The following is a 56,405-nucleotide window of genomic DNA, read 5'->3' as shown; positions in this document are numbered from 1 at the left end:
TTCTCGCGCGTGTAGACGATCGGGTAATCGCAGCCGTGCGCCTTCGCCAGTTCGGCTTTCTCGTCCGAACCGACGGTGCCGATCACCGTCGCGCCGAGCGCCTTCGCCCACTGGCATGCAAGCATGCCGACGCCGCCCGCCGCCGCGTGGATCAGCACGGTATCGCCCGCTTTCACGCGATACGTCCGCCGCAGCAGATACTGCGCGGTCAGGCCTTGCAGCATGATCGACGCGGCGTCTTCGTAGCCGATCGCATCGGGCAACTTGACGACGTAGTCCGCCGACATCACGCGCTCTTCGGCATACGCGCCCGGCGGACGCGACGCATACGCGACGCGATCGCCCGGCTTGAACTGCGTGACGCCCTCGCCCACCGCCGTCACCTCGCCGGCGCCTTCCATGCCGAGACCGCCGGGCAGCGGCATCGGATAGAGGCCGGTGCGGAAGTACACGTCGATGAAATTCAGCCCCACCGCATGATGCTTCACGCGAATCTCGCCCTTGCCCGGCGCCCCCACGTCCACGTCGACCCATTTCATGACTTCCGGGCCGCCTGCCTTGTCGAATCGGATTGCCTTGGTCATCGCTCGTTCGTCTCCTTCGGTTCGTCAGGCCCGCGCAAAACGCAGGCGCAGGTCGTCGAGAATCATGCGCGCCGTCGCGATGTTGGTCGCGCACGGCACGTTGTGCACGTCGCAGGCGCGCACGAGCGCGTTGATGTCCGGCTCGTGCGGCTGCGGGGTCATCGGGTCGCGCAGGAAGATCACGATATTCACGCGGCCCTCCGCCAGTTCCGCCCCGATCTGCAAGTCGCCGCCGTGCGGCCCGGAGAGCTTGCGCTCGATCTCCAGCCCGTGCGCCGCCGCGATGCGTCCGCCGGTCGTGCCGGTCGCAACGAGATCGCATTGCGCGAGCGTGTCGACGAACTCGCCCGCGAGCGTGACGATGTCGTCCTTCTTCATGTCGTGCGCGATCAGCGCGACGCGTGTGGTCATGTGCGTGTCCTTGGTCAGTACGTGCCGGGGTAAGCGCCGCCGTCGATCAGCAGGTTCTGACCGGTGATATAGCCCGCGTGCACGCTGCATAGAAACGCGCACGCACGGCCGAATTCCTCCGACGTGCCGAACCGTCCGGCGGGCAGACTCTGCGCACGGCGCGCGCGCATGTCCTCGATCGAGATGTTCTGCGCCTTCGCCTGCGCTTCCATCGTCACGGCGATGCGGTCGGTGTCGAAGGTGCCCGGCAGCAGATTGTTGATCGTGACGCCGGTGGACGCCACCTTGCGCGCGACGCCCGCGACGAAGCCCGTGAGCCCGGAGCGCGCGCCGTTGGACAGGCCGAGCACATCGATCGGCGCTTTCACCGACGAACTCGTGATATTCACGATACGCCCGAAGCCGCGCCCGATCATGCCGTCGATGGTCGCCTTGATCAGCTCGATCGGCGTCAGCATGTTGCCTTCCAGCGCCTTGATCCACATGTCGTGCGTGAAGGTGCGGAAGTCGCCCGGCGGCGGCCCGCCCGCGTTGTTGACCAGAATATCGGGCGATGGGCACGCGGCGAGCGCGGCGGCGTGGCCTTCGGGCGTCGTGATGTCGCCCGCGACCGTCGTGACGGTCACGCCGTATTGCGCGCGGATGTGCGCGGCCGTCGCTTCGAGCGTTTCCGCCGTGCGCGCGGTGATGACCAGATTCACGCCCTCGGCGGCGAGCGCTTCGGCGCAGCCTCGTCCGAGGCCCTTGCTCGCCGCGCACACCAGCGCGGTGCGGCCCGCGATTCCCATATCCATCGTCGATCCTCCAGTTTTGTTTATGCGTTGGTCGAACATGCGCGCCGTGGCGCACGCGGGTCTCATGTCTATCGCGCAATTCTAGAAGAATCGGGGCGGCAACGTCGGCGGCCGTATGGAACGAGGCGCGCGATTCTTCTTAGGTGCGGGCGGGCTTTTGGGTAAACTGTCGCCACTGTCGCTCCCCGAGCGTCGCAGGCAGAACATCACACGAGCAGGACGCGCCGCGCGCGCGAGACCCATGAAACAAGACAGCCGCTTTCCCAATCTCTTCATCCTCGATCACCCGCTGATCCAGCACAAGCTCACCCACATGCGCGACAAGGACACGTCGACGCGCACGTTCCGCGAGCTGCTGCGGGAAATCACGCTGCTGATGGGCTATGAAATCACGCGCAACCTGCCGCTCACGACCAAACGCGTGGAAACGCCGCTCGTCGATATCGACGCGCCCGTGATCGCCGGCAAGAAGCTCGCGATCGTGCCGGTGCTGCGCGCGGGCATCGGCATGTCGGACGGCCTGCTCGATCTGGTGCCGTCGGCGCGCGTCGGGCATATCGGCGTGTATCGGGCGGAGGATCATCGCCCGGTCGAGTATCTCGTGCGCCTGCCGCCCGATCTGGAAGAGCGCGTCTTCATCCTGTGCGATCCGATGGTCGCGACGGGCTACTCGGCGGTGCACGCCGTCGACGTGATGAAGCGCCGCAATGTGCTGAGCGAGAACATCGTGTTCGTCGCGCTGGTCGCGGCGCCGGAAGGCGTCAAGGTGTTCCAGGACGCGCATCCGGATGTGAAGCTCTACGTGGCGTCGCTCGACTCGCATCTGAACGAGCATGCGTATATCGTTCCGGGCCTCGGCGACGCGGGCGACCGCCTGTTCGGCACGAAGAACTGAGCGTCCGTTTCATTCCGGGTTTTCGCCTTCGACCGCCGCGCCATCCGCGCGGCGGTTTGCGTTTACCGCCGCCTTTGCACGATTTCGCCGCGATTCGCCGGAATTTCACGCGGTTTGCATCATTTTTCCCGTTTCGGCCGGCGCGCAGCGGTTCTGGGAGCGTGCGCCGCCATGCTAAAATTTCGGTCTGCTCCTATTCGGGTAACGCCGGATCCGACGATCCGCGAGCGAACCCGCAGCCGCCTGAGAAGGATGGCGCGGACAGACACATTCGGCATCAAAGCAAGCACGACAGCACACTAGGCGCACGGCTCGACGCCCGAGCGCGATGGAGAAAGGTAATGGCGGGTCATTCCAAATGGGCCAACATCAAGCATAAGAAAGCCGCGGCCGACGCGAAGAAGGGCAAGGTCTGGACGCGCCTCATCAAGGAAATCCAGGTGGCGGCGCGCATGGGCGGCGGCGAGGCCGATTCGAACCCGCGCCTGCGCCTGGCCGTGGACAAGGCCTATGACGCCAACATGCCGAAGGACAACATCAACCGCGCGATCCAGCGCGGCGTCGGCGGCGTCGATGGCGCGAACTACGAAGAAATCCGCTACGAAGGCTACGGCATCGGCGGCGCGGCGATCATCGTCGACACGATGACGGACAACCGCACCCGCACCGTCGCGGAAGTGCGCCACGCGTTCTCGAAGTTCGGCGGCAACATGGGCACGGACGGCTCGGTGTCGTTCATGTTCGATCACGTCGGCCAGTTCCTGTTCGCGCCCGGCACGCCGGAAGACAAGCTGATGGACGCGGCGCTCGAAGCCGGCGCGGACGACGTGGTGACGAACGAGGACGGCAGCATCGAAGTGATTTGCCCGCCGAACGATTTTCAGAAGGTGAAGGACGCGCTCGAAGCCGCGGGCTTCAAGGCCGAACTCGCCGAAGTGACGATGAAACCGCAGACGGAAGTCGAATTCACCGGCGACGACGCAGCGAAGATGCAAAAACTGCTCGACGCGCTCGAAAATCTCGACGACGTGCAGGAAGTCTATACAAACGCCGCGATCAACGAAGACTGAGCTTCGCATCGCGCGGGGCGCGGCGCAAACGAAAGCCGCCCCGCCCCGCATGGAACATCTTTCGCTTCGGCTCGCATGCCGGAGCAGCGCCGCGCGATCTTTGCGGCGCGGCATCGCCCCTGGAAGGCGCGTGACGCAGCCGATGTCAGCGCGAGCCGCCTTCGCGACGCATCGACCGCCGTCATGCGCGCAAGTCAGGGGCCATGCGCCCGCCGCTTTTTCTCAAGCCGCTTTTTGTCAGGATTTCGGGGATTCAAATGAAGTTACTCGTCGTCGGTTCCGGCGGCCGCGAACACGCGCTGGCCTGGAAGCTCGCGCAATCGCCGCGCGTGCAGATCGTCTATGTGGCGCCGGGCAACGGTGGCACCGCGCAGGACGAGCGTCTGCGCAACGTCGACATCACGGACCCGGCGGAACTCGCCGATTTCGTCGAGAAGGAGCATGTCGCGTTCACGCTCGTCGGGCCGGAGCAGCCGCTCGCCGCGGGCATCGTCAATCTGTTCCGCTCGCGCGGCCTGAAAATCTTCGGGCCGAGCCGGGAAGCCGCCCAGCTCGAAAGCTCGAAGGACTTCGCGAAGGCGTTCATGAAGCGCCACAACATCCCGACGGCCGAGTACGAAACCTTCTCCGACACCGCCGCCGCGCACGCGTATATCGACGCGAAAGGCGCGCCGATCGTCGTCAAGGCGGACGGGCTCGCGGCCGGCAAGGGCGTCGTCGTGGCGATGACCCTGGAAGAGGCGCACGCCGCCGTCGATTCCATGCTCGCCGACAACAAGCTCGGCGACGCGGGCGCGCGCGTCGTGATCGAGGAATTTCTCGCGGGCGAGGAAGCGAGCTTCATCGTGATGGTGGACGGCAAGCACGTGCTCGCGCTCGCGTCCAGCCAAGACCACAAACGCCTGCTCGACGGCGACAAGGGTCCGAACACGGGCGGCATGGGCGCCTACTCGCCCGCGCCGATCGTCACGCCGCAACTGCACGCGCGCGTGATGCGCGAAATCATCCAGCCGACGGTGCGCGGCATGGAAGGCGAAGGCATCCGCTTCACCGGCTTCCTGTACGCCGGCCTGATGATCGACGCGAACGGCAATCCGAAAACGCTCGAATTCAACTGCCGCATGGGCGATCCGGAGACGCAGCCGATCATGGCGCGCCTGAAGGGCGACTTCTCGAAGGTCGTGGAAATGGCGATCGACGGCAAACTCGACACCGTCGATCTCGACTGGGACCGCCGTACGGCGCTCGGTGTCGTGCTCGCGGCGCACAACTATCCGGAGACGCCGCGCAAGGGCGACCGCATCAACGGCATTCCGGCGGAAACCGAGAATTCCGTCACTTTCCATGCGGGCACCACGCTTACCGACGGGAAACTCACGACCTCGGGCGGACGCGTGCTGTGCGTCGTCGGTCTGGCGGATTCCGTGCGCGGCGCGCAATCCGTGGTCTACGATACAGTCAACCAGATTTCCTTCGACGGCATGCAATACCGCCGGGACATCGGCTATCGGGCGGTGAACCGCAAGCAGTCGGCGGACAAGCCTGCCGACAAGCACTGAAGCGGCACCGCGCGGCTTGCGCCGCATGAGCCGACGCGCTGCCGGACCTCGTGTCCGGCAGCGTGCTTTTCAGAGTTCCGAGACGAAGGGTTAACCCCCGCCCATTCATGGCCGCCTACAGGGCGCACGCAGCAATCGATGAGTGAACCGAACCGCAGCGCGGAACAACACAACGAACACGACGCAGCCCACGATATCGCAGCCGTCCGCGATTATCTGACGGGCCTGCAGACGCGCATCGCCGATACCCTCGGCGCCTTCGACGGCACCGCCTTCGCCACCGATGCCTGGACCCGCGAGCCCGGCGCGCATCTGCGCGGCGGCGGCGTGACGCGCATTCTGGAAGGCGGCGAGTTTTTCGAGCGCGGCGGCATCGGCTTCTCGGACGTGCAGGGCGACGCGCTGCCGCCTTCCGCGAGCGCGGCGCGTCCGCAACTCGCGGGACGCGGCTTCGAAGCGCTCGGCGTGTCGCTCGTGATGCATCCGCGCAATCCGCACTGCCCCACCGTGCACATGAACGTGCGCATGCTCACCGCGACGAAGCCGGGCGAAGCGCCGATCTTCTGGTTCGGCGGCGGCATGGATCTCACGCCGGTCTACGGCTACGAGGACGACGCGCGGCATTTCCATCGGGTCTGCCGCGACGCGCTCGATCCGTTCGGCGCGGAGCTGTATCCGCGCTTCAAGACGTGGTGCGACGAGTATTTCTATCTGAAGCATCGCAACGAGCAACGCGGCATCGGCGGCATTTTCTTCGACGACTTCTCGGAGCCCGGCTTCGAGCGCTCGTTCGCGATGATGCGAAGCGTCGGCGATGCGTTTCTGAAAGCGTATCTGCCGATCATCGAACGCCGCCGCGACACGCCGTATTCGGCGCACGAGCGCGAGTTTCAGGCGTATCGGCGCGGGCGCTACGTCGAATTCAATCTCGTGTTCGATCGCGGCACGCACTTCGGCCTGCAAAGCGGCGGACGCACGGAATCGATTCTGATGTCGATGCCGCCCGTCGCGAACTGGCGCTACGACTGGCAACCCGAGCCCGGCACGCCGGAAGCGCGGCTCTACGAAGATTTCCTGGTGCGGCGGGAATGGCTGTGACCCCGGCCGCATCGGCTCGCGCGTCGTGCGCCAAGCGCGTCGGCCTGTTCGGCGGCACCTTCGATCCGATCCACAACGGGCATCTCGCGCTCGCGCGGCGTTTCGTCGAGTTGCTGCGACTGACCGATCTCGTGCTGCTGCCCGCCGGTCAGCCGTGGCAGAAGGCAGGCGTATCGGCGCCGGAGCATCGGCTGGCGATGACGCGGGCGGCGGCGGCATCGCTCGAACTCGACGGCGTGCAGGTCATCGTCGCCACCGATGAAATCGATCGCCAGGGCGACACCTATACCGTCGACACGCTCGCCCGCTGGCGCGAGCGCGAAGGCGCGGACGCATCGCTTTCGTTGCTGATGGGCGCGGATCAGCTCGTCAAGCTCGACTCGTGGCATCAATGGATGCGGCTCTTCGACTACGCGCATGTCTGCGTGGAGACGCGCCCCGGCTTCGATGTCGCGACGCTTCCGGCGGTGGTCGCGGCGCAAGTGCAAAAGCGCGCCGCGTCGCCCGAAACACTGCAAGCGAGCCCGCACGGTCACGTGCTCATCGACGAGACGCTTCTCATCGACGTATCCGCCACGGCGATCCGCGAGGAAGCGCGCACGATGACAGACGAACACGATGCCCGCGCGCAGGCCCGCGATCACGTCCCATCGGCTGTATGGGACTATATTGTTCAACATCACCTGTACCAGACACGGTAACCATGGAACTTCAGAAGCTTCAACGCGCGATCATCGACGGTCTCGAAGACGTCAAGGCGCAAGACATCAAAGTGTTCAACACCACCCATCTGACGTCGCTGTTCGACCGCGTGGTCGTGGCGAGCGGCACGTCGAACCGGCAGACCAAGGCAATCGCCAATAGCGTGCGCGAGAAGGTCAAGGAAGCCGGCGGCGATATCATCAGCACGGAAGGCGAAGAGATCGGCGAATGGGTGCTGGTCGATTGCGGCGACGCGGTCGTTCACATCCTGCAACCCGCGCTGCGCCAGTACTACAACCTCGAGGAAGTCTGGGGCGACAAACCCGTGCGTGTGAAGCTGCAAAAGCCGAACATGTTCGGCGGCGCGAACGTCACCGCCGACGAAGACGAGGACGAGGAAGACGACGCACCCGCGATCAAACGTCCCGCGCGCAAGACCACGCGCAAGCACTGAAGCCGCTTCATTCGATGAAGCTGGTCATCCTCGCCGTCGGACACAAGATGCCCGACTGGATCACGAATGGCTTCGACGAATACGCGAAGCGCATGCCGCCCGAACTGCGCATCGAGCTGAAGGAAATCAAGCCCGAGCAGCGCTCGTCGGGGCGCAATGCCGAAAGCGTGATGGCGGCCGAGAAGCAGCGCATCGAAGCCGCCTTGCCGAAGAACGCGCGCGTCGTCGCACTCGACGAACGCGGCCGCGACTGGACCACGATGCAACTCGCGAACGCCCTGCCCGGCTGGCAGCAGGATGGGCGCGATGTCGCGTTCGTGATCGGCGGCGCGGACGGGCTCGACCCGGCCGTGAAAGCGCGCGCCGAGCTGATGCTGCGCATATCGAGCCTCACGCTCCCGCATGGCATGGTGCGCGTGCTGCTCGCCGAACAGCTTTACCGCGCGTGGAGCATCACGCAGAATCATCCCTATCATCGCGCGTGAGGCTTTTTCGATGTCGGATCGAATGCCGTGCGCGCCATTCGAACTGACTTCAAGATGCCGACTCATCCCTTCGTTTATCTCGCGTCTCAAAGCCCGCGCCGTCAGGAGCTGCTGCGTCAGCTCGGCGTGCGGTACGAACTCCTCCTTCCCCGTCTCGATGAAGACGCCGAAGCGCTCGAAGCCGAGCTGCCGGGCGAATCCGCCGATGCGTATGTCGTGCGCGTCTGCGCGTTGAAGGCGCACGCGGCGCGCGCGCGGCTCGTTGCGGGCGGTCATGCGAGCGCGCCGGTGCTCGTCGCCGATACCACCGTGACCATCGACGGCCTGATCCTCGGCAAGCCGCAGCACGAAGAAGACGCCGTCGCGATGCTCGAACGCCTCGCGGGCCGCGAGCACGAAGTGCTGACGGCGCTCGCCGTCGTCGATGCCGATGGCGCGCTGCTCGAACCCGCGCTCTCGCGCTCGACGGTGCGCTTCGCACGCGCCGATCGTGCTGCGCTGCAACGCTATGCGGCGTCGGGCGAGCCGCTCGGCAAGGCGGGCGCGTACGGCATACAGGGACGCGCGGCGGAGTTCATCGAGCGAATCGACGGGTCCTATTCGGGTATCATGGGTTTGCCCCTTTTCGAAACAGCAGCACTCTTGCGCGTGGCGCGCGTCGCATTCTAAACAGGCCATGAACGAAGAAATCCTGATCAACGTCACACCGCAGGAAACCCGCGTCGCACTGGTTCAGCAAGGCGCCGTTCAGGAACTTCACGTCGAGCGCACGCTTTCGCGCGGACGCGTCGGCAATGTCTATCTCGGCCGTGTCGTGCGTGTCTTGCCGGGCATGCAGTCCGCGTTCATCGATATCGGCCTCGAACGCGCCGCGTTTCTCCATGTCGCCGATATCTGGCATCCACGTATCGCGGGCGAGCCGCATTCGTCGGCGCCGCATGTGCCGATCGAGAAGATCGTCTTCGAAGGGCAGTCGCTGATGGTGCAGGTCGTGAAAGACCCGATCGGCACGAAGGGCGCGCGGCTGTCGACGCAGGTGAGCATCGCGGGACGCACGCTCGTGTATCTGCCGCAGGAGCCGCATATCGGCATCTCGCAGAAGATCGAGAGCGAGGCGGAGCGCGAGGCCGTGCGCGCGCGCCTGACGGCCGTGCTGCCCGCCGACGAGAAAGGCGGCTATATCGTGCGGACCATCGCCGAAGACGCGACGAGCGAAGAACTCGCGGCCGATGTCGCGTACCTGCGCAAGACCTGGGCGACGATTGTGGCTCAGGCGCAGCGCGTACCGCCCACTACGCTGCTCTATCAGGATCTGAATCTCGCGCAACGCGTACTGCGCGATTTCGTCAACGACGAGACCACGCGCATGCAGGTCGATTCGCGCGAAACGTATCAGATGCTCGCCGACTTCGCGGCGGAGTTCACGCCGGCGGTGGCACCGCGTCTGCATCACTACACCGGCGAGCGTCCGCTATTCGATCTGTACAACATCGAGACGGAGATTCAGCGGGCGCTGTCGCGGCGCGTCGATCTCAAGTCCGGCGGTTATCTGATGATCGACCAGACCGAGGCGATGACGACCATCGACGTCAATACGGGCGGCTATGTCGGCGCGCGCAATTTCGACGACACGATCTTCAAGACGAACCTCGAAGCGGCGCATACGATCGCGCGGCAACTGCGACTCCGGAATCTCGGCGGGATCATCATCATCGATTTCATCGACATGGAGAATGTCGAGCACCGCGATCAGGTTCTGTGGGAACTGAAGAAGGCTTTGTCGCGGGACCGGACGCGCGTGACGGTGAACGGGTTTTCGCAGTTGGGGCTCGTGGAGATGACGCGAAAGCGCACGCGCGAGTCACTCGCTCATGTGTTGTGCGAACCGTGCCCGATATGCGAAGGCAAGGGTCAGGTGAAGACGCCGCGCACCGTGTGCTATGACGTGCTGCGTGAAATCATGCGCGAATCGCGGCAGTTCAATCCGCGTGAGTTTCGGGTCGTGGCTTCGCAGCAGGTGATCGATTTATTTCTCGAAGAAGAATCGCAGCATCTGGCTATGCTGATGGATTTCATCGGGAAGCCGGTTTCGTTGCAGGTGGAGAGTAATCTTAGTCAGGAGCAGTATGACATTGTGTTGATGTGACCTCTGCGAAAACCTCGCCCCATGCGCATTGGGGCGAGATCCACAACCTCGAAGCCAACCCGCCTTCGCCCCTCACGCCGCCTGCTGCTGATACTGAATCCGATGCAAGTGGGCATACAACCCATCCTTGCGCAACAACTCGGCATGACTGCCCTGCTCCGCGATCTTCCCCGCCTCCATCACGAGGATGCGGTCCGCGCGCTCGATCGTCGACAACCGATGCGCGATGACGAGCGTCGTGCGTCCCTTCATCAGCGTTTCGAGCGCCGACTGCACGTGCCGCTCCGATTCCGAATCCAGCGCCGACGTCGCTTCGTCGAGAATCAGGATCGGTGCGTCTTTGTAGATCGCGCGCGCGATCGCGAGACGCTGACGCTGTCCACCCGACAGCCGCATGCCATTGCCGCCGATAAGCGTATCGATGCCATCCGGCAGCGACGCCACCACCTCCGACAGATTCGCCGCAACGAGCGCCGACATCACGCGATCGCGATCCGGCGTCTGACCATACGCGACGTTCGCCGCGATCGTATCGTTGAACAGCACGACGTCCTGGCTGACCATCGCGAGCTGACTACGCAGATCGTGCAGGCTGTATTCGTTGACCGGCACGCCATCGACGAGCACGTGACCGGCGCGCGGATCGAAGAAGCGCGGTAGCAGATTCACGAGCGTCGTCTTGCCGCTGCCCGACGGGCCCGCAAGCGCGATCATCTCGCCCGGTGCAACCTTGAACGACACGCGATCGAGCGTCGGCCGGTCGATGGAGCCGTAGCTGAACGTCACGTCGCGGAATTCGACTTCGCCGCGTGCGCGCGGAAGACGGCGCCCGCCGCCCTCGGGCTCGGCCGGTTCGTCGATCAGGCCGAAGATCAGTTCCGCCGCGGTCACGCCGCGCTGCATCGGCTGATTGATGTCGATGAGATGCTTGAGCGGCGAAATCACGAGCAGCATCGACGTGACGAACGCGACGAAGCCGCCGACGGTCGTCTGATCGTGCGCCGACTGCACGACCGCGATCGTCAGCACGATAGCCAGCGCGATCGACGCGAGAAACTGCGTGAGCGGCTGTGCGAGCCCGCCGGACACCTGCATGCGCATCGAGTAGCCGCGCAGGCGATGGCTCATCTCCGAAAAGCGGTCGATCTCGTAGCGCTCGCCGTTATGTACCTTCACGACCTTGTAGCCGCCGACCGTCTCCTCGACGACGTACGACAGTTCGTTCGTCAGCGCCTGATGCTCGCGGTTCAAGCGGCGCAGACGGCGGTTGATCTTGCTGACGAGCCAGCCGATCGCGGGCAGGATCACCGCGACGATCAGCGTGAGGCGCCAGTTGAGAATGAACAGATAGCCGAGCAGGAACACGACCGTGAGCGAATCGCGCACGAGCGTCACCACCACGCTCGACAGCACGTTCAGGATCTGATTCACCTCGAAGACGATCGCGTTGATGACCGTGCTCGCGGTCTCGCGCTGAAAGAAGCCCGCGCTCGTGTGAATCATGCGGTGGAACATTTCGAGCCGCAGTTGCAGCAGGATCTTGTTCGTCACATAGGAGAGGAAATAGCCGGACGCGTACTGCGCCGCGCCGCGCACGAGCGCAAGCCCCACGACGGCGAGCGGCACGAGCCAGCGCGCGTGATCGCTGCCTTTCGAGCCGAAGCCGTGATCGAGCAGCGGTTTGAGCAGCATCGGAATGCCGGCCTCGCTCGCGGCAACGATGCCCATCGTCGCGATGCCGAGCAACGCCATGCCGAGCAGCGGACGGATGTACGGCCAGAGCCGCTTCAAAACGGCCATTGGCGACGAGACGTCGGTGCCGCCGATCGTCTTGCGCAAGGTTGCCTGTTTATTCAAGAGGTGATCTCCTACTCGCCGCACTCGTCGGCTGCCCTGCGCGTCGAGCAGTCTCGCTCGCTCATCGCCCGGGCGCCCGGCGGCTACAGATAGTCAGTTTGGAGCCGCGCCCGCGCTCGACGCGCGGGACTGGCTCTCGCGGCGGGGCGCCGCGGCAAGCAGTATTCCAACGAGAAAGACCAGCAAGTTTCCTTCCGTGAAATTGAGCAGCAGCGAGTTCGCGCAACATCCCAATGCGAACGCGAACAGATAGCCGATTGCGACGCCTCGCTCGGGCGCGGCAAGCTGGCTGCATTCTAGCGCGAGCGTGATGAACAGCGCGACGAGCAGCGCCACGCCGACGACGCCCAGTTGAACGCCCATCAGCAGGAACTCGTTGTGAGGATTGCCGATCATGACGAAATTCGCGCCTGCGTTCGCGCTCTGGAGACGCTCGAACTCCGTGCGCACGCTGCCGGCGCCGTATCCGTAAAAGGGCCTGTGCGCGATCAACTCGATGCTGCGCCGATAGTACTCGTATCGCAGGCCCATCGACGTGACTTTGTTCTGCGTCTCGAACTGGGTGATTTCCTGCGCGGTGCCGGCCAGGCGCGAGTCTTTCGCGTACAGCACGAACGCCGCGATGCACACAGCGATCATGATCGCGCCCACGCCGGCGATCCAGCGCGAGACCTTGTCGTGTTTGCGGAACTGAACGGCCTGCATGACGAGAAAGATCGCCATGTAGAAGATCGCGACGACCTGACCCGTGCGGCCCTGCAGCACGAAGAGGACATTGCCCATCGCCAGCAGCGAAACCAGCGCGAGCAGGATCCTGGCAGTCCGGTTGCGCGTCGTGCCCGCCAGCGACCAGGACTGACACACGAGAAACGCCATCATCAGGCCGCCGGAAATGTGGTCCTTGAACACCCACGGTTTCGAGACGGGGTCCGTGCCGTGTCGCGGCCCGACCGCGGTCCAGCCAAGAAAATTGGTGTAAGTCAGCACCATCGAGAGGACGAGCGCGGCGAACAAGCCCCACGTCGCCAGGGCCGACCATTTCGTGCGTTCGCTGTCGGCGAAGACGAGAATCAGCAGCGGAATGAAGAGGAGCTTCCGATACTTCATCAGGAAGTCGATTGCCTCGCTCGTCGGCGCGGCCGTGTACGCGACGCTCAACGCCAGCGCGACGAAGAGCGCGAGCGCGATAACCGCCGCACGCGAGCGCTTCCACAGCCCGCCCGCCCGCCGCCACACTTCCGGCGACGTCAGCGCGAACACGGCGCACGCCGCCGAGCCCAGATTGACGCCCGCCGTCGAAATCGGCACGAGCCAGAGCGTGACAACCGCGAACCACTTCGCCGCGATCAACTGGTAAGAGTCAGGACCCGACAAGCTCGTATTCCAGATCCGTGTGATTTCCATAGTGTCGTAAAGATGCCGTGCGCGCTCATCCGAGCGTTTTCGTTGCGCCTCGATGAGCGCCGTTGTTCAGTCGCTGCCGCCCAGACCGTTCGCGAAATACCCGACTCCGCGCAGAAAAGCAATATTGGGATGCAGTGTACGCGTACGCCGTCAGGCGCCGCGCGCCGCGCCGCCCTGCCGATAGACTTCTTCAGTGTCCGCGATGAAGCGCTCGTCCGAAAACTCGTGGACTGCTCGCTCGCGCGCTCTTGCTCCGATGGCCGGCAATCGATCGCGCCCGGCGATGATCGTCTGCAGCAGCGAAGAAAGGCCCGCGGTGTCGCGCGGTTCGACGATCCAGCCATCCACGCCGTCGTCGATGTTTTCCGGCAAGCCGGCGTAGCGCGACACGATCACGGGCTTGCCCATCGCCATCATTTCCCGGCACGCGAAGGATACGGTTTCGATCGCATAGGACAGCACGAAACCGATGTCGAACGACGCGATCACATTCGGCACGTCCTCGACGAATCCCGCGACATGCACGCGACCGCTCATGCCGAGCGCCTCGATTTGCTGGCGCTGCTCGGCGTTCGGCTCGACGCCCGCCACGACCACCATCACCTCGTCGCGCAGCGGTTCGGGCAGTGCCGCCACCGCCTCGATCATGCCCATGGTGCCTTTGTACCAGTCGAAGCCGGTCACGGTGCCGATCACGAGCCGGTCGCCCGCGCGCGGCCCGAGCAACGCGCCGCGCTGTAGCGCCGCCGCCTGCGGATCGCGCGGCGCATAGCGGTGGACCGTATCGATGCCGTTCTTGATGACCGTGACGGGACAACGCCCGTACACCGACTCGCGCATCAGTTGCGCGGTCGAGTCCGAGACGGCGATGACGTCGTCGGTGGCGCGTGTCGCTCGCAGTCTCGTCAGAAAATCGTGCTTGATTCGGATCGAGTTGTGCTTCGTCAGGACGATTCGCGGACGCTTTCCCTTCCACGCGAGCATGACGAGCATCACCAGCCGATGATCCGGCGATCCATTCACGTGAATGACGTCGAAGCGCTCGCGTTCGAGCAGACCCCGCAGCGCGCGATATTCTCCGGGCAGCTTCGCGAGATCCTTGAACTTCGCGGAAAAGTCGATCGGAAACGCCGTGACGCCGGGCAACGCGCCCGCCTGCATGAAGAGACGGCTCGTGGCCGGCGCCGCGACGAAGATCCGATGCTGCGGCGACAACGCCTGCGCGATGGCAAGGATATAGGTATCGTGACCGCCGCCCCGGCCGCGGTGGAAGTTAGTCAGAAGAATTTTCAAGCCGGTTTCCTTACATGCTCGATGGCGTCGAGCGCTTCGGCGACGGAGGGCGGCCTGCCGTCGTCGCCGATCGAAATGCACAAGTCCGGAATGTCGATGCCGAAAAGCGGACGCGACGTCGCGCTGAAGATCATCACGGTCGGCCGGCGCAGCGCGCTCGCGAGATGCACGAGGCCGGTATCGGTTCCAACGACGAGCGCGCTCAACTGGATACACTGCGCGAGCTCGACGACCGACATCTTCGGCAGCACATGCGCGCCGGGCACGCCTTTCGCGATGGCTTCGGCGTTGTCGCGCTCGGCATCGGTGCCCCACGGCAGCAAAGGCGTCACGCCACGTTCGACGAGCGACTGTCCCACCGCGATCCAGTTCGCGACGGGCCACTTCTTCTCTTCCTTCGACGTCGCATGAAACAGCAGCGCATACGGCGCGTGCCTGACCGTCTCGGGCGGCACGGCGGGTTGAGGCACGGTGAGAACGATCGACGGAACGGGTTCGATCGGATAATCGAGCGCTTCGCTCAGCGCGCGGCGCATCCCGTCCCATGCGTTCCTGTCGTGGCGCGGCGCGAATCGGTCGGAATAGGCGAATGCGGCGCCGCGTTCGCCGAGATTGACGTTGTCGTAACCGAAGCGGCGTTTCGCACGGGCGAGAAACGAGATGATGGCGCTCTTGTAGACGCCGTGCAGATCGAAGACCGCATCGTAGCGTTCGCGGCGCAGTTCCTTGATCGACGCCCAGATCGCCGCGAAATCCTTCGCGCTGCGCGTTTTCTTGAAGCGTCGCAATGGCGCATACAGCACACGGGAAATCCCGGGATTCCAGCGCAATATGTCCGCGAATGCCTCATCGACGGCCCAATCGATCTGCACGCCCGGAAACGCGCGATGCAGGTCCGCGACGACAGCCTGTGCCTGGATCACGTCGCCCATCGAAGTGACCTTGACTACTAAGATTCGCTTCATTCAGAAAATTGCGGGAAAGCCCGTTGCGACCGTGGTGAGAATTGCTTTCGGAAAGTGAATCCGGAACGTGGCGCCACGAGAGATATGCGATAGCAAGCGCTATGACCGTCTCGCGCATTTCCCGTCCGGGCTCTTGCGACAAGACTGATGTGTGACATTATACAGTCCCCGTTCTCCTGAAACCGGCTATCACGGGGCCAATCGGCGGGTCGCCGGGGCGAAACTCGTCTCGCTGCCGCCCGCGTCAGGCATACCGCCCAGCAAAATGAACCGACCCACACTCGGCATCGCTCTCATCACCTACAACGCGTCTGCGCGGCTCGCGCAGTGCCTGCAATCGGTCGCCTTCGCGGACGATATCGTCGTGGTCGACGGCGGCAGCACCGACGGCACGGCCGAGATCGCGCAGGCGCACGGCGCGCGCGTGCGGATCGAGCGCGACTGGCCCGGCTTCGGGCCGCAGAAAAATCGCGCGCTCGACGCGCTTTCCACCGACTGGATCCTGTCCATCGACGCGGACGAGATCGTCACGCCGGAGCTCGCCGCGGCCATTCGCACGGCCATCGATACGCCGCGCGCCGATGTCTGCACGGTCGACCGGCTTTCGAGCTTCTGCGGCGAATGGGTCAGGCATAGCGGCTGGTATCCCGACCGCCTGGCGAGGCTTTTTCGACGTGGCGCGGCGCGCTTCTCGGATGACCTCGTACACGAGCGGCTGGTCTTCGACCCGGCGACGCCCGTTGCCCGCCTCGAAGGCAAGCTGCTTCACTACTCGTACGAAGACTTCGAGACCGTTCTGCGCAAGCTCGATGCGTACTCCAGCGCAGGCGCGCTGCAACGTCATTCGGCTGGCAAGCGTGGCAGCCTGGGGACCGCCGTGACGCGCGGACTATGGGCGTTCGTGCGCACCTACTTTCTGCGCCAGGGTTTTCTGGACGGCCGGACAGGCTTCATGATCGCGGTGTTCAACGCTCAAACCGTTTACTACCGCTTCCTGAAGCTCGCCCGCCTCAACGACACGCGCTGACAACGCAGCCGGCATGCCGAGGCACGCCGGTGCGCATCAGTAGACGATTTCGATCGCGCTGCCCGCGAATTCACCGCGCAGCGCCGTGATGAGTTCGTCGGTCGGCTTCACGCGCCACGCGTCGCCGAGGCGCACTTCGCCTTCGGCATGCTCGCTGCGATAGACGATGCTCACGTTCAGCCCGTTCGGAATGGGCGCGCTCTGACGCGAACGGCCGTTATCGCGAGCGGGCGGCGCGGCAACGGGCGCCGGCGCTTCGGCGCCCGCAGCATGCGCTTCGAGCACGCGGCGCAGGCGCAACGCATCGGCATTGCCGTTCATCTCGACCTTCACGGACTGCGCATAGCGGCTGCGCGCGCGCTCGAGGTCCATCGCCGTATCGACGGTGAAGCGGATGCCCCCCGTGAACGCGTCGTTGCGCGCCTGACCTTGAACGACCAGCAGTTCGTCTTCCTTGAAGAGCGCCTTGTTCGCCTCGAACTGCTCGTTGAAGACGGTGACTTCGCACTGCCCGCTGCCATCGTCGAGATTGACGATCAGCATCTTGCCCCGCTGCGTCATCTGCGTGCGCATCGCCGAAATGACGCCCGCCACCAGCTTGTCGCGCCCTTCCTTCAGTTCGCCGATTTTCTGGCGCACGAAACGGCGCACTTCGCCCTTGTACGCATCGAAGAGATGGCCCGAAAGATAGAAGCCGAGCGCGGTCTTCTCTTCCTGCAAACGCTTCTTGTCCGACCACTCGGCTTCGTCGACGTACTCGTGTTTCGCGAGCGGCGCGTCGCCCATGTCGAAGAGACCGGCTTGCATCGCGTTCGCGGCGGCCTGATCGGCGGCTTCCATCGCGAGCGGCACCGATGCGAGCAGTTGCGCGCGATTCGCGTGCACCGTGTCGAACGCGCCCGAGCGGATCAGCGCTTCCACCGTGCGACGATTCACGACACGACGGTCGATGCGCTCGCAGAAATCGAACAGATCGACGAACGGGCCGTCCTCGCGCGCGCGCAGGATTTCCTCGATCGCGTTCTGTCCGCTGCCCTTCACCGCGCCCAGACCATAGCGAATGGTTTTCGAGCGCTTGCCGTCAGGTTCCGCGACCGGCTCGAAGCGATACGCCGAGCGGTTGATGTCCGGTGGCAGCACCGCCATGCCGTTCGTGATGCAGTCCTCGAAGAGGATCTTCACCTTGTCGGTGTCGTCCATGGCGAGCGACATGTTGGCCGCCATGAATTCCGCCGGATGATGCGCCTTGAGCCACGCCGTGTGATACGCGAGCAACGCATAGGCGGCCGCGTGCGACTTGTTGAAGCCGTAGCCGGCGAACTTCTCCATCAGGTCGAAGGTTTCGTCGGCCTTCTCGCGCGTGAGGCCGTTCTTCGCCGCGCCTTCCGCGAAAATCTCGCGATGCTTGGCCATCTCCTCGGGCTTCTTCTTGCCCATCGCGCGACGCAGCAAGTCCGCGCCGCCGAGCGAGTAGCCGCCGATGATCTGCGCCATCTGCATCACCTGCTCCTGGTAGACCATGATGCCGTAGGTCTCTTTCAGAACAGGCTCGACGCGCGGGTCCGGATATTCGACGATCTCGCGTCCGTGCTTGCGCGCGCAGAAGCTCGGGATCAGGTCCATCGGGCCCGGACGATACAGCGCCACGAGCGCGATGATGTCCTCGAAGCGGTCCGGCTGCGCGTCCTTCAGCATGCCTTGCATGCCGCGGCTTTCGAGCTGGAACACGGCGACGGTGTTCGCTTTCTTGAGGATCGAGAACGACGCCGGATCGTCGAGCGGCACCTGCGCGAGATTCCAGTCCTTCTTCGACGGATCGAGCCGGCGGATATAGCGCTCGGCCCAGTCGAGAATGGTGAGCGTGGTCAGGCCCAGAAAGTCGAACTTCACGAGGCCGACGGCTTCAACGTCGTCCTTGTCGTACTGGCTGACGACGCCGCCGTCTTCGCCCTGCGTATAGAGCGGGCAGAAATCCGTGAGCTTGCCCGGCGCGATCAGCACGCCGCCCGCGTGCATGCCGACGTTACGCGTGAGCCCTTCCACGCGCTGCGCGAGTTCGAGCAGCTGATGCACTTCGTCTTCGTTGTCGAAGCGTTCCTGAAGCGCCGGCTCTTCCTTCATCGCATCCGCGATGGTCACGTGCTTGCCGGGCTTGAACGGAATCAGCTTCGCGATGCCGTCCGTGAACATGTAGCCGAGATCGAGCACGCGGCCGATGTCGCGCACCGCGGCCTTCGCGGCCATCGTGCCGAAGGTGGCGATCTGCGAGACGGCATCCGCGCCGTACTTGCCCTTCACATACTGGATGACGCGGTCACGCCCTTCCTGACAGAAGTCGATGTCGAAGTCGGGCATCGACACGCGTTCCGGATTCAGAAAGCGCTCGAACAGCAGGTTGTAGCGCAAAGGATCGAGGTCGGTGATGCCGAGCGCATACGCGACCAGCGAGCCCGCGCCCGAACCGCGGCCCGGACCGACCGGCACGCCATTGTTCTTCGCCCACATGATGAAGTCGGCGACGATCAGGAAGTAGCCCGGAAAGCCCATCTTGATGATCGTGCCGCACTCGAAGTCGAGGCGCGCGTAATACGTTTCGCGCTGCGCTTCACGTTCGGCGGCATCGGGATAGAGCTGTTGCAGACGGACTTCGAGACCTTCCTTCGACAACTGCACGAGGTAGTCGTCGAGCGACATGCCATCGGGCGTCGGGAAAAGCGGCAGCTTCGGCTTGCCGAGTTCGAGCGTCAGATTGCAGCGCTTGGCGATCTCGACGGTGTTCGCGAGCGCCGACGGAATATCCGCGAAGAGCGCGCACATCTCGTCCTGCGTGCGGAAAAACTGATCGTTCGTGAAGCGTTTCTGACGACGCGGATTCGCGAGGATATCGCCTTCGGAAATGCACACGCGCGCTTCGTGCGCGGTGTAGTCGTCGGGCGTCATGAACTGCAGCGGATGGGTCGCGACCACGGGCAGCTTCAGCTTCGCGGCGAGCCTGACCGCTTCCTGAACGTAAGCCTGCTCGCCCGGCTGACCCGCGCGTTGCAATTCGATGTAGAACGCGTTCGGAAAGAGCGCCGCCCAGCGCTCGGCATTGCGTTGCGCGGCGGCTGCATTGCCCGCCGCGAGCGCCATGCCGATATCGCCCGTCTGCGCGCCCGAGAGCGCGAGCAGTCCAGCGGCCAGTCCTTCTTCGAGCCATTCGACCATCACCTCGGCGCGGCCGCGATACTGGTTCGTGAGCCACGCGCGGCTCAAAAGTTCGCACAGATTGAGATAGCCCTCTTTGTCGCGCACGAGAAGAAGGAGGCGCGCGGGCTTGTCGCGATCGGCGGGATTGGTGATCCAGACATCACAGCCCGCGATGGGCTTGACGCCATTGTCGCGCGCTTCCTTGTAGAAGCGCACGAGACCGAACGCGTTGCCGAGATCGGTCAGCGCGAGCGCGCCTTGTCCGTCTTTTGCGGCAGCCTTGACGACGTCGTCCAGCCGCACGATGCCATCGGCAATCGAGAATTCGGAGTGGACGCGGAGATGAACGAAGCGGGGATCTGACATGGCGGTATTGTACATGCGGGACATACGCGAAATCGGGCGCGGCGATCGCGTTGGCCGAACGGATAAGGCCCGCGCGCACGCCCGAAATTGCGCACGCGCAAAGCGAGGCGACGCGGCGGATCGAATCCGGGAGAGCCACGCGCCGTTTGCGGGATAATACGTGTTTTGTGCGCGATTCATCCGCGCACTTTTTACTCGTTACAGCCGTTTGCGCGTCATTCGATCATGAGCATTCTGAACCTCTCCGCCTATAAATTCGTCACCATCGAGGACGGCCCCGCGTGGCGGCCGCTCGTCACCGAACGCTGCAACGCGCTCGGCCTGAAAGGCACGATTCTGCTGGCGCCGGAGGGCATCAACCTTTTCATCGCGGGGCCGATCGCCGAAGTCCGCGAATTCATCGACTACATCCGCACGGATGCGCTCTTCGGCGGCCGTTTCACCGATCTGCAGTTCAAGGAAAGTATTTCCGCGAAGCAGCCGTTTCGCCGCATGCTGGTGAAGCTCAAGCGCGAAATCATCACGATGAAGAAGCCCGCGATCAGGCCGGAACTCGGCCGCGCGCCGTCCGTCGATGCGCCCACGCTGAAAGCCTGGCTCGACCGCGGCCACGACGACGAAGGCCGTCCGGTCGTGATGCTCGACACGCGCAACGCGTTCGAAGTGGATGTCGGCACGTTCGACAACGCGCTCGACTACCGCATCACGAAATTCAGCGAGTTTCCCGAGGTGATCGAGCGAAATCGCGCGGATCTGCAGGACAAGACCATCGTGTCGTTCTGCACCGGCGGAATCCGCTGCGAAAAGGCCGCGATTCACATGAAGGAAGTCGGCATCGAGCACGTGTATCAGCTCGAAGGCGGCATTCTGAAGTATTTCGAGGAAGTGGGCGGCGCGCATTACACCGGCGAATGTTTCGTGTTCGATTACCGCACGGCGCTCGATCCGAGCCTCCAGCCCACCGCGACCGCGCAATGCTTCGGCTGCCGCGCGGTGGTGTCGGTGGAAGATCAGACGTCGCCGTTCTATACGCCTGGCGAGACGTGCCCGGCCTGCCATCCCGACGCAAAGGTCAGCCGCGCGGCTTAAGCGCTCGATGTCTTATCGCGGCCGCTTCGCGCCCTCGCCCACCGGTCCGCTGCACGCGGGTTCGCTCGTCAGCGCGCTCGCGAGTTTTCTCGATGCCCGCGCGCACGGCGGAAGCTGGATCGTGCGCATCGAGGATGTCGATGCCCCGCGCACGGTGCCCGGCGCCGCCGATGAAATCCTCGCGACGCTCGCGCATTTCGGCATGCATTCGGACGAAGCTCCGGTCTGGCAGAGCGCACGCGGCGATGCTTATCAGGCCGCGTTCGAACGCCTTCAGACGGCGGGTTTCATCTATCCGTGCGGCTGCACGCGACGCGAAATCGCGGATTCGCTGGTGCACGCGCATGCGCGCCACGCGACGCTCGCCTATCCGGGAACATGCCGCGACGGCCTGCACGGCAAGCCCGCGCGCGCATGGCGGCTGCGTGTGCCGGATGGCGATGCGGCGGTCGTTACGTTCGTCGATCGCTGGCAAGGGCCGCAAGCGCAGAATCTCGCGACGGAAGTCGGCGATTTCGCGTTGAAGCGCGCGGACGGGCTGTGGGCTTATCAACTCGCGGTCGTCGTCGATGACGCCGACGCCGGTATCACGCATATCGTGCGCGGCGCCGATCTCCTCGATTCGACCGCACGGCAAATCTATCTGCAGCAGCGCCTCGGTGTGCCCACGCCGGCTTATCTGCACGTTGACGTCGTCAACAACGATGCCGGCGAAAAACTGAGCAAGCAGACGGGCGCGGCGCCGCTCGATCGGCACGCGCCGCTCGAAGCGCTCGTCGAGGCGGCGAGGCATCTCGACATCCGCGTTTCGGCCCATTCGCTCGACACGTTCTACAGCGCCGCGACGGCCGAATGGGCGAAGCGCTTCGCGCGCTAAATTCATCGCCATTAAGCAAAAAAGGCAGCCGCAAGGGCTGCCTTTTTTCATTCGGCTTCAGGAAATCACGACGACTTGCGCGGCATTCCCAGCCCGCCGAGCAATGCCGCGAGCGGCTGCTTCGGCGCGCTCTTGCGCTCGGGTTCGACCGTTTCCTCGTGACGCTTCATCGCCGACGGCGACGGCTCATAAGGCTTCAGGAAGAACTCGTCGACGGGCTGCTGACGGCCGCGCGGACGATCGTGCGCGCCCGCCGGACGGCGGCGCGAGCCGGACTCGTCGCGTGACGCATGCCGATGCTCCGTGCGCTCCGGACGGCCGAAGCGCTCATCGCGGCGCGGCGCCGATCCGTCGTGGCGCACGCGCGTCGTCACCTGGAGCGATTCGACTTCGAGCGGACGCTTGATCAGCTTCTCGATGTCGGCGAGTTGCTTGCGCTCGTTCGCGCTGCACAGCGACAGCGCGTCGCCCGACGCGCCCGCGCGCCCGGTTCGGCCGATACGGTGCACGTAATCTTCCGCGTTGAACGGCAGATCGAAGTTGATGACAGCCGGCAATTCGGCGATATCGAGACCGCGCGCGGCGACGTCGGTGGCGACGAGCGCCTCGATCTCGCCGCGCTTGAACGCGTCGAGCGCCTGCATGCGTTCGCTCTGCGTGCGGTCGCCGTGGATCGCCGTCGCCACGATGCCGTCGCGCTCCAGCACGCGCGCCAGCCGGCTCGCGCCGATCTTGCTGTTGCAGAACACGATCACCTGCTTCAGTTCGCGCTCGCGAATGAGTTGCGCGACCGCGCCGGACTTGTCGCTCTCGTGCACCTCGAAAACGATCTGGCGCACGTTGGTCGCGGTCGAATTGCTGCGCGCGACTTCGATCGTCTGTGGATTGCGCAGATACGTCGAGGCGAGCTTCTTGATTTCGGGCGAGAACGTGGCCGAGAACAGCAGCGTCTGACGCTCCTTCGGCAACAGATTCAGGATGCGCTGCAGGTCGGGCAGAAAGCCCATGTCGAGCATGCGGTCGGCTTCGTCGAGCACGAGCATCTGCACCTGGCCGAGATTGACCGTCTTTTGCTGTACGTGATCCAGCAGGCGTCCGGGCGTCGCGATCAGGATCTCGACGCCGCGGCGCAGCGCGTCGGACTGCGGATTCATGTCGACGCCGCCGAACACCACCGTGCTGCGCAGCGGCGTGTGCTTCGAGTAGGTCTGGACGTTGGCGGCGACCTGGTCGGCGAGTTCGCGCGTCGGCGTGAGCATCAGCGCGCGCACCGGATGGCGCGCGGGCGATGCGCTCGTGTTTGCCGACGGCAACAGGCGCTGGATGATCGGCAGCGAGAAGCTCGCGGTCTTGCCGGTGCCGGTCTGCGCGGCGCCCATGACGTCGCGGCCCGCGAGGACGACCGGAATCGCCTGCGCCTGGATCGGCGTGGGCGTGGTGTAGCCGGACTCGCTCACCGCTTTCAGGATGTCGGCGGACAATCCGAACTGGTCGAACGTCGACGCGTCGGCCCCTGCGGTGGACGTGTTCGTGGCGGCGGAATCGGACATGGTGACTATATTGGCTTTCGCTAAAGTGCCGCTCGATGCGGCGCGCGTAAAAAATCGGTCGAATCGTTCGGTCGAACGTCGCGACCGCTTGCTTACGCGGATGGGTTTCGTTGGCGCACGCGGCGCATCAAACAGGCACACAGTGCGCGCTGCACGGGGCGGCCGGTATCGAGCCTGCGCTCAGATGGGACACGGCTTCGATGACGCCTTGAAGGCAAGCGGCATCCCCGATTTTCTGAGCGGCGGTTCGCTCGAGGCCCGTGTACCGCTCAGCCGGCATCGAACGGCGATGCCGAAAATCCGGAATTCGGACCGGCTGCAATTTCCACAGCCGGAAAGCCGCACATTGTAGCACCGCGCGCGAGTGCGTTCCCGCGGCGCGAAAGCACGACCAGACCGCGCTCCGGCATGCCGCGCGCCTACTTCTTGCGCGCTTCGCAATCCGCGAGCAGCGGCGGCGAATCCTTCGCGGCCATTTCGTCGTACAGGTCCGCCTGCGGACCCTTGGTCCACCACGTGTATTGATCGGCGACGTATTTCGCCCCCGATCCCGCGATCACGTTCACGAACAGCAGCTTGCGCCCGTCGACGGTCAGCGCCGCGAAGCTTTGACGATTGCGCGTGTTCGTGTACTGAACCGACACGCTCTTGCCGTCCTTGCAGTCGTAACGCGTGGTTTGCGTCGAAGCGGTCTGGATCTGCGGCACGGTGAGCGGCATGGCGAGCGCCGACTGCGCCACGAACGACGCGAGCATGAGTGCGATTGTTTTCTTCATCATCCGATTCGCGATGGTTTCGATGTCGATGCGCGCGCCGGCGATCACGGATCGATCACTTCGGCGCATGCGTCGGTCGGTGCGGCCGCGACATGCCCGACGACCGGCACGATCTTCAGCCCCGCCGAGGCGATGCGGCACGGCGCCGCTGCAAGTCCGCAGCCCGAGAGTCCCAGGGAAACCGCGACGAGCGCGGCCAGCGCTTTCCATTTCACATTCACGCTCCCGCCGGCGCCCGCGCGCCGGTCATTTTGCCGAAACCGGCCGCACCTTCGACGCCGCGAGTTTCGCGCGCTCGCGCGCTTCGTCGGTGTCGGCGCCCGTCGCGACCGCGACACCCATGCGGCGCTTCACGAAGCTCTCCGGCTTGCCGAAAAGCCGCAAGTCCGCGCCCGGCACCGCGAGCGCTTGCGCCACGCCTTCGAACGCGATGCCCGTTTCATCCAGACCGCCGTAGATGACGGCGGACGCGCCGGGCGCGCGCAGCGCGGTATCCACGGGCAAGCCGAGGATCGCGCGTGCATGCAATTCGAACTCGGAGAAGCGCTGCGTCGCGAGCGTGACGAGACCGGTGTCGTGCGGACGCGGGCTCACTTCGGAGAACCAGACGTCGTCGCCGCGCACGAAGAGCTCGACGCCGAAGAGCCCGCGTCCGCCGAGCGCGGTCGTGACTTTGGCGGCGACATCGCGCGCTTTTTCGAGCGCGGCCGGGCTCATCGGTTGCGGCTGCCACGATTCGACGTAATCGCCCGCGACCTGCACATGGCCGATCGGATCGCAGAAGTAGGTTTGCGTTTCGCCGCTCTCGGGGTCCGCCGCGCACACGGTGAGTTGCGTGATCTCGTATTCGAAGTCGATGAAGCCCTCGACGATCACGCGGCCGTGATTCACGCGCCCGCCCGCCATCGCGTAATTCCATGCCGGCTCGACATCGGCGTCGCTCTTGAGCACCGATTGCCCCTTCCCCGACGACGACATCACCGGTTTCACCACACACGGAAAGCCGATCGTGGCGATCGCCGCCTTCATCTCGTCGAGCGATTGCGCGAACGCATAGGGCGATGTCGGCAGGCCGAGTTCCTCGGCGGCGAGTCGCCGGATGCCTTCGCGGTTCATCGTGAGCTGCGTGGCGCGCGCCGTCGGGATGACGGTCGCGAGTTGCGCCGCTTCGATTTCAGCGAGCGCATCGGTCGCGATCGCCTCGATCTCCGGCACGATCAGATGCGGCTGCTCCTTCTCGACGAGCGCGCGCAGCGCGGCGGCGTCGGTCATGTCGATGACGTGCGCGCGATGCGCAACCTGATGCCCCGGCGCGTTCGCATAGCGATCGACCGCGATGACCTCGACGCCCAGGCGCTGCAACGCCATGATCACTTCCTTGCCAAGCTCGCCCGCGCCGAGCAGCATCACGCGCGTGGCGTTGGCGGAAAGCGGCGTGCCGATGCGCAAGGCATCAGGACGAGATGAATCGGTCTGCATGAGTGCTCCGGGAATCGATCGGGTGACGAGGCCAGTAAAGCGAAAGCGGCGGAATTGGGCGCGATGTTAACACGCAGTGCCCGCCGCAACACTCTGCCGTCCGGCCTATTGACGGCGTCGTCACAAACGGTATTGACACGTGAATGCGGATCGGAATTCCCCGCGCATCGCCGATCGATGACAGCCGCGGCAAACATTTTGTTGCTTGCGGGCGCTAGACAAATCGCAGGACGCGTGCGATACCCTTACGGTTTCGCCTGCTTCAGGATCATCGATGCCCACGCATTTCCTTCGCGCGTCCGCTCTTCGTTCGGCGCACTCATCGTCAAACTTCCTGTCGCGTAGCAAAGCGGCGCTTTCGCTTGCGTCCCGCGCGTGCGCGCTCGTCGTCGCGGCGAGCGTCGTCGCCGGTTGCGCGATGCCGAAGCATCCCGATACGAGCGCGCCGCCCACCGATCCTTATAATCCCGCCGCCACGCAATTGCTCGACGACACGCAATGGGATCTCACGAGCTGGACCGATGCGAGCGGCCAGCCGCGCGCGGTGCCGCACGCGGGCGAGAACGGCGCGCGGCCGCTCACGCTCGATTTTTCGACCGCGAACGGTCATCGCCAGGCGAGCGGCTTTTCGGGCTGCAACCGCTACAGCGGCACCTACGATCTGAAGGACGGCAAGCTGACTTTCGGCCCGCTCGCCGGCACGCGCATGGCGTGCGTCTCGGGTGCGGGCGCGGCGCTGGAGCGGCCCTATCTCGACGCGCTCGCGCATATCGCGAAAAGCGGCGTGCAGATGAATCCGCCGCCCGCGCTGAAACTGACGCTCGACGACGGCCAGGTGCTCACCTTCTCGGCTCGCGCGAGGTGATGTGTTGCGTACATGCGGCACACGCGTCGTGCGTGCGCGGCGCCCGCGCGGTTCCCGCGCGGTTTCCCGTTAAACTGCTCGATCGAACAGTCCGGCCAACACGCGCGGCCGGGCGCAGTCTTCGGGTCACAACCTGATTCGTTTCACCCAACATTGATTCAAGCTCAAGCATGCACATGGTAGTTCTCGGCTGGTTCGGTGCATCGGTCGTCTGGTTCCTTCCGCTCCTCTGGCGCATCGTCAAGCTGGCGCTGCCGGGCAGGGAAGGCGTGCGCGGCCCGGGCACGATCCGCCTCTGGCTCGGTTTCGTCGGTGTGCTGCTCGCGAGCAGCACGCTCGAAGGCGCGCTCGCAAACTCGCTCGAAACGCAGGCGAACATCAATCGCTGCGGACGCGCGCTCGCTACCGCGTTGAGCGGACCCGCGCATCTGGGCGGCGCAGCCGCGATCGCGGCCGTCGTGCTCGCGATCTTCCTGCCCTGGCTGATCGAATTCAGCTGGCGCTCGGTGCTCGCGTGGGCGGACGAAGCGTTCGGCTTCGGCCTGCCGCAAAACTGGCTCACGCCGCGCGAGCGCGAAAGCGAGTCGCGCCAAAGCTCGCCCGGCCGCGAAAAAGCGCGCGACAAGGCAGGCAGCTGGTTCGAACGCCGCACCCGCGCAAGAGCCGCGCGCGATTCGCAGGAACGTGCCCATCGCGCCGAGCGTTTCGATGCGCCGCCGCCGCGCACGTCGCACGACGAGCCGACGCTCGGCCTTCCGACCGGCCCCCGTAGCACCCGTTATCAGCGTCCGACGCCGTGGCGCCCGCCTGCGACCGGCAAGAGCGCGGTCAGCCGCGCATCGGCGGCCACCGCGAGCGCAATCGCCACCGCCGAGGCTTACGCGAAGCGCCCCGCATTCGAGGCCGCGGGCGTCTCGCCTCCGGTCGCGCAAACGGAGCCGGTCGTGCCTGCGGACTGGCTGAACCCGTCGGCGACATCGGCGAATCGCGAGGCCGGGGCGGCATTCGCGCCGCGCCGGGCGTCGGCATTCGAGCCTTCGGGCTCGGGCTTGCGCGCGTCCGTCGCCGCCGACAAACCGCGCGCGTCCACGCCGCCGACGCCCGCGCCTCGCGTGGATCGCCCGCGCAGTCCGGTGACGTCGATGCCTGCGCAACGGTCATCGGGCGTGGCGAGCACATCCACGTCCGTCGCAACCGGCGTGAGCGCCGCGCGCAGAACGCCTTTGCCGCAAACGCCGCAAAGCATCAGACGCGCCGCACCGCCCGCGCGTCCGTCCATGGGCACAGCGACGCGTGAGTTCGCGCCGGCGCCGCTCGCCGCACCGGCGTTCTCGCGTCCGGCCGCGCCGCTCGGGCCGATCGCGCCGCCGCCGGCACCCGAAGCGATTCAGGCGACGTTGCGTTCCATCGAGGAGAAGACCGCGCTGTGGACGTCGCTCGCGGGCGCGAGTCTCGCGCGCGGACATGTGTCGATGGCGCGTGGCGGCCAGCCCGATATTCAGCCGGACGCCGAGACGAATGCGTCGATGACCGCCGATGAACACGTCATCGAAACGGCAGCCGAATCGATCGTCGAGCCGGTAACGCCTCCGCCCGCAAAAACACAGGAATTCGATGCTCGCGTCGAGCCGCCGCTGATCGATGCGCACGTGATCGCGCCCGCGCTCGTCGAGCCGCCCCCGCTCTTCGGCTTGCGTCTGCCGGAGCCGCCGAGCGCCGACATCCCGATCGCGCCATCGCTTTCCACCCCTGCCTCTCCGTTCGACACAAACGCGGCGCAAGAGCCCGCGTACATCGACTCGCCGAGCGAGACGCCCGAGCCTCCGCCCGCCGCGCGACAGCCGGAACCGGAACCGGAACACGAACCGGACGCGCGCGATCTCGCGCCGACGCCGCCGTGGCTAGATGAACCCACGTCGCGCGATACCGACAGCGAGCCCCCTGCCCCGCCGCTCTTGCGCGTCGTCGACGAGCCGGACGACGTGCTCGACATGCCCGAGGAAGAGCCGCTGCCCATCGCCGAGCGCCAGGTTGCGGGCGACGAATTCGCTTCGCCGTCGAACGTCGTGCGCTTTCCGGGCATCGCGGCCGCGCCGCCCGTCGTATCGCAGGCTCCGAGTCAGCCGAACGCAGCGCCGCCCGAACCGCGCCAGCCGGTACGCGGTTCCGCGCCGACCGAGTTCGAATTCCATGCGCCGCACGCATCGGCGGTGGAATTGCCGACGCTCGATCTGCTCGAAGCCGCGTCCGACGAGATCGAGCCCGTCTCCGAGGCGCATCTGAACGAAACCGGCCAGTTGATCGAGCAGCGCCTTCAGGAATTCAAGGTGCCGGTGACGGTGGTCGGCGCGTCGGCCGGTCCGGTCATCACGCGCTTCGAAGTCGAGCCGGCGCTCGGCGTGCGCGGCAGCCAGATCGTCGGGCTGATGAAGGATCTGTCGCGCGGCCTCGGCCTCACGTCGATCCGCGTCGTCGAAACGATTCCCGGCAAGACCTGCATGGGCCTCGAACTGCCGAACGCGAAGCGCCAGATGATCCGCCTCTCGGAGATTCTCGAAGACGACGTGTATCGCACGTCGAAGTCGAATCTGACGATCGCGATGGGCAAGGACATCGTCGGCAATCCGGTCGTGACGGATCTCGCCCGCGCGCCGCACATGCTGGTCGCGGGCACGACGGGCTCGGGCAAGTCGGTCGCGATCAACGCGATGATCCTCTCGCTGCTCTACAAGGCGAAGCCCGAGGACGTGCGCCTCATCATGATCGATCCGAAGATGCTGGAGCTTTCTGTGTACGAAGGCATTCCGCATCTGCTCGCGCCGGTCGTCACCGACATGAAGCTCGCGTCGAACGCGCTCAACTGGTGCGTCGGCGAGATGGAGAAGCGTTACCGGCTGATGTCGGCGGTCGGCGTGCGCAATCTGCAAGGTTTCAACCAGAAGATCCGCAACACCGAGGCCGCGGGCAAGAAGCTCACGAACCCGTTCTCGCTCACGCCCGACGCGCCCGAGCCGCTGTCCACGCTGCCGCTCATCGTCGTGGTCATCGACGAACTCGCGGACCTGATGATGGTCGCGGGCAAGCAGATCGAGCAGTTGATCGCGCGTCTCGCGCAGAAGGCGCGCGCGGCCGGCATCCATTTGATTCTCGCGACGCAGCGGCCGTCCGTCGACGTGATCACCGGTCTCATCAAGGCGAACATTCCGACGCGCGTGGCGTTCCAGGTGTCGTCGAAGATCGATTCGCGCACGATTCTCGACCAGATGGGTGCGGAATCGCTGCTCGGCGCAGGCGACATGCTGTTCCTGCCGCCCGGCACGGGCTATCCGCAACGCGTACACGGCGCGTTCGTCGCGGACGACGAAGTGCATCGCGTGGTCGAGCATCTCAAGCAGTTCGGCGAACCGGAGTACGAGGAAGGCATTCTGTCCGGCCCGACGTCCGATGGCGGCGGCGGTCAAGACCTCTTCGGCGAAACACCCGACGCCGAAGCCGATCCGCTCTACGACGAAGCCGTGGCTTTCGTCGTGCGCACGCGGCGCGCGTCGATTTCGTCGGTGCAGCGGCAGTTGCGCATCGGCTATAACCGCGCGGCGCGCCTCGTCGAACAGATGGAAGCGGCCGGGCTCGTCTCGTCGATGAGCAACAACGGCAACCGTGAAGTGCTCGCCCCGCCCGGCCCGGCGGAGTGAGCGTTACCAGAGCCGCAGGCGGCGCAGCAGAAAGATCGTGATGGCGGCACAGCCCGTCATCACGCCGACCACGATCCAGAACGCCGCCGGATCCTTGGTCCCCGGCAAGCCCGCCACGTTCATGCCGAAAATGCCCGTCACGAGCGTGGCGGGCAGCAGCAACGCGGACATGATCGCGAGCCAGAGCAGCTTGCGGTTGATGTCCTCCGACAGCGCCGCGGCGATTTCATCCTGCAATAGCTTCGCGCGCTCGTAGAGTCCTTCAAGGCCGCCGCCCAGACCGTTCAGCACCTGAATCGCCTGCACGAGCGCTTCCATCGAGCGCGGTTCGGCCCATTCGAGGCGGCGCAACACGAGTTGCGTCAGCGCGTTGCGCTCGGGATCGATAAATCGCTTCACTTCCACGATGCGCCGCCGCGCGCCGCCCAGCATCGCGCGGCATTTCGAATGGCCTCCTTCGAGCACGCTTTCCTCGACATCGTCGAGACAGTCGCCGATTTCATCGATACGGTCCGCGAAGGTATCGTTCAGCGCGCGAATCAGCCCGGCGAAGAGATCGACGGTATCGCGGAACATCGCGCCTTCGAGGACGGCGTGGCGCAAGCGGTCGGTCGATTGCAGCGGACGTGCGCGCACGGTGATCATGCGATGCTTGTCCACGTAAAAGCGCAGCGCGCCGGTCGCGCGGTTCGCCTCGCGCGCGCCGGGCGCGGCGGCATCCGGCGTCTTCGCGACGAGTTCGAGGTCCGCGACGACGCCGTACATGAAGTTCGAGCCGATATGCACGCGCGGGCGTTTGTCCTCGCCGTTCAGGAACTCGCGGGCGACATCGGGCATCGACGTGACGCCTTCGAGCCAGCCCTCGACCGCATCGTCGTTCGCCGACAGATGCAGCCACGTCGGGCCATCGCCCGCGACGGATTCGCGCGCTTCGTCCCAGGTCAGGCGCAGCGCCTCGCCGCCGGCGAAGCTGAACGCGCTGATGAATCCCGGCGGCGCCGGTTCAGTGCGCTTGAGCGGACGCTCGCGCGCGTCGAATGGTTGAGTCGTGTTCAATCTTGCATTCCCTGCTGTTGCCTTTCGATTTCCTCAGTACACCTTTCAGTCGATGCGAAAGAAAAGCGCCTCGGAAACGCATCGTACTAGAACTCGTAGCGGCCCCAGAAGAACGCGACGTCGCCGTCGTTCAGGCCGGGGATGTGCGGGATGATCGTCGCCATGACGGACGCGCGCCGGTAGCGCACCGAGCCGATCGGCAGCGCGAGCGGCAACGGCACGTAATGGCCGATGTCGCTGCGCGCCGTCACGCCGACGAAGAACCCGCCGCCCGCCTGCAATCCGCCGAGCACCGGCTTCGTGTACCACTGGCGCGCGTAACCGCCGATCGGTTCGAAGTTGTGATGCGAATCCGAAAAGGCGAACGCGAACAGAATGTCCTCATTGCCGTTCGCGTCGATCCAGTGCTTGCCCGCCCCGCCGCCGTACGACCACGGGTTGAGTTCGCTGCGATCGTTGAAGCCGTCGATATGCCAGCCGTAACCCGTCACGTAGAGATCCCAGGTGCCTTCGTGCACGACGCGCATCACACGCTGGCACGCCGACGACATCCAGTCCCGCTCGAAATCGCATTCCTTGCTGTCGTCCGCGCGCGCCGCGAGTGGCGCGCATAACGTCGAAACCATCACCGCCTTGAGCAGTTTCCTTTTCATCGTCATCGGACAGCGTGTCGCTGTGTGAATCGCGGCTCGTCGGCCGCTCTCGTCGCTCCGATCAGACCGTCACGACGGCGATACGAACTTGAAATCGACCGGCGAGCCGATCGACAGTTGCTTCGGGTCCGACGCGAGCTCGCCCGTCTGCGGATCGCGGCGGAAGAAGTACGCGCTGTCGCTCTCCTGATTGCCGACGATGAGCCAGCGCCCGGTCGGATCGATCGCGAATTCGCGCGGCGTCTTGCCGAGCGTCGGATAGCGCTTGACGTACTTCAGATGGCCGTTCTTCGGATCGACAGAAAACTGGACGATCTCGTTGGCGTCGCCTCGATTGGTCGCGTAAAGGAAACGCCCGTCCGGCGACATATGGATCGCCCCGCCGCCGATCTTGCCTCTGAAACCCGGCGCGATCATCGAATTGGTCTGAACCTGCGTGAGCTTGCCGTCGCGGTAATCGAACACGAGCACCGACGCGTTCAACTCGGTGGTCAGATAGGCGTGCCTGCCGCCTGCGTCGAAGATCAGATGGCGTGGCCCGGAGCCCGGCTTGATCAACGCGTAGCGCGCTTCGGTCGGACCGAAGAGGCCGCGTCCCGATGCCGACGGATCGGGCGTGTAGCGGTACGCGAAGACCTTGTCGACACCGAGATCCTGCGCGAAGAGATACTTGCCGTCGGGCGAGAACACGGTCGAATGGACGTGCGAATTGTCCTGCCGTCCCTTCACCGGGCCGCCGCCTTCGTGATGCACGGTCAGCACCGAATTGCCGACATGGCCGTCTGAGGACAGCGGAAAGACCGCAAAGCTGCCGCCCGGATTCGATGCGACGGAGTAGTTGGCGGTCAGCAGATATTTGCCGTCAGGCGAGAGCGCGAGGTAGCACGGATCATTGCCATCCGACGAAACGCGGTTGAGAAAGCTCAACTGGCCGGTCGCGCGATCGAAGCGAAAGGCGCTCACGCCGCCGCGCTGCGTCGCGGGGCCGTTGTCGCCGGGCAATTCGTTCACTGCATACACGTAATTCCGGTCACGGCTCACGACGAGATAGGACGGATTGACCGTCTGCGCCCATGCGATGCGGGACAGTTCTCCACTGGCCGTGTCGAAACGATAGACATAGATGCCTTCGCTCTTTCCGCCGCCCGTGTAGGTGCCGATCAGCAGATCGTAGACCTCTTTGCCCGGCGCGCCCGTCGTGGCCGCGCCGCTCGCTGAGCCCGGCGCGGCGGGCATCGTGGCGGTCTGCGCGAAGGACTGCGCCGCCGCCAGCGACAGCATCAGCGCGACCCCTCTCGCCCACGCGATGGGCCTCGCGCGCATCGGGCGCGCGTCTTGCAACATCGATGCGAGCGAATTCGCGCCGCAGGGATGGCTCGGGTGCATGAAACCTCCTCATCGTCTCTTTGCTGCTTGTTATCGGGGGCGACGCGCGAGTTCGCCGGCATCGCAAGGCCCAAGGACGTGCGGGAGCAAATTTCGCTCCAAACGGCGTGGACCGCCATCATGAGCGACGGGGTTCGCAGCCAAGATACACCACGCACGACAGGCCAACCGACACGATTCGAACCAACAACAGGAGTTGCCGCGATGACTATTCACCTAAGCCTTGGCCCGCTCGTTTCCCTGATCGCCGGGATCCTGGTTCTCATCATGCCGCGGTTGCTGAACTTCATCGTCGCGATCTATCTGATCGTGATCGGGCTGATCGGCCTGTTCGGCATGGGATCGGCCCATTTCTGACGGACGCGAGACTGTCGTTGTGACGCCGATTCATCCCGGCGGTTCCGGACATGCGAACGCAAACGCGAGCGCACGCGCACGGGTTGAGCCGTGCGCGTGCGCAAAGTGTCACGAAAAAAGGACACGCGGATGGGCCGCGTGGGGCGAGCGTGTATCGTCAGCCGTTCGCGAGCTGGTCGAGACGCAGGCGTCCCTGCAACGACAACGCGCCGACCGAAACGCCGGCGACGCCGAAGGTGTAGCGGCTGAAGCAGCCGCGCTCCGTGAGAAATGCGGCGGCGGTTTCCATCGCGTTGCGCGACAGACCGAGATGCTTGTGATCGAGCGCGAGCAGCGCCTCGGCATCAGAGACGCGGCTTGCTGCGGAAAGAATGGCGATGCAGTCGGCTTTCGACGGATAGAGCATGGGTTCCGTTCCTCGAAAACGCTACGTTAGGGACCGGCCGGGAGCGCGCAGGCCGTTGCATGGCTCGCGCGCGTCACGCGCCGGGGTCATGCATGAAAGACGCGCGAAAGGCGCAAGAGTTTCAGCGCCGCGAGTAACAAAGGAAACGGCGCTTCGACCTTTCACGAAACTTCATTCTAAACATCAGTCGAATGCTTTTTCAACAGCGCGATCGGCGCATCGCTAGCGCTTTTCCGCCAATCGCGGCGGGACCGCCATCGCACCGGCCGTTGCGCGCCGTGATCACACGCGGCCCGGTTTTCTGCTTGCAACGAACGATTGCGGCAGAATGCGGCCAGAAAGCATGCGTGGCGTCGGTCGCTTCCTTTGTCCTTGACGCCGCGCTTCGCTCGGGGCGCGCCGCGTCCCGAATCTTTTGCTCAACCCGCGGCGCGTTTCGATTCGGTCCGCGCCGCCAGCAGGAAGATGTTCGCTTATGCCAGCTTTGATCGAAGACTATGCGATGGTCGGCGACGGCCACACCGCAGCCCTGATTTCCCGCGACGGCTCCGTCGACTGGCTCTGTTGGCCACGCTTCGACTCCGGCGCGTGCTTCGCGGCGCTGCTCGGCACGCCCGAGCACGGCCGATGGCTCATCGCGCCCGAGATGCCCGACGGCGAAACGGCCGTCATCAACCGTCGCTATCGCGAGGACACGCTGGTCCTCGAAACGGATTTCGAAACATCGCAAGGCGCCGTGACGATCGTCGACTTCATGCCCTTGCGCAACGGACATTCGGAACTCGTGCGCATCGTGATCGGACGGCGCGGCACGGTGCGCATGAAGATGGAGCTCGTGCTGCGCTTCGATTACGGCTCGGCCGTGCCCTGGGTGAGCCGTCTGCCCGACGACAGCGGCATTCGCGCGATCGCCGGACCGGATCTCGCGGTGCTGCGCACGCCGGTCGACCTCGTCGGCGAAAACATGCATACGGCCGCCAGCTTCGACGTGAGCGCGGGCGAACGCGTGCCCTTCTCGCTGTGCTACTCGCAATCCCATCTGCGTCTGCCGCACGCGTCCGATCCCCACACGCAACTCGCGCGCACCGAGAACCACTGGCGCGAATGGTCCGGGCAAAGCGAGCTCAAGGGCCGCTGGGCGAGCGCGATCCGCCGCTCGCTGATCACGCTGAAGGCGCTCGCCTACGAGCCGACGGGCGGCATCGTCGCCGCGCCCACGACCTCGCTGCCGGAGCAGCTCGGCGGCACGCGCAACTGGGACTATCGCTACTGCTGGCTGCGCGACGCGACCATCACCCTGCTCGCGATGATGCGCGGCGGCTACTACGACGAAGCCCGCGCGTGGCGCGCGTGGCTGGGCCGCGTGATGGCGGGCTCGCCGGCGCAGATCCAGATCATGTACGGCATCGCGGGCGAGCGGCGCCTGCCCGAGTGGGAGATCCCGTGGCTGCCCGGTTACGAGGGCGCGTCGCCGGTGCGTATCGGCAATGGCGCGGTCGATCAGTTGCAGCTCGACGTCTACGGCGAAGTGATGAACGCGCTGCACCTCGCGCGCGTCGGCGGTCTGCAGAGCGACGAAACCGCCTGGTCGATCCAGTGCGCCATGCTGCAACACCTCGACACGATCTGGGAACAGCCCGACGAAGGCATCTGGGAAGTGCGCGGCGGGCGCCAGCACTTCACGTTCTCGAAGGTCATGGCGTGGGTCGCGTACGACCGCGCGATCAAATCGGCGGAAAAGTTCGAGCTGCCGGGGCCGATCGACCATTGGCGCGAGATGCGCGCGCGCATCCGTGCCGAGGTGCTGAAGAAAAGCTGGAACGCCGAACTGAACTCCTTCACGCAGGCCTACGACAGCGATGCGCTCGATGCGAGCCTGCTTCTCATCCCGTTGCTCGGATTTTTGCCGCCTAAAGATCCGCGAGTGACCGGAACCGTACATGCGATCGAGACCAAGTTGACGCACGATGGGCTCGTGAAGCGTTATCACACCGCCGAAGTCGCGGATGGCTTGCCGCCCGGAGAAGGCACGTTTCTGGCTTGTAGCTTCTGGCTGGTCGACAATCTGGCGCTGCAAGGCCGGATCGATGAAGCGCACGAGATGTTCGAGCGCCTCGTCGGGCTCGCGAACGATGTCGGATTGCTGGCCGAGGAGTACGACACGGTGGCCAGGCGCATGGTCGGGAATTTCCCGCAGGCCTTTACCCACGTGGCGCTAGTGCATACCGGAATGAATCTGATGCGGCACGAAGAGGAGATGGCAAAGGCGATCGGCCAGCCATCCGGCCCGGAAAACCACGACGAGCCGGACGCGCAAGCTGCCATCGATGCTGCAACAGGAAAGTCATAAATCTATGTTTTGTTTGATGAAATTGGCGTTTCCCGGTAATATTGGTGCAATGCACAAAATGTAGGATGTCGGGATGTGTTGTTTTCACGCAGGCAATTCCGACCGATTATTGAATTGAACGCTTAGTACGCGGAAAATCTTGCTTCCGCTCAAGGTTCGTCGTACAAGAGTCGATATTGCGCGGGTGGCAGCACGGAAAGGCAGGCAGGAAGCATTTCAGGAAAGACAGTGCCCCGGCAGCATGGCGACAGCCCGCCGCGCCGCCGGGGGTCATCGAATGCCGTTGAGCCTCATCGCCGGATGCTTTGCCGGGATCAACGGGCGTGCCGGTTTCCACCGGAGTTACTGGGGCAACCATGCTCTATCAAATTCACGAATTTCAGCGAGCCATGCTGTCTCCTCTCACAGCATGGGCCGAAGCTGCATCGAAGTCGTTCGTCAACCCGGCCAGCCCGCTCGCCTATATTCCCGGTTCGAGCCGTCTGGCCGCGGGTTACGAGTTGCTCTACCGGCTCGGCAAGGACTACGAGAAGCCCGAGTTCAGCATTCATCAGATCGTCAAGGACGGACACAACATTCCGATCGTCGAGCAGACGGTGGTCGAGAAGCCGTTCTGCCGTCTCCTGCGATTCAAGCGCTTCGCCGACGACAGCGCCACCGTCACCAAGCTGAAGAACGAGCCGATCGTGCTCGTGTGCGCGCCGCTCTCCGGGCACCACTCCACGCTGCTGCGCGATACGGTCAAGACGCTTTTGCAGGACCACAAGGTGTACATTACCGACTGGATCGACGCGCGCATGGTGCCGACCGAGAACGGTCCGTTCCATCTGGACGATTACGTCGAATACATCCAGGAGTTCATCCGCCATATCGGCGCGAAGGACCTGCACGTGATCTCGGTGTGTCAGCCGACCGTGCCGGTGCTCGCCGCCATTTCGCTGATGGCGAGCCGCGGCGAAGACACGCCCCGCACGATGACCATGATGGGCGGCCCGATCGACGCGCGCCGCAGTCCCACGTCCGTCAACTCGCTTGCGAACGAGCACTCGTACGGGTGGTTCGAGAACAACGTCATCTACACCGTGCCGGCGAACTATCCGGGTGTGGGACGCAAGGTCTATCCGGGCTTTTTGCAGCACGCGGGCTTCGTCGCGATGAATCCCGAACGCCATCTCACGGCCCATTGGGACTTCTATCAAAATCTGCTGCGCGGCGACGATGACGACGCCGAGCAACATCGCCGTTTCTACGACGAATACAACGCCGTGCTCGACATGGCCGCCGAGTATTACCTCGAAACGATCCGCGTCGTGTTCCAGGAGTTCCGGCTCGCCGAAGGCACGTGGGAAGTCAACGACGAACTCGTGCGTCCGCAGGACATCAAGCACACTGCCCTCTTCACGATCGAAGGCGAGCTCGACGACATCTCCGGCAGCGGCCAGACGCGCGCCGCGCACGATCTGTGCACCGGCATCCCGCCGAAGCACAAGCGCCATTTCACGGCGGAGAAGGCCGGCCACTACGGCATCTTCTCGGGCCGCCGCTGGCGCACGATGGTGTATCCGCAATTGCGCGAGTTCATTCTCGAACACGACAAGACGCCGAAGACGGAAGCCGTGCCCGCGTAAGCAGGCACGCGCCGGGACCGATTCCATCGCGTCAAATGAAAACGTCGCGCCTTGCAAAAGGCGCGACGTTTTTTTCTTCAGACGGCGCGAACGCGAAAGCGTTTGATCAGCGGCGCGTCAGATAAGCCAGCAGCAACTCGGTATTCATGCGGACGATCTGCTCGCGCTGGCCTTGCTCGCTGAAATCGAGGCCGAACGTCGCTTCGAGCGTGAAGCGGTTCGACACGATGTAATAGCCGAGTCCCGACAGCACGATGTAGAGCTTGAGCGGATCGACGTCGGTGCGAAACAATCCGGCCTTCTGGCCACGATCGAGAATAGCCGTGAGCGTCGCGACGATCGGCGAAATGAGTTCGCGGATTCGATTCGATCCTTTGATATATCTCGCCTCATGCAGATTTTCGTTATTGATGAGGCGCAGCAATTCCGGGTGATCCCGGTAGTAATCCCAGACGAAATGCGCGAGACGCGTCATCGCTTCGATGGGCGCGATGCCGTCGAGTTCGAGCGTGCGTTCGGCTTCGACAAGCGCCGAAAGAGCATGTTCGAGCACCGCGGTGAATAACTGCTCCTTGCTACCGAAGTAGTAGTAGAGCATGCGTTCATTGGTCTCCGCCCGGCGCGCAATCTGGTCGACGCGGGCGCCGAACAGACCGCCTGCAGCGAACTCCTCTGCGGCGGCAAGCAGAATACGGCGCCGGGTGCCTTCAGGATCTCTTTTGATTTTCGGCTGATTCATGGTGGCATGACTCGGGAGCCGCGTTGCCGGATTAGCGTCACGCGGCCCGCGTTGGGGTACATGACGTGAACGGGCGCTGCCCATGGTTATTGGGAAACACCGTCCTGCGGTCAAACGGAAAAGCGCTTCGATTATGCGCACATCGAAGCACATTGGCAATTAGGATTGAAAGCCATTCGGCACGACTCTTGATGACTTCGGCGATAATGTCGATTAAAGCCGAGCGCGTGACCGAAAGAGCGGGACACGCGCCGAACAGGCAGCGTGCCGCCGTCGTCGTTGTGGACGTGATCACAGCCACGCGCTTCGCCTATGTCGCGCACATGCTGCGCCAGTCCCCAAGGCATCATCGCAATTCCTCGTGACCGCAACCGTTCCCAAGACGCTCGCTGAGCGCATCGAAGATCTGCTGCCGCAGACGCAATGCACCAAGTGCGGCTATCCCGCCTGCCGGCCTTACGCCGACGCCATTGCCGCGGGCGAGGCGAACTACAACCAGTGCCCGCCGGGCGGCGCCGAAGGTGTCGCGCGCCTGGCCGCGCTCCTCGGCAAGCCCGATATTCCTCTCGATACGACGCACGGCGTCGAGCGCGCGCGGCCCGTCGCCGTAATCGACGAGAACGTGTGCATCGGTTGCACGCTGTGCATGCAGGCGTGTCCGGTCGATGCGATCGTCGGCGCGGCGAAGCAGATGCATACGGTCATCGCCGAGCTGTGCACGGGTTGCGATCTGTGCGTGCCGCCCTGCCCCGTCGATTGCATTGCGATGGTGCCCGTCACCGGCACGCGCACCGGCTGGGACGCATGGAGCCAGGACGAAGCCGATGCGGCCCGCGCGCGGCACGACCGCCGCATGGCGCGTCTCGAACGCGAACGCGCGGCCGCCGAGGCGCGGGCAAGCGCGCGTCAGGCCGCGCGCGCGGCGCACGTGGACCAGCCGGTGCCGCACACGCCGCAAACGCCGTCGCCGCAACCGGTCGCGCCGGCTGCCACGCAAGCCGCGAGCGACGATCCGGAAGCAAAGAAACGCGCGATCATTCAGGCCGCGCTGGAGCGCGCGCGCAAGAAGAAGGAAGAGATGGCGAAGCTCGGCGCAGGTCCGAAAAACACGGATCACGTGAGCGCCGCGGTGCAGGCGCAGATCGACAGCGCCGAGCAGCGCCGTCGCCGTCTCGGGCTGGCGGACGACGAAAACGCGTCCCATCCCGGCGAGGGCGATCGAAGCGACAAACCCGCGTGAGAACGGACATCGAACCATGAACGCCACGAAGCGCCGCGCCATCTACGAGACTTTGCAAAGCATCGATCCGCATCCGACCACGGAGCTCGAATACACGACGCCCTTCGAACTGCTGATCGCCGTGATGCTCTCCGCGCAGGCGACCGACGTCTCCGTCAACAAGGCGATGCGCAAGATGTTTCCCGTCGCGAACACGCCGGCGGCGGTGCTTGCGCTCGGCGAGGAAGGCGTGACGGAATACATCCGCACGATCGGGCTTTATCGCACAAAGGCGAAGAACGTGATCGCGACGTGCCGCATTCTCATCGATCAATACGGCGGCGACGTGCCCGACAACCGCGAGGCGCTCGAAGCGCTGCCGGGCGTCGGACGCAAGACGGCGAACGTCATTCTGAATACGGCGTTCGGGCAGCCGACCATCGCTGTCGATACGCACATCTTCCGCGTCGCGAATCGCACGGGACTCGCGCCCGGCAAGGACGTGCGCGCCGTCGAGACCGCGCTCGAAAAGTTCACGCCGAAAGAGTTTCTGCACGATGCGCATCACTGGCTGATCCTGCACGGGCGTTACGTGTGCAAGGCGCGCGTGCCCGAGTGCTGGCATTGCGCGATCGAGCCGCTCTGCGAATATCGGCCGAAGACGCCCGCGCCGGTCGAATGAGCGGTTTGGGCAGACCGCACGCGCCACGGTCTACAATAGCGGGTTCAGAAACCCGCAATCGAATCAATACCTTATGTTCAACCCTAGCCGCGACGAAGTCCGCCAGTTCTTTACCGAAACCTGGCGCAAGGAGCGCGCCGGCGAGATTCTGACGCCGCTCGAAAGCATGGCCGCCGACTGGATCGGCGAACATCCCGAATATCACGATGCGCTCGCGAAACCCGAATCGCGCGAAGCCGATTACTCGCCCGATCGCGGCCAGACCAATCCGTTTCTGCATCTGTCGATGCACCTCGCGATCAGCGAGCAATTGTCGATCGATCAGCCGCCGGGCATCCGCCGCGCGCACGACAGGCTGGTCGCGCGCCTCGGTTCGCCGCACGACGCGCAGCACGCGATCATGGATTGCCTCGGACAGGTGATCTGGGAAGCGCAGCGCACGGGCACGCCGCCGGATACCGATGCCTATCTCGCGCTGATCGAGCGCCGTGCTTCGCGCGACTAAGCATCCGAAATACGCGCCGTCCAAATGAAAACACCCCGCTCGGGAAGCGGGGTGTTGTTTGCTGACGAATCTTCGAAAGCCGCGCGCTTACTTCTTCAGCACGAGACTGCCGTCGAGCGATTCGATATACGCCGCGAGATCCTTCAGATCGCTCTGCGACAGGCTTTGCACCTGCGCCGCCATGATGGCGTTGTTGCGTCCGAAGTTCGGATTGTTGCCGCCGATCTGATACTGGCGCAGCGCCCAGTAGATATAGGTCGCATGCTGACCCGCGAGCCGCGGATACTCGCCGCTCACCGGCTTGTTGAGACCGGGGCCGTGGCAGGCCGCGCAGTTGTGGCTGTCGGAGAGCGCCTTGCCGTTGCTCACGTCGGCCGCGTGCGCGCCGCCGACCGTCATGCCGATGAGCGCCGCTGCCGCGCATGCTGCCTTGAAGCTTGAGTGAAGTGCCTTGGACGGCTTCATGAATTCTCCTTCCCGTTTATCGCTTTGCCGTGTCACGCGCGGATCACTTGTCGGGATTGTTCTTCGATTGGGAAGTCTGCGCGGCGTAGTACGCGGCGATATCGGCGATATCCTGATCCGACAGCGTCGTCGCGATGGCGCGCATCGTGTCGAAATGACGGTCGCCCTTCTTGTAGGCGTGCAGCGCATTGGCGATGTACTGCGCGTTCTGGCCACCGAGCATCGGCACTTCGTAGACTTCGGGGTACGCGGTGCGATAGCCGGGGATGCCGTGGCAGCCGATGCACATCGCGACCTTGCCCTCTGCGGCCTTCGCGTTGCCGACGACGTCGGCCGACGCCTCGGTCGCGAAGCCGGCGAGACCGGACAGCGCTGCAATCACGGCACATTTGCCGACGAAATTGTTCATAGCTCTTCTAACCTGGCTTGAGGGGAAATCCGGCGCTCAAAAGGCCGCGGCCCGCGCCGAGCGCATTACAACCTTCTCGGGACTGTTTGCTGCTACAGGGTTTGTCGCCACGCAGGCCAAAAAAATCGCGCTAATTGTACCGCGCGACCTACCCCCCGTCCACACGCGAACCGCGCCGAAGCCCTGCTGGCAAGGGGAATCGGCTGAAAAGCAGCCGTTTTGCCTGCGACAATTCGCCCCTGTACAAGCGATGAGCCCGCTTGCGCGCACGCTGCGCAGCATTCGGACTCGCTTCGGCAACCCGCCGATAGAGCGGCTCAAACGATACCCGGCGCGCCTCAATATCGAAAGGTCTTCTGACTTATACTGGGATTTTTTTGCCAACCGGATCTTCGTCATGCGTTTCGAAGGCTCATCGCAATACGTCGCAACCGACGATCTCAAGCTCGCGGTGAATGCCGCGATGACGCTGCAACGGCCGCTGCTCATCAAGGGTGAACCCGGCACCGGCAAGACCATGCTCGCGGAGGAAGTCGCGCTCGCGCTCGGCATGCCGCTCCTGCAATGGCACATCAAGTCGACGACCAAGGCGCAGCAAGGCCTGTACGAATACGACGCGGTCTCGCGCCTGCGCGATTCGCAACTCGGCGACGAGCGCGTGAAGGACATCGGCAATTACATCGTCAAGGGCGTGCTGTGGCAGGCGTTCGAGTCAGACCGGCAGAGCGTGCTCCTCATCGACGAGATCGACAAGGCGGATATCGAATTTCCGAACGATTTGCTGCGCGAGCTCGACCGCATGGAGTTCTACGTGTATGAGACGCGCGAGCTCGTGAAGGCCGCGCACCGGCCGCTCGTGATCATCACGTCGAACAACGAGAAGGAACTGCCGGACGCGTTCCTGCGCCGCTGCTTCTTCCACTACATCAAGTTCCCGGACGCCGAGACGATGAAGGCGATCGTCGAGGTGCACTTCCCGAACATCAAGCAGGATCTGCTCGCCGCCGCCATGCAGAGCTTCTTCGAATTGCGCGGCGTGTCGGGCCTCAAGAAGAAGCCGTCCACTTCCGAACTGCTCGACTGGCTCAAGCTGCTTCTCGCCGAAGACATTCCGCCCGAAGCGCTGCGCTCGTCGGATCAGAAGCAGATCGTCCCGCCGCTGCACGGCGCGCTCCTGAAGAACGAACAGGACGTCGCGCTGTTCGAGCGTCTGCTCTTCATGAATCGCAACCATCGCTAAAAAGAAATGAGCCGCTGGATCGAACCCGTCACACTGGAAGGCGAGCATGTCAGGCTCGTGCCGCTCACGCGCGAACACGAAGCGGCCCTCACGGCCGCCGCGAGCGACGGTGAATTGTGGAAGCTCTGGTACACCTTCGTGCCCTCGCCCGACAAGACGCGCGGCTATATCGACACGGCGCTCGACATGCGCGATCGACTCGGCGCGCATCCGTTCGCGGTGATCGATGCGAAGACGGGCGATGTCGTCGGCTCGACACGCTACTTCAACGTCGATGAAGCGAACCGGCGGCTGGAGATCGGCCATACGTGGTACGCGAGACGCGTGCAGAAGACCGCGCTCAACACCGAAGCCAAGTTGCTGCTGCTGACGCACGCGTTCGACAGGCTCGATGCCATCGCCGTGGAGTTCCGCACGCATTTCATGAACCACGCTTCGCGCACCGCGATCGCGCGGCTCGGCGCGAAGCAGGACGGCATCCTGCGCAATCATCAGGTGGGCCGCGATGGCGTGCTGCGCGACACCGTCGTGTTCTCGATCATCCAGTCGGAGTGGCCGGCGGTGCGCGCCAATCTGAACTACCGGCTCGACCGCTGAAACCCGTCACGATGGAGAGCGCGCCATGCTGATCGACTTTTTCTACTCGCTGCGCGACGCGAAGCTGCCCGTCTCGGTGAAGGAATATCTGACCTTGCTCGAAGCGCTGAAGGCGCAGGTGATATCACCGTCGCTCGACGAGTTCTACTTCCTTTCGCGCATGACGCTCGTGAAGGACGAGAAGTACTTCGACAAGTTCGATCGCGCGTTCGGCGCCTATTTCCACGGCGTGACGCAGCTTCCCGACGAAGCTTTCGACATTCCGCTCGACTGGCTCAAGAAGCGCCTCGACCGCGAATTCACCGCGGAGGAAAAGAAGCGCATCGAGGCGCTCGGCGGCCTCGACAAGCTCATGGACCGTCTGAAAGAACTGATGGACGAGCAGAAGGAGCGTCACGAAGGCGGCAACAAGTGGATCGGCACGGGCGGCACGTCGCCCTTCGGACACGGCGGCTATAACCCGGAAGGCATTCGCATCGGCGGGGAATCGTCGGGGAATCGAACGGCCGTGAAGGTGTGGGACGAGCGCGCGTACAAGGACTACGACGATCAGGTCGAAATCGGTACGCGCAACATCAAGGTCGCGCTGCGTCGACTGCGGCGCTTTGCGCGCGAAGGCGCGGCCGAGGAACTCGATCTGCCCGACACGATCCGCAGCACCGCCGCCAATGCGGGCTGGCTCGATATCAAGATGGTCCCCGAGCGTCACAACAACGTGAAGGTGCTGATGCTGCTCGATGTCGGCGGCTCGATGGACGATCACATCAAGCGCGTCGAAGAGCTGTTCTCGGCGGCGAAGGCGGAGTTCAAGCATCTCGAGTTCTACTACTTCCACAACTGCGTGTACGACTATCTGTGGAAGCACAATCGCCGGCGCCACGCCGAGCGCACGCCGACCTTCGACGTGCTGCACAAGTTCACGCCCGACTACAAGCTGATCTTCGTCGGCGACGCGACCATGAGCCCCTACGAAGTGCTGCAGCCCGGCGGCTCCGTCGAATACAACAATGCCGAAGCCGGCGCGGTCTGGTTGCGCCGGCTCGCCGATCAATTCCCGCATCACGCGTGGCTCAATCCCGAGCCCGAGCGGCTATGGGAATATCGGCAGTCGATTTCCGCGATCCGCAATGTGCTCGGCAATCGCATGTATCCGCTCACGATGGCCGGCCTGGAAACCGCCATGCGCGCGCTGTCGAAGTAACCGAAAAGAACACGAATGAAAGCTTCCTCACCGGCGCCCGCTGCGCCGCGCTTCCTCTTTGACACTTCGCTGTCCACCGTCGTCGCCGGCTTCGTCGCGATGATGACCGGCTACACCAGTTCGCTCGTGCTGATGTTCCAGGCGGGCCAGGCCGCGCATCTCACGAACGCGCAGATTTCGTCGTGGATCTGGGCGCTCTCGATGGGCATGGCGGTCTGCACCATCGGGCTGTCGCTGCGTTATCGCGCGCCGATCGTCATCGCGTGGTCGACGCCGGGCGCGGCGCTGCTCGTGTCGTCGCTGCCGAACGTCGCCTATGCTGATGCGATCGGCGCGTTCATCGTCTGCGCGGTGCTCCTGACCGCCGTCGGTCTCACCGGCTGGTTCGACACGCTGATGAAGCGCGTCCCCACAGGCATCGCCGCCGCCCTGCTCGCGGGCATTCTGTTCGAGATCGGCATCGAGATTTTCCGCGCCGCCGAGCATCGGACCGCGCTCGTCATCGCGATGTTCTTCACGTATCTCACGGCCAAGCGCTTCGTGCCGCGTTATGCGATTCCGGCCACGCTCATCGTGGGCATTGCGATCGCGGGCGGCCTCGGGCTGCTCGACTTCACGCACTTTCATGTCGCGCTCGCGCATCCGGTTTTCACGATGCCCGCGTTCTCGCTCGCCGCCGCGATCAGCATCGGCATTCCGCTTTTTGTCGTCGCGATGGCGTCGCAGAATGTGCCGGGCATCGCCGTCCTGCGCGCCGACGGCTACACGACGCCCTCCGCCCCGCTCATCTCGGCGACCGGCATCGCGTCGCTCGTGCTCGCGCCGTTCGGCTCGCACGGCGTGAATCTCGCGGCCATCACCGCCGCGATCTGCACCGGCCGCGAAGCGCACGAGAACCGCGACAAGCGCTACACGGCCGCCGTCTGGTGCGGGATTTTCTATCTGATCGCGGGCACGTTCGGCGCGACCATCGCCGCCCTGTTCGCGGCATTTCCGAAGGAACTGGTCGTGTCCGTGGCCGCGCTCGCGCTCTTCGGCTCGATCATGAGCGGTCTCGCCAACGCGATGCAGGACGCGCGTCAGCGCGAACCCGCGCTCGTCACGTTCATGGTGACGGCATCGGGCCTCACGCTGCTCTCCATCGGCTCGGCGTTCTGGGGATTGATCGCGGGCGTCGCGACACACATCGTGCTCAACGCCAGACGATCCTGACGCATCCTACAATGACGGAATCGGCCCCGATTTCCGGCCGGTTTTTCCGCAACAGAACTTTGTAATTCCGTCATGGCTTTGATCGACAAACTGCTGGCGCGCTCCGCGCCGCCCGGCGCCGCCCAGAAACGCAAGACAATCGTGCGCGTGCTGCTCGACGACGCCGGGCACGTCCAGGACGTCGTCCTGAAAATGAGCTGCGGCGATCCCGCGAAGGACGCCCACGCGCTCGACGAGGTCCGCAAAATGCGCTTTGCACGTGGTCAACTCGGCTCGGGCACGGTGCGGCGCTGGCACGAACTCGCCTACGCGGTGGATTGAAGGCCGATTGAACGCGCAGTCCCGCGCACGGTCGAAAACCGGCGCGCACGGTATCAGCGCGCTCGCCGCGCTCGGGACTAGAATGGGAGAATGACATTCAGGGGCGCGCCGCGCGAACGAAGTCGCCGCACGGCGTCGCAATCATGGGCAATCCGCGGGTTGGTTACCGCAATTTGACAAGGCGCAACGCGTCTGAGACTCGACATGACATCCGCTCTCGACCAGCTCAAGCAATACACGACCGTCGTCGCCGACACGGGCGACTTCCAGCAATTCATCCAGTTCAAGCCGCAGGACGCGACCACGAATCCGTCGCTGATCCTGAAGGCCGTCCAGAAGGACGACTACAAGCCGCTGCTCGAAAATACCGTCAAGGAGCACGCGAAGAAGCCGATGCCGCAGATCATCGACAATCTGCTCGTAGCGTTCGGCACCGAGATTCTGAAGATCGTTCCGGGCCGCGTTTCGACCGAAGTCGATGCGCGCCTTTCGTTCGACACCAAGGCTTCGATCGACAAGGGCCGCGAAATCATCAAGCTGTATGAGAACGCGGGCGTCGACCGCAAGCGCGTGCTCATCAAGCTGGCATCGACGTGGGAAGGCATCCGCGCGGCCGAAGTGCTGCAGAAGGAAGGCATCCACTGCAACATGACGCTGCTGTTCTCGCTCGCGCAGGCCGTGGCCGCCGCCGAAGCGGGCGCGCAACTGATCTCGCCGTTCGTCGGCCGCATTTACGACTGGTACAAGAAGTCCGCCGGCGCGGAATGGGACGAAGTGAAGAACGGCGGCGCGAACGATCCCGGCGTGCAGTCGGTGCGGCGCATCTACTCGTACTACAAGAAGTTCGGCTACAAGACCGAGGTCATGGGCGCGAGCTTCCGCACGGTGAGCCAGATCACCGAGCTCGCCGGCTGCGACCTGCTGACGATCAGCCCCGATCTCCTGAAGAAACTCGCCGACAGCAACGATACGGTCGAACGCAAGCTCTCGCCGGAAGCGGTGAAGAACGAGAACGTGGAGAAGATCGCCGTCGACGAGCCGACCTTCCGCTTCCTCGTCAACGACGACGCAATGGCGACCGAAAAGCTCGCGGAAGGCATCCGCGCGTTTGCCGCCGATGCGATCAAGCTGGAGAAGCTGATCACCGCGCTTCAGTGACACATGCCTGACACGAAAGCCGCGGATCGCGCCGGAACATTGGTGCGATCCGCGGTTTTTTCTATTTCGCCGCATCTTGACCTAATTTGACTGTTTCCGAGTCGGCGTCGGACATCGTTGCAATAGACTTCCGGGCTTCGGCGGCATGTCCGCTTCAAATGCACGGAGTTTCTGGTCATGCAACTGGATACGTATCTTTTCTATAACGGCGATTGCGCAGCGGCGCTCGAACTCTATCAGGCGGCATTCGGCGCGCAGATCGCCACGCTGGTTCGCTTTCGCGACGTGCCGGACGGCGGCAACGCACCGCCCGACTGGCAGGACAAGATCATGCACGCGGTGTTTTTTGTCGGGCAGAACGCGATCATGGTCTCCGACGGCCGCTACGATCAGCCGCGCAAGGAATACTCGGGCTTCACGCTGTCGATCGCCGCGGGCGACGCGCAATCCGGCGAGCGCATCTTCAAGATGCTCGCCGAAGGCGGCAATATCCTGACGCCGTGGCAATCCACGTTCTGGACGCAAGGCTTCGGCATGCTGACGGATCGTTTCGGCGTGCCCTGGCTCATCAACGTGGTGCACGAGGGCGAAGCGCAGCCGGCCTGAGTTTCATCGCTTCATAGCTTCGTCACATCAGGGATTGAGCGGCCGCGCGCCTTCGATATTCCACTGCCGCTCGATCTCCGACAGCCGCAGCCTCAGCCGATCCACCTGCTCCACGAAGCGCATCGCGAGCCAGTGCATGCCCTGCGTCGACATGTTCGCATCGTCGTCGGCGCATGGCGGCACAGCCGGCGCATCCACCGCGCGGTACAGCAAGCCCACGCGCCCGAAGCGCAACGCGCGGGCCATCTGCAGAAGCTGCTGACGCACCGCATACTCGCCCGGCGAACACGCGATCGCGAAACGGCTCGGGGTCGCGCTCGCGACTTCCGGCATCGACATCACCAGCATTTCCAGCGCCGCGAGAATCGAGCGGTGCAGCCGCTGGATCTCTTCGAGCCGCGCCATCGGCACATCGGTTTCCTTCGCGACCGATTCCATCAGCCCGCGCGACTGCACGAGCCGCTGGCTCATCGTGTAGAAGCGCCGCGCGGTGTCCTCCGCGTGAAGCGGCGTGCCGTCGAGCAAGGCGCCGTACAGCTTCGCGCACTCGCGCAGATTGTCCGCGAGCCGATAGCGCCAGGAATACGTCGCGTATTGCGGCAACACGAACGAGAGCGCGAGCGCGATCACGACGCCGATCATCACATTGGCCGTGCGCCATAAGCCGGTGGTCAGCGGCAGATCGCCGTGGCCTGAGACGATGACCATGGTGATCGCCGTGAGCAACGCGACATAGCCGGCCTTGCCGATCGCATAGTAGGCGCAGCCGCCCGCGATCACGCACATCAGCACGAAGAACACCATCACGGAGCCGGTGAGCATCTGCGCGAGGATGAGCGTGAGCCCGAACAACGCGCCGAGCATCGTGCCGATCGCGCGCTCGCCCGCCTTCTTGCGGATGTTGCCGTAGTGCTGCAATCCGCCGATCACCACCAGCACCGATACCGAAGCCCACACGCCATGCGGCATGTCGATGCCGGTCGTGACCGCGATCGACACCGCCATCGCGATTCCGACGCGCACCGCGTGGATCATGTTCGCGTGCCGGTAGCGGAAGTACGGCGACGCGATCGAGTGGAAGAAGCGCGCGAGACGGCCGCGCCTGTGTGACGTCGATGTCGGAGAAAGCATGGTTCGCTCAAGTCGATGAACACGCACGCCCGTCAAACCCAGGCAACCGGAAAACGAAACGCCCGTAACGGCCAGATGGCTGTTACGGGCGTTTTACCAGCTTTTCGCGCGCCGCGCCGCACGCGTGCGCGACCGGCCGGAATCAGCCTTCCACGATATCCAGATAGTCTTCCGGACGCGTGCGGTCATCCGAGCGCTTGAGGCCCAGCACCCGCACGAGCAGGCTCACGACGATCGAGACGATCAGGTTCGCGATCAGCGCCCACACCGCCGCGTAGCCCGGCACGACATAGCCGAACAGATGCAGCGGATAGATCGAGCCCTTCAGTTGCAGCGATACGGCCATCCACGTGCCCACGCCGATGCCCACCGCCCAGCCGAGCAGCAGACCGCGATGATCGAGCACGCGCGTATAGAGGCCGAGCACGAGCGCGGGCAGCGTCTGGATGATCCAGATGCCGCCGAGCAGTTGCAACTGAATCGCGTAGGTCAGCGGCAGCGCGAGGATGAAGACCACCGCGCCGACCTTCACGATCAGCGACACCAGCTTCGCGACGTTGGTTTCCTGCTCCGGCGTCATCGACGTATTGACGAACTCGCGATGCACGTTGCGCGTGTAGAGATTCGCCGCCGCGATCGACATGATCGCCGCCGGAACCAGCGCGCCGATGCCGATCGCCGCAAACGCCACGCCCACGAACCACGACGGGAAGTAGTGCAGGAAGAGCGCCGGCACCGCGAAGTTCGCGCCGTAGGCCTTGAAGTACGACGCGAACTCGGGCATGTCCTTCACGCCCGATGCCAGCGCCATATAGCCGAGCAGCGCGAGCAGGCCGAGCACGAGCGAGTACGCCGGCAGCAGCGCCATGTTGCGGCGGATCGTGTTGCCGGAGTTCGACGAGAGAATCGCCGTCACCGAGTGCGGGTACAGGAAGAGCGCGAGCGCCGAGCCGACCGCGAGCGTCGCGTAGGCGCTGTAGCCGTTCAGACTCGCGGCATCGGGCGCCTTCAGAAGCAGCTTCTCGGGCGGCACGACGCTGAAGATATGGCCGAAGCCGCCGAGCTGCGCCGGAATCACGATCATCGCGGCGATGATCGTGATGTAGATCAGCACGTCCTTCACCACGGCGATCATCGCGGGCGCGCGCAGGCCCGACGTGTACGTGTACGCGGCGAGAATCGCGAACGCGATGATGAGCGGCAGATCGCCGACGAAGCCTTGCGTCGAGAATCCGAGCGCGCCGATCACCACTTCGATGCCGACGAGCTGCAGCGCGATATACGGCATCGTCGCGACAATGCCCGTCACCGCGACGGCGAGCGCGAGCATGCGGCTGTTGTAGCGCGCGTGCACGAAGTCGGCGGCGGTCACATAGCCGTGACGCTTCGCGATGCTCCAGAGCTTCGGAAACACGACGAACGCGAACGGATAGATGAGGATGGTGTACGGCAGCGCGAAGAAGCCCGTCGCACCCGCGCCGAACACGAGCGCCGGCACCGCGACGAACGTATAGGCGGTGTAGAGATCGCCGCCGAGCAGGAACCACGTGACGATGGTGCCGAAGCGGCGTCCGCCGAGGCCCCATTCGTCGAGCTGGGCCAGATCGCCCTTGCGCCAGTGCGCGGCGATGAAGCCGAGAATCGTGACGCCGACGAAGAAGAGAACGAAGACGAAAGTTGCGGTGGCGTTCATCATCGCGCACCTCCGTTCTTGCGTCCCGAGGGCAGCGCCTTCGTCTTCTTATAGACGACGGCGGTGATGACCGCGCTGATCAGCACCCACAGGAGCTGATACCAGTAGAAGTACGGAAAGCCCCACAGAACGGGCTCGATCTTGTTGTAAAACGGCACCCATACCACACCGATCCACGGAAGGATCAGAAGCCATAGCCAATGCTTGTTGCGCGGTTGTCCGGTGCCGGTCGTAGCTTCGTGAGCCATGAACGGTCTCCTCTTTGTTTTGATTCGCGTCGTTATTGCGAGCCCGGCGGGATGCCGGTCGTCGGGTAGACATGCCGCTGAAAGCACCCCGAAATAACAGAGGGAGTATATGGACCCTTAAAACACGGTCAAGCAGGGGGAATCCCGACTATTCCGCTGATTTGAAAGCATCTTGTAAATAGGCCAAAACCCTCGTCCTGGCCATGGCTTCTTGCGCCGGGTCAATCAGATCGAAAACGCGCCGCTCGCCGCGACGCCCGCGCTCGCAGCGACACCCTTCACCCACTTGCGCGCGGGCAAGCCGAGTTGCGCTTCGATGAGCTTCGCGCGCGCGTCGAGCGCGTCGAATGAAACGTCGAGCGCGGGACCGGCGAACGCGATCGCGACGCGATTGCCGTCGTGCACTTCGGGCAGCGCGATCACGCGATGATCGAACGCTTCGTTCAGATGACGCATATTGCGCACGAAGCTCGGATGATCGCCGAACAGGTTGATCGCGACGACGCCCGCTGGCTGCGTGAGACAGGCGCGGCACGCGCGATAGAACGAGACGCTGTCGAGCACGGGGCCGCGCGCGGTGGCGTCGTAGAGATCGATCTGCAACGCGCCGATCGTGCCGTGATTCGCGCGGTCGTTGACGAACTCCCACGCGTCGCGTTCGGTGACGGTGAGGCGCGCATCGTCGTAGGGCAGTTCGAACATCGCGCGCGCGGCGATCACGACCGCCGGATTCAGCTCGACGGCTTCCACTTTCGCGTGCTTCAGAAAGCGATAGCAGAACTTCGTGAGCGCGGCGGCGCCGAGCCCGAGTTGCACGATGCGTTCCGGCGTTTCGACGAAGAGCAGCCACGCCATCATCTGCTGCGCGTATTCGAGCTCGATGTGATCGGGCTTCTTCAGACGCATCGCGCCTTGCACCCATTCGGTGCCGAAGTGCAGATAGCGCACGCCGCCCTCTTCCGAGAACGTCACGGGCGCGAAGCGCGGCTTGCGAGGCGCGTCGATGCGCGGCGCGTTCGCGAGATCGTCGCGATCGTCGTCGCTGCGCTTGCGCTTCGCCTTGCTGTCGTCCTTTTTACGGCTGAACGCGCGCGCTTCAGCCGATGCACGCTTGATGAGATTCGTCATTGTGTGGTGAGGATGTCGCGCCAGATGCGCAATTTTTGATCGAACGAGAGGATAGCATTGGCCGCGCTCGACGATGGCAGCACGAGCGTCGCGTAGCCCGCGGCGCTCAGGACCGGCGCGAACTTGCCCGATGTCTTGCCGTTGAAGCAGACCTTGCGCAGCTTCGGAAAGCGCACGTGGAACTGCGCGAAGTCATTGGGCGATGCGTTGCGGATCGCCGTGTCGAGGCTGCCTTCGCGCTCGCATGCGGCGAGCACGTCCCATAGACCGATGCCGTGCGCGACGAGACGCGCGATGCGTTCGTCGTAGACGAGTGCGTGCAGATCCTCGCCGATCGCCGCGCCGACGAGCCGCCAGAACTGATTGCGCGGATGCGCGTAATACTGGGTCGCCGCGAGCGACGCGACGCCCGGAAAACTGCCGAGAATGAGCGTGTGCGTTCCCTCATCGCCGACAGGAGCAAAACCGTCGAGCTTCATTTCGCCTCGCCGTGCGCGACGCGCTTCGCATGAGAGCTCAGGTGATCGTAAGAGCGGGCATGTTCGCGCCGATGCCGGTCGTGCATCGTGGCGAGCTTCGCCCAGAGCGCATCGAGCATGCATTCGGTGACCATCAACGGCGCGTCGTGTCGTTTGAACACCGAACGGCGCGCGACGAGCGCATGCGCTTGCTCATCCGATTGCGCCGACGCGAGCCGATGCAGCGGATGCCGCGCGGTGATTCTTCGACTCGCGAGCGCCGAACGCGACACGCTGCTATCGCTATAGAGCAATTCGGCGAGCGGACGCGTGCGCAGACGGCGCATCGATTGCCACACGCCCGTGCTGTGCGCGAGCGGCACGATGCTATGCGCGACGACGAACGGCACGCCATCGACTTTCAACGCGACTTCACGCGCCCACACCGGCGTGCGCGGCGTGATATCGAGCGCGCGCGCTTCGTCGTGCCAGGGCATATCGATGGCTTCGCGCGTGACATCGACGGTCACCGTGCCGAGCGTGCGCAGATGCGCGGTCAGCGAACCGCCGCGTGTGAGCCAGTCCTTTTGTGCATCGGTGAGCGATGAAAGCGGGATGACGCGCCAGTGCGCATCGATGGGATCGTTGGGCGAGAGCATGCTGCGGATTATAAATTCCGCGTCTTACGGCGCACGAACACAAGAAAAAACGCGCCGCCGGTTTCCCGGCGGCGCGTTCATTCGAAACGCTCAGGCAGCTTATCGCGCGAGCAACAGCGCGTTCGTGCGCTTCACGAAGCTCGCCGGGTCTTCGAGCGCGCCGCCTTCGGCCAGCAACGCCTGATCGAAGAGCAGATGGCACCAGTCGACAAAATTGGCGCTGTCCGCGTCCAACGCCTTCACGAGCGGATGCTCCGGATTCACTTCGAGAATCGGCTCGGCTTGCGGCGCCTTCTGCCCCGCCGCCTTCAGCATGCGTTGCAGATAGCCGCTCATGTCGCCTTCATCGGCGACGAGACAGCTCGGCGAATCGGTGAGACGGAACGTGAGACGCACGTCCTTCGCCTTGCCTTCGAGCGCTTCCTTCATCTTCTCGACGAGCGGCTTCATTTCCTCGCCGACCTTTTCCTGCTGCTGCTTTTCCTCGTCGTCGAGCGCGCCGAGATCGAGGTCGCCGCGCGCGACGCTCGCGAGCGGCTTGCCATCGAACTCATTGAGGAACGACAGCATCCACTCGTCGACGCGATCCGTCAGCAGCAGCACCTCGACGCCCTTCTTGCGGAACACTTCGAGATGCGGGCTGTTCTTCGCGGCCTGCCAGCTATCGGCGGTGACGTAGTAGATCTTCGTCTGCTCGGGCTTCATGCGCGCGACGTAATCGGCGAGCGACACGTTCTGCGCGTCGCTGTCGTTTTGCGTCGATGCGAAGCGCACCAGCTTCGCGATGCGCTCGCGATTGCTGAAATCTTCGCCGATGCCTTCCTTCAGCACCTGACCGAACTCGTTCCAGAAGGTCGCGTACTTCTCTTTGTCGGCGTCTTCGGTCGCTTCGGCGGAGGACGATGCGATCTCTTCGAGCATCGACAGCACGCGCTTGGTCACGCCTTCGCGGATCGCCTTCACGTCGCGGCTTTCCTGCAGGATTTCGCGCGACACGTTGAGCGGCAGATCGGCCGAATCGACGACGCCCTTCACGAAACGCAGATACGCGGGCAGCAGTTGCTCGGCGTCGTCCATGATGAACACGCGCTTCACGTAGAGCTTGAGCCCGCCGCGATGCTCGCGATTCCACAGATCGAACGGCGCGTGCTTGGGCACGTACAGCAGTTGCGTGTACTCGCTGCGGCCTTCGACGCGGTTGTGCGTCCACGAGAGCGGATCGTCGTGATCGTGAGAGATGTGCTGATAGAACTGCTTGTACTGATCGTCGCTGATGTCGTTCTTCGGACGCGTCCAGAGCGCGCTCGCCTGGTTGACGGTCTCGTCTTCGTCCTTCGTGACCATCTCGCCTTTCTCGGCATCCCACTCTTCCTTGTTCATCAGAATGGGCAGTGCGACGTGATCCGAGTATTTCTGGATGATCGATTTCAGCCGGTGCGACGACAGCAGTTCGTCTTCATCGGCGCGCAGATGCAGCGTGATGGTCGTGCCGCGTTGCGCGCGTTCGATGTCCTCGACTTCGAAATCGCCTTCGCCCGCGCTCGTCCAGCGCACGCCTTCGTTCGCCGGCAGACCGGCGCGGCGCGTTTCGACGGTGATCTTGTCCGCGACGATGAAGCCCGAATAGAAGCCGACGCCGAACTGGCCGATGAGCGCCGCGTCCTTCTGCTGGTCGCCGGAGAGCTTCGAGAAGAATTCCTTGGTGCCCGAGCGCGCGATCGTGCCGAGGTGGGAAATCGCTTCCTCGCGGCTCATGCCGATGCCGTTATCGTCGATGGTGACGGTGCGCGCGGCTTTATCGAACGACACGCGGATACGCAGGTCCGGATCGTTTTCGTAGAGCGCGCTGTTTTCGATGGCTTCGAAGCGAAGTTTGTCCGCGGCATCGGATGCGTTGGAAATCAGCTCGCGCAGGAAAATTTCCTTGTTGCTGTAGAGCGAATGGATCATCAGATGCAGAAGCTGCTTCACTTCTGCCTGAAAGCTCATGGTTTCTTGCGCCATGGTCGGGGTCCTCTGTGTTGATTTCGTTTGGTGCGATTGTCGCGGCGGCGTGTTTGGCCGACGCGGCCAATTTGCGTCATATGAGGGCGGGTGGGGGTTTTTCAAGAGGTCGCCGGATCCCGGTTTCGTGTCGGTCTATTTGCGTTGCCCCTGTGCGGGGCGGCAGTCACTTTCTTTGCAGCAGTGTATAGACCGGGGACATAGCTGACAGATCCGCGGGGACATGGTTGACACTTTCAGGCATCTCGATGCCTGGACCCGACCATG

Annotated in this window: 54 protein-coding genes (1 of these 54 only partly in view); 28 read left to right on the top strand and 26 right to left on the bottom strand. The window is 64.2% G+C overall.

Translation table 11 applies throughout. The annotated features are described in order from the left end of the window. The 3 genes in view from QCE73_RS04570 to QCE73_RS04560 are tightly spaced (at most 24 nt apart) and all read right to left on the bottom strand, a layout consistent with a single transcriptional unit that may run on beyond the window. Nucleotides 1–584 carry the 5' portion of a quinone oxidoreductase gene (locus QCE73_RS04570; RefSeq protein ID WP_309879959.1) on the bottom strand. 391 nt of this gene lie to the left of the window's left edge, so the window shows 584 of its 975 coding nt (coding positions 1–584); its start codon is at nt 582–584; the stop codon falls past the left edge of the window. A 24-nt stretch (nt 585–608) separates the two neighbouring features. After that, nucleotides 609–995, bottom strand: a complete 387-nt coding sequence (locus QCE73_RS04565; RefSeq protein WP_035510424.1) for a methylglyoxal synthase — start codon at nt 993–995, stop codon at nt 609–611. Nucleotides 996–1,009: 14 nt separating this feature from the next. Beyond that, entirely contained in the window at nt 1,010–1,789 is a 780-nt protein-coding gene (locus QCE73_RS04560) for an SDR family oxidoreductase (protein ID WP_187609441.1), read from the bottom strand. Between the two features lie 241 nt (nt 1,790–2,030). Between QCE73_RS04560 and upp the strand changes: the two genes are divergently transcribed. The 9 genes from upp to rng all read left to right on the top strand — a co-directional run bounded on the left by upp (nt 2,031) and on the right by rng (nt 10,198). After that, nucleotides 2,031–2,684: a uracil phosphoribosyltransferase gene (upp, locus tag QCE73_RS04555; RefSeq protein WP_035510419.1), complete on the top strand. Its 654-nt coding sequence runs from the start codon at nt 2,031–2,033 to the stop codon at nt 2,682–2,684. A 341-nt stretch (nt 2,685–3,025) separates the two neighbouring features. Further along, nucleotides 3,026–3,754 (top strand): YebC/PmpR family DNA-binding transcriptional regulator, encoded by a 729-nt coding sequence (locus QCE73_RS04550; protein WP_035510416.1) that lies wholly within the window; start codon nt 3,026–3,028, stop codon nt 3,752–3,754. Between the two features lie 257 nt (nt 3,755–4,011). Continuing rightward, entirely contained in the window at nt 4,012–5,313 is a 1,302-nt protein-coding gene (gene purD, locus QCE73_RS04545; RefSeq protein WP_035510454.1) for a phosphoribosylamine--glycine ligase, read from the top strand. A gap of 138 nt (nt 5,314–5,451) precedes the next feature. Continuing rightward, the gene (hemF, locus tag QCE73_RS04540; protein ID WP_309879958.1) at nt 5,452–6,411 is read left to right on the top strand and encodes an oxygen-dependent coproporphyrinogen oxidase; all 960 of its coding nucleotides are present in this window, start codon (nt 5,452–5,454) and stop codon (nt 6,409–6,411) included. Continuing rightward, nucleotides 6,402–7,112: a nicotinate-nucleotide adenylyltransferase gene (locus QCE73_RS04535; RefSeq protein WP_309879957.1), complete on the top strand. Its 711-nt coding sequence runs from the start codon at nt 6,402–6,404 to the stop codon at nt 7,110–7,112. Before hemF ends, QCE73_RS04535 begins: the two co-directional genes overlap by 10 nt. A gap of 2 nt (nt 7,113–7,114) precedes the next feature. Further along, entirely contained in the window at nt 7,115–7,567 is a 453-nt protein-coding gene (rsfS, locus tag QCE73_RS04530; RefSeq protein ID WP_035510410.1) for a ribosome silencing factor, read from the top strand. 14 nt (nt 7,568–7,581) lie between these two features. Continuing rightward, entirely contained in the window at nt 7,582–8,052 is a 471-nt protein-coding gene (gene rlmH / locus QCE73_RS04525) for a 23S rRNA (pseudouridine(1915)-N(3))-methyltransferase RlmH (protein ID WP_035510408.1), read from the top strand. A gap of 54 nt (nt 8,053–8,106) precedes the next feature. Further along, nucleotides 8,107–8,721 carry a Maf family protein gene (locus QCE73_RS04520; RefSeq protein WP_309879956.1) on the top strand — a complete coding sequence of 205 codons (615 nt, stop codon included), beginning with the start codon at nt 8,107–8,109 and terminating at the stop codon, nt 8,719–8,721. Nucleotides 8,722–8,728: 7 nt separating this feature from the next. Continuing rightward, a complete protein-coding gene (gene rng, locus QCE73_RS04515; RefSeq protein WP_309879955.1) occupies nt 8,729–10,198 on the top strand; it encodes a ribonuclease G in 1,470 nt (489 codons plus the stop codon). 72 nt (nt 10,199–10,270) lie between these two features. Here rng and msbA read toward each other — a convergent pair whose 3' ends face one another. The 4 genes from msbA to waaC all read right to left on the bottom strand — a co-directional run bounded on the left by msbA (nt 10,271) and on the right by waaC (nt 15,717). Continuing rightward, a complete protein-coding gene (gene msbA / locus QCE73_RS04510) occupies nt 10,271–12,055 on the bottom strand; it encodes a lipid A export permease/ATP-binding protein MsbA (protein WP_035510394.1) in 1,785 nt (594 codons plus the stop codon). A 93-nt stretch (nt 12,056–12,148) separates the two neighbouring features. Further along, on the bottom strand, nt 12,149–13,459 hold the full coding sequence (locus QCE73_RS04505; protein ID WP_051627239.1) for an O-antigen ligase: 1,311 nt from the start codon (nt 13,457–13,459) through the stop codon (nt 12,149–12,151). Between the two features lie 150 nt (nt 13,460–13,609). Further along, on the bottom strand, nt 13,610–14,752 hold the full coding sequence (locus QCE73_RS04500) for a glycosyltransferase family 4 protein (RefSeq protein WP_309879954.1): 1,143 nt from the start codon (nt 14,750–14,752) through the stop codon (nt 13,610–13,612). Beyond that, nucleotides 14,749–15,717, bottom strand: a complete 969-nt coding sequence (waaC, locus tag QCE73_RS04495; RefSeq protein WP_309879953.1) for a lipopolysaccharide heptosyltransferase I — start codon at nt 15,715–15,717, stop codon at nt 14,749–14,751. Before waaC ends, QCE73_RS04500 begins: the two co-directional genes overlap by 4 nt. A gap of 265 nt (nt 15,718–15,982) precedes the next feature. Here waaC and QCE73_RS04490 point away from each other — a divergent pair, with 265 nt between their 5' ends. Continuing rightward, on the top strand, nt 15,983–16,744 hold the full coding sequence (locus QCE73_RS04490) for a glycosyltransferase family 2 protein (RefSeq protein ID WP_309879952.1): 762 nt from the start codon (nt 15,983–15,985) through the stop codon (nt 16,742–16,744). 36 nt (nt 16,745–16,780) lie between these two features. Here the strand turns inward: QCE73_RS04490 and dnaE are convergent, their stop codons facing one another. Beyond that, nucleotides 16,781–20,314, bottom strand: coding sequence for a DNA polymerase III subunit alpha (gene dnaE / locus QCE73_RS04485; RefSeq protein ID WP_035510385.1), 3,534 nt, complete (start codon nt 20,312–20,314; stop codon nt 16,781–16,783). Between the two features lie 210 nt (nt 20,315–20,524). Between dnaE and QCE73_RS04480 the strand changes: the two genes are divergently transcribed. Together QCE73_RS04480 and gluQRS are read left to right on the top strand one after the other, a co-directional pair. Next, nucleotides 20,525–21,388, top strand: coding sequence for a sulfurtransferase (locus QCE73_RS04480; RefSeq protein ID WP_309879950.1), 864 nt, complete (start codon nt 20,525–20,527; stop codon nt 21,386–21,388). Nucleotides 21,389–21,395: 7 nt separating this feature from the next. Further along, on the top strand, nt 21,396–22,265 hold the full coding sequence (gene gluQRS, locus QCE73_RS04475) for a tRNA glutamyl-Q(34) synthetase GluQRS (RefSeq protein ID WP_309879949.1): 870 nt from the start codon (nt 21,396–21,398) through the stop codon (nt 22,263–22,265). A 65-nt stretch (nt 22,266–22,330) separates the two neighbouring features. Here gluQRS and QCE73_RS04470 read toward each other — a convergent pair whose 3' ends face one another. After that, nucleotides 22,331–23,815: a DEAD/DEAH box helicase gene (locus tag QCE73_RS04470; RefSeq protein ID WP_238210217.1), complete on the bottom strand. Its 1,485-nt coding sequence runs from the start codon at nt 23,813–23,815 to the stop codon at nt 22,331–22,333. Between QCE73_RS04470 and QCE73_RS04465 the strand changes: the two genes are divergently transcribed. Further along, nucleotides 23,814–24,167 (top strand): hypothetical protein, encoded by a 354-nt coding sequence (locus QCE73_RS04465; protein ID WP_309879948.1) that lies wholly within the window; start codon nt 23,814–23,816, stop codon nt 24,165–24,167. The genes QCE73_RS04470 and QCE73_RS04465 overlap by 2 nt on opposite strands. Before the next feature lie 67 nt (nt 24,168–24,234). On the opposite strand, the gene QCE73_RS04460 is transcribed toward QCE73_RS04465, so the two are convergent. The 3 genes from QCE73_RS04460 to purT are packed head-to-tail and all read right to left on the bottom strand — an operon-like array spanning nt 24,235 to nt 26,070. Then, nucleotides 24,235–24,591, bottom strand: coding sequence for an MliC family protein (locus QCE73_RS04460; RefSeq protein WP_309881909.1), 357 nt, complete (start codon nt 24,589–24,591; stop codon nt 24,235–24,237). Between the two features lie 44 nt (nt 24,592–24,635). Further along, nucleotides 24,636–24,806 (bottom strand): DUF6726 family protein, encoded by a 171-nt coding sequence (locus QCE73_RS04455; RefSeq protein ID WP_309879946.1) that lies wholly within the window; start codon nt 24,804–24,806, stop codon nt 24,636–24,638. A 31-nt stretch (nt 24,807–24,837) separates the two neighbouring features. After that, entirely contained in the window at nt 24,838–26,070 is a 1,233-nt protein-coding gene (gene purT, locus QCE73_RS04450) for a formate-dependent phosphoribosylglycinamide formyltransferase (RefSeq protein WP_309879945.1), read from the bottom strand. A 274-nt stretch (nt 26,071–26,344) separates the two neighbouring features. Between purT and QCE73_RS04445 the strand changes: the two genes are divergently transcribed. Both QCE73_RS04445 and QCE73_RS04440 read left to right on the top strand, forming a co-directional pair. Further along, on the top strand, nt 26,345–26,935 hold the full coding sequence (locus tag QCE73_RS04445) for an META domain-containing protein (protein ID WP_309879944.1): 591 nt from the start codon (nt 26,345–26,347) through the stop codon (nt 26,933–26,935). Nucleotides 26,936–27,105: 170 nt separating this feature from the next. Then, on the top strand, nt 27,106–30,627 hold the full coding sequence (locus tag QCE73_RS04440; protein WP_309879943.1) for a DNA translocase FtsK: 3,522 nt from the start codon (nt 27,106–27,108) through the stop codon (nt 30,625–30,627). Nucleotides 30,628–30,630: 3 nt separating this feature from the next. On the opposite strand, the gene QCE73_RS04435 is transcribed toward QCE73_RS04440, so the two are convergent. From QCE73_RS04435 to QCE73_RS04425, 3 genes are all read right to left on the bottom strand, one after another. After that, the gene (locus tag QCE73_RS04435) at nt 30,631–31,683 is read right to left on the bottom strand and encodes a transporter (RefSeq protein WP_035506348.1); all 1,053 of its coding nucleotides are present in this window, start codon (nt 31,681–31,683) and stop codon (nt 30,631–30,633) included. A gap of 86 nt (nt 31,684–31,769) precedes the next feature. Next, nucleotides 31,770–32,336, bottom strand: coding sequence for an antimicrobial peptide resistance and lipid A acylation PagP (locus QCE73_RS04430; protein ID WP_309879942.1), 567 nt, complete (start codon nt 32,334–32,336; stop codon nt 31,770–31,772). Nucleotides 32,337–32,405: 69 nt separating this feature from the next. Then, a complete protein-coding gene (locus QCE73_RS04425) occupies nt 32,406–33,722 on the bottom strand; it encodes a lactonase family protein (RefSeq protein WP_404989730.1) in 1,317 nt (438 codons plus the stop codon). Nucleotides 33,723–33,926: 204 nt separating this feature from the next. Between QCE73_RS04425 and QCE73_RS04420 the strand changes: the two genes are divergently transcribed. Beyond that, the gene (locus tag QCE73_RS04420; RefSeq protein WP_309881907.1) at nt 33,927–34,079 is read left to right on the top strand and encodes a DUF3096 domain-containing protein; all 153 of its coding nucleotides are present in this window, start codon (nt 33,927–33,929) and stop codon (nt 34,077–34,079) included. Nucleotides 34,080–34,236: 157 nt separating this feature from the next. Here QCE73_RS04420 and QCE73_RS04415 read toward each other — a convergent pair whose 3' ends face one another. Further along, the gene (locus QCE73_RS04415; protein ID WP_035506343.1) at nt 34,237–34,485 is read right to left on the bottom strand and encodes a hypothetical protein; all 249 of its coding nucleotides are present in this window, start codon (nt 34,483–34,485) and stop codon (nt 34,237–34,239) included. Between the two features lie 475 nt (nt 34,486–34,960). On the opposite strand from QCE73_RS04415, the gene QCE73_RS04410 reads away from it, so the two are divergent. Both QCE73_RS04410 and QCE73_RS04405 read left to right on the top strand, forming a co-directional pair. Further along, nucleotides 34,961–36,835 carry a glycoside hydrolase family 15 protein gene (locus tag QCE73_RS04410; protein WP_309879941.1) on the top strand — a complete coding sequence of 625 codons (1,875 nt, stop codon included), beginning with the start codon at nt 34,961–34,963 and terminating at the stop codon, nt 36,833–36,835. A gap of 356 nt (nt 36,836–37,191) precedes the next feature. Further along, nucleotides 37,192–38,463 carry a polyhydroxyalkanoate depolymerase gene (locus QCE73_RS04405; RefSeq protein WP_035506338.1) on the top strand — a complete coding sequence of 424 codons (1,272 nt, stop codon included), beginning with the start codon at nt 37,192–37,194 and terminating at the stop codon, nt 38,461–38,463. A gap of 106 nt (nt 38,464–38,569) precedes the next feature. Here QCE73_RS04405 and QCE73_RS04400 read toward each other — a convergent pair whose 3' ends face one another. Further along, complete coding sequence (locus QCE73_RS04400) at nt 38,570–39,202, bottom strand: TetR/AcrR family transcriptional regulator (RefSeq protein WP_035506335.1); 633 nt, start codon at nt 39,200–39,202, stop codon at nt 38,570–38,572. Nucleotides 39,203–39,563: 361 nt separating this feature from the next. Between QCE73_RS04400 and rsxB the strand changes: the two genes are divergently transcribed. The 3 genes from rsxB to QCE73_RS04385 all read left to right on the top strand — a co-directional run bounded on the left by rsxB (nt 39,564) and on the right by QCE73_RS04385 (nt 41,608). After that, a complete protein-coding gene (gene rsxB / locus QCE73_RS04395) occupies nt 39,564–40,442 on the top strand; it encodes an electron transport complex subunit RsxB (protein ID WP_309879939.1) in 879 nt (292 codons plus the stop codon). Between the two features lie 16 nt (nt 40,443–40,458). Continuing rightward, on the top strand, nt 40,459–41,103 hold the full coding sequence (gene nth / locus QCE73_RS04390; protein WP_309879938.1) for an endonuclease III: 645 nt from the start codon (nt 40,459–40,461) through the stop codon (nt 41,101–41,103). 73 nt (nt 41,104–41,176) lie between these two features. Continuing rightward, nucleotides 41,177–41,608: a DUF1841 family protein gene (locus QCE73_RS04385; RefSeq protein ID WP_187609469.1), complete on the top strand. Its 432-nt coding sequence runs from the start codon at nt 41,177–41,179 to the stop codon at nt 41,606–41,608. A gap of 87 nt (nt 41,609–41,695) precedes the next feature. Here QCE73_RS04385 and QCE73_RS04380 read toward each other — a convergent pair whose 3' ends face one another. Beyond that, complete coding sequence (locus QCE73_RS04380; protein WP_035506383.1) at nt 41,696–42,073, bottom strand: c-type cytochrome; 378 nt, start codon at nt 42,071–42,073, stop codon at nt 41,696–41,698. Nucleotides 42,074–42,116: 43 nt separating this feature from the next. Next, nucleotides 42,117–42,482 (bottom strand): c-type cytochrome, encoded by a 366-nt coding sequence (locus QCE73_RS04375; RefSeq protein ID WP_309879937.1) that lies wholly within the window; start codon nt 42,480–42,482, stop codon nt 42,117–42,119. Nucleotides 42,483–42,879: 397 nt separating this feature from the next. Between QCE73_RS04375 and QCE73_RS04370 the strand changes: the two genes are divergently transcribed. From QCE73_RS04370 to QCE73_RS04340, 7 genes are all read left to right on the top strand, one after another. Further along, nucleotides 42,880–43,722, top strand: a complete 843-nt coding sequence (locus tag QCE73_RS04370; RefSeq protein WP_035506381.1) for a MoxR family ATPase — start codon at nt 42,880–42,882, stop codon at nt 43,720–43,722. 6 nt (nt 43,723–43,728) lie between these two features. Continuing rightward, complete coding sequence (locus QCE73_RS04365) at nt 43,729–44,319, top strand: GNAT family protein (RefSeq protein ID WP_309879935.1); 591 nt, start codon at nt 43,729–43,731, stop codon at nt 44,317–44,319. Nucleotides 44,320–44,344: 25 nt separating this feature from the next. Beyond that, entirely contained in the window at nt 44,345–45,520 is a 1,176-nt protein-coding gene (locus QCE73_RS04360; RefSeq protein WP_035506325.1) for a VWA domain-containing protein, read from the top strand. Nucleotides 45,521–45,535: 15 nt separating this feature from the next. Next, nucleotides 45,536–46,732 carry a benzoate/H(+) symporter BenE family transporter gene (locus QCE73_RS04355; RefSeq protein WP_309879933.1) on the top strand — a complete coding sequence of 399 codons (1,197 nt, stop codon included), beginning with the start codon at nt 45,536–45,538 and terminating at the stop codon, nt 46,730–46,732. Nucleotides 46,733–46,804: 72 nt separating this feature from the next. After that, entirely contained in the window at nt 46,805–47,053 is a 249-nt protein-coding gene (locus QCE73_RS04350) for an energy transducer TonB (RefSeq protein ID WP_035506320.1), read from the top strand. Nucleotides 47,054–47,257: 204 nt separating this feature from the next. Further along, on the top strand, nt 47,258–48,211 hold the full coding sequence (tal, locus tag QCE73_RS04345) for a transaldolase (RefSeq protein ID WP_035506318.1): 954 nt from the start codon (nt 47,258–47,260) through the stop codon (nt 48,209–48,211). 177 nt (nt 48,212–48,388) lie between these two features. After that, nucleotides 48,389–48,817 (top strand): VOC family protein, encoded by a 429-nt coding sequence (locus tag QCE73_RS04340; RefSeq protein ID WP_035506316.1) that lies wholly within the window; start codon nt 48,389–48,391, stop codon nt 48,815–48,817. A gap of 27 nt (nt 48,818–48,844) precedes the next feature. Here QCE73_RS04340 and QCE73_RS04335 read toward each other — a convergent pair whose 3' ends face one another. The 7 genes from QCE73_RS04335 to htpG all read right to left on the bottom strand — a co-directional run bounded on the left by QCE73_RS04335 (nt 48,845) and on the right by htpG (nt 56,138). Beyond that, nucleotides 48,845–49,948: an FUSC family protein gene (locus QCE73_RS04335; RefSeq protein ID WP_309879931.1), complete on the bottom strand. Its 1,104-nt coding sequence runs from the start codon at nt 49,946–49,948 to the stop codon at nt 48,845–48,847. A 142-nt stretch (nt 49,949–50,090) separates the two neighbouring features. Then, nucleotides 50,091–51,641: a monocarboxylate uptake permease MctP gene (mctP, locus tag QCE73_RS04330; RefSeq protein WP_035506375.1), complete on the bottom strand. Its 1,551-nt coding sequence runs from the start codon at nt 51,639–51,641 to the stop codon at nt 50,091–50,093. Further along, nucleotides 51,641–51,889, bottom strand: coding sequence for a DUF3311 domain-containing protein (locus QCE73_RS04325; protein WP_008350708.1), 249 nt, complete (start codon nt 51,887–51,889; stop codon nt 51,641–51,643). Before QCE73_RS04325 ends, mctP begins: the two co-directional genes overlap by 1 nt. Nucleotides 51,890–52,114: 225 nt before the next feature. Then, nucleotides 52,115–53,017, bottom strand: coding sequence for a spermidine synthase (locus QCE73_RS04320; protein WP_309879930.1), 903 nt, complete (start codon nt 53,015–53,017; stop codon nt 52,115–52,117). Next, a complete protein-coding gene (locus tag QCE73_RS04315; protein ID WP_309879929.1) occupies nt 53,014–53,496 on the bottom strand; it encodes a DNA-deoxyinosine glycosylase in 483 nt (160 codons plus the stop codon). Before QCE73_RS04315 ends, QCE73_RS04320 begins: the two co-directional genes overlap by 4 nt. Next, nucleotides 53,493–54,134: a chorismate lyase gene (locus tag QCE73_RS04310; RefSeq protein WP_309879928.1), complete on the bottom strand. Its 642-nt coding sequence runs from the start codon at nt 54,132–54,134 to the stop codon at nt 53,493–53,495. The genes QCE73_RS04315 and QCE73_RS04310 overlap by 4 nt, the downstream gene beginning before the upstream one ends. Before the next feature lie 99 nt (nt 54,135–54,233). Next, entirely contained in the window at nt 54,234–56,138 is a 1,905-nt protein-coding gene (gene htpG / locus QCE73_RS04305) for a molecular chaperone HtpG (protein WP_309879927.1), read from the bottom strand. Nucleotides 56,139–56,405 lie beyond the last annotated feature (267 nt).

This window comes from Caballeronia sp. LZ029 (assembly GCF_031451275.1).
GTDB classification, from domain to species: Bacteria; Pseudomonadota; Gammaproteobacteria; order Burkholderiales; family Burkholderiaceae; genus Caballeronia; species Caballeronia jiangsuensis.
This window is presented reverse-complemented; position numbering and strand designations above follow the sequence as displayed.

Excerpts from the sequence above, each read along its gene's own strand:
- QCE73_RS04565 (WP_035510424.1), bottom strand. The coding sequence starts at position 995 with ATGACCACACGCGTCGCGCTGATCGCGCACGACATGAAGAAGGACGAC.
- QCE73_RS04560 (WP_187609441.1), bottom strand. The coding sequence starts at position 1,789 with ATGGATATGGGAATCGCGGGCCGCACCGCGCTGGTGTGCGCGGCGAGC.
- upp (WP_035510419.1), top strand. The coding sequence starts at position 2,031 with ATGAAACAAGACAGCCGCTTTCCCAATCTCTTCATCCTCGATCACCCG.
- QCE73_RS04550 (WP_035510416.1), top strand. The coding sequence starts at position 3,026 with ATGGCGGGTCATTCCAAATGGGCCAACATCAAGCATAAGAAAGCCGCG.
- purD (WP_035510454.1), top strand. The coding sequence starts at position 4,012 with ATGAAGTTACTCGTCGTCGGTTCCGGCGGCCGCGAACACGCGCTGGCC.
- hemF (WP_309879958.1), top strand. The coding sequence starts at position 5,452 with ATGAGTGAACCGAACCGCAGCGCGGAACAACACAACGAACACGACGCA.
- QCE73_RS04535 (WP_309879957.1), top strand. The coding sequence starts at position 6,402 with ATGGCTGTGACCCCGGCCGCATCGGCTCGCGCGTCGTGCGCCAAGCGC.
- rsfS (WP_035510410.1), top strand. The coding sequence starts at position 7,115 with ATGGAACTTCAGAAGCTTCAACGCGCGATCATCGACGGTCTCGAAGAC.
- rlmH (WP_035510408.1), top strand. The coding sequence starts at position 7,582 with ATGAAGCTGGTCATCCTCGCCGTCGGACACAAGATGCCCGACTGGATC.
- QCE73_RS04520 (WP_309879956.1), top strand. The coding sequence starts at position 8,107 with ATGCCGACTCATCCCTTCGTTTATCTCGCGTCTCAAAGCCCGCGCCGT.
- rng (WP_309879955.1), top strand. The coding sequence starts at position 8,729 with ATGAACGAAGAAATCCTGATCAACGTCACACCGCAGGAAACCCGCGTC.
- QCE73_RS04505 (WP_051627239.1), bottom strand. The coding sequence starts at position 13,459 with ATGGAAATCACACGGATCTGGAATACGAGCTTGTCGGGTCCTGACTCT.
- waaC (WP_309879953.1), bottom strand. The coding sequence starts at position 15,717 with ATGAAGCGAATCTTAGTAGTCAAGGTCACTTCGATGGGCGACGTGATC.
- QCE73_RS04490 (WP_309879952.1), top strand. The coding sequence starts at position 15,983 with ATGAACCGACCCACACTCGGCATCGCTCTCATCACCTACAACGCGTCT.
- dnaE (WP_035510385.1), bottom strand. The coding sequence starts at position 20,314 with ATGTACAATACCGCCATGTCAGATCCCCGCTTCGTTCATCTCCGCGTC.
- QCE73_RS04480 (WP_309879950.1), top strand. The coding sequence starts at position 20,525 with ATGAGCATTCTGAACCTCTCCGCCTATAAATTCGTCACCATCGAGGAC.
- gluQRS (WP_309879949.1), top strand. The coding sequence starts at position 21,396 with ATGTCTTATCGCGGCCGCTTCGCGCCCTCGCCCACCGGTCCGCTGCAC.
- QCE73_RS04465 (WP_309879948.1), top strand. The coding sequence starts at position 23,814 with ATGGTGACTATATTGGCTTTCGCTAAAGTGCCGCTCGATGCGGCGCGC.
- QCE73_RS04470 (WP_238210217.1), bottom strand. The coding sequence starts at position 23,815 with ATGTCCGATTCCGCCGCCACGAACACGTCCACCGCAGGGGCCGACGCG.
- QCE73_RS04460 (WP_309881909.1), bottom strand. The coding sequence starts at position 24,591 with ATGAAGAAAACAATCGCACTCATGCTCGCGTCGTTCGTGGCGCAGTCG.
- purT (WP_309879945.1), bottom strand. The coding sequence starts at position 26,070 with ATGCAGACCGATTCATCTCGTCCTGATGCCTTGCGCATCGGCACGCCG.
- QCE73_RS04445 (WP_309879944.1), top strand. The coding sequence starts at position 26,345 with ATGCCCACGCATTTCCTTCGCGCGTCCGCTCTTCGTTCGGCGCACTCA.
- QCE73_RS04440 (WP_309879943.1), top strand. The coding sequence starts at position 27,106 with ATGCACATGGTAGTTCTCGGCTGGTTCGGTGCATCGGTCGTCTGGTTC.
- QCE73_RS04430 (WP_309879942.1), bottom strand. The coding sequence starts at position 32,336 with ATGAAAAGGAAACTGCTCAAGGCGGTGATGGTTTCGACGTTATGCGCG.
- QCE73_RS04425 (WP_404989730.1), bottom strand. The coding sequence starts at position 33,722 with ATGCACCCGAGCCATCCCTGCGGCGCGAATTCGCTCGCATCGATGTTG.
- QCE73_RS04420 (WP_309881907.1), top strand. The coding sequence starts at position 33,927 with ATGACTATTCACCTAAGCCTTGGCCCGCTCGTTTCCCTGATCGCCGGG.
- QCE73_RS04415 (WP_035506343.1), bottom strand. The coding sequence starts at position 34,485 with ATGCTCTATCCGTCGAAAGCCGACTGCATCGCCATTCTTTCCGCAGCA.
- QCE73_RS04410 (WP_309879941.1), top strand. The coding sequence starts at position 34,961 with ATGCCAGCTTTGATCGAAGACTATGCGATGGTCGGCGACGGCCACACC.
- QCE73_RS04405 (WP_035506338.1), top strand. The coding sequence starts at position 37,192 with ATGCTCTATCAAATTCACGAATTTCAGCGAGCCATGCTGTCTCCTCTC.
- QCE73_RS04400 (WP_035506335.1), bottom strand. The coding sequence starts at position 39,202 with ATGAATCAGCCGAAAATCAAAAGAGATCCTGAAGGCACCCGGCGCCGT.
- nth (WP_309879938.1), top strand. The coding sequence starts at position 40,459 with ATGAACGCCACGAAGCGCCGCGCCATCTACGAGACTTTGCAAAGCATC.
- QCE73_RS04385 (WP_187609469.1), top strand. The coding sequence starts at position 41,177 with ATGTTCAACCCTAGCCGCGACGAAGTCCGCCAGTTCTTTACCGAAACC.
- QCE73_RS04380 (WP_035506383.1), bottom strand. The coding sequence starts at position 42,073 with ATGAAGCCGTCCAAGGCACTTCACTCAAGCTTCAAGGCAGCATGCGCG.
- QCE73_RS04375 (WP_309879937.1), bottom strand. The coding sequence starts at position 42,482 with ATGAACAATTTCGTCGGCAAATGTGCCGTGATTGCAGCGCTGTCCGGT.
- QCE73_RS04370 (WP_035506381.1), top strand. The coding sequence starts at position 42,880 with ATGCGTTTCGAAGGCTCATCGCAATACGTCGCAACCGACGATCTCAAG.
- QCE73_RS04365 (WP_309879935.1), top strand. The coding sequence starts at position 43,729 with ATGAGCCGCTGGATCGAACCCGTCACACTGGAAGGCGAGCATGTCAGG.
- QCE73_RS04360 (WP_035506325.1), top strand. The coding sequence starts at position 44,345 with ATGCTGATCGACTTTTTCTACTCGCTGCGCGACGCGAAGCTGCCCGTC.
- QCE73_RS04355 (WP_309879933.1), top strand. The coding sequence starts at position 45,536 with ATGAAAGCTTCCTCACCGGCGCCCGCTGCGCCGCGCTTCCTCTTTGAC.
- QCE73_RS04350 (WP_035506320.1), top strand. The coding sequence starts at position 46,805 with ATGGCTTTGATCGACAAACTGCTGGCGCGCTCCGCGCCGCCCGGCGCC.
- tal (WP_035506318.1), top strand. The coding sequence starts at position 47,258 with ATGACATCCGCTCTCGACCAGCTCAAGCAATACACGACCGTCGTCGCC.
- QCE73_RS04340 (WP_035506316.1), top strand. The coding sequence starts at position 48,389 with ATGCAACTGGATACGTATCTTTTCTATAACGGCGATTGCGCAGCGGCG.
- QCE73_RS04335 (WP_309879931.1), bottom strand. The coding sequence starts at position 49,948 with ATGCTTTCTCCGACATCGACGTCACACAGGCGCGGCCGTCTCGCGCGC.
- mctP (WP_035506375.1), bottom strand. The coding sequence starts at position 51,641 with ATGAACGCCACCGCAACTTTCGTCTTCGTTCTCTTCTTCGTCGGCGTC.
- QCE73_RS04325 (WP_008350708.1), bottom strand. The coding sequence starts at position 51,889 with ATGGCTCACGAAGCTACGACCGGCACCGGACAACCGCGCAACAAGCAT.
- QCE73_RS04320 (WP_309879930.1), bottom strand. The coding sequence starts at position 53,017 with ATGACGAATCTCATCAAGCGTGCATCGGCTGAAGCGCGCGCGTTCAGC.
- QCE73_RS04315 (WP_309879929.1), bottom strand. The coding sequence starts at position 53,496 with ATGAAGCTCGACGGTTTTGCTCCTGTCGGCGATGAGGGAACGCACACG.
- QCE73_RS04310 (WP_309879928.1), bottom strand. The coding sequence starts at position 54,134 with ATGCTCTCGCCCAACGATCCCATCGATGCGCACTGGCGCGTCATCCCG.
- htpG (WP_309879927.1), bottom strand. The coding sequence starts at position 56,138 with ATGGCGCAAGAAACCATGAGCTTTCAGGCAGAAGTGAAGCAGCTTCTG.